The 47,875-nt window shown below is 59.8% G+C and carries 50 protein-coding genes; 23 read left to right on the top strand and 27 right to left on the bottom strand.

Annotated elements, in window-relative coordinates; translation table 11 throughout:
- Positions 1-116: 116 nt before the first annotated feature.
- From GA0061102_RS27290 to GA0061102_RS27275, 4 genes are all read right to left on the bottom strand, one after another.
- Entirely contained in the window at positions 117-1,187 is a 1,071-nt protein-coding gene (locus GA0061102_RS27290) for an SEL1-like repeat protein (protein ID WP_245298154.1), read from the bottom strand.
- 54 nt (positions 1,188-1,241) lie between these two features.
- On the bottom strand, positions 1,242-1,862 hold the full coding sequence (locus GA0061102_RS27285; RefSeq protein ID WP_159432214.1) for a tetratricopeptide repeat protein: 621 nt from the start codon (positions 1,860-1,862) through the stop codon (positions 1,242-1,244).
- Between the two features lie 115 nt (positions 1,863-1,977).
- Positions 1,978-2,568 (bottom strand): hypothetical protein, encoded by a 591-nt coding sequence (locus GA0061102_RS27280; RefSeq protein WP_092855057.1) that lies wholly within the window; start codon positions 2,566-2,568, stop codon positions 1,978-1,980.
- A gap of 4 nt (positions 2,569-2,572) precedes the next feature.
- Positions 2,573-2,962 (bottom strand): acyl-CoA thioesterase, encoded by a 390-nt coding sequence (locus GA0061102_RS27275; protein WP_092855055.1) that lies wholly within the window; start codon positions 2,960-2,962, stop codon positions 2,573-2,575.
- Between the two features lie 246 nt (positions 2,963-3,208).
- Between GA0061102_RS27275 and GA0061102_RS27270 the strand changes: the two genes are divergently transcribed.
- The 5 genes from GA0061102_RS27270 (at position 3,209) to GA0061102_RS27250 (ending at position 7,367) form a co-directional block, all read left to right on the top strand.
- A complete protein-coding gene (locus GA0061102_RS27270; RefSeq protein WP_092855053.1) occupies positions 3,209-4,396 on the top strand; it encodes an extensin-like domain-containing protein in 1,188 nt (395 codons plus the stop codon).
- A gap of 106 nt (positions 4,397-4,502) precedes the next feature.
- A complete protein-coding gene (locus tag GA0061102_RS27265) occupies positions 4,503-4,757 on the top strand; it encodes a hypothetical protein (RefSeq protein WP_092855051.1) in 255 nt (84 codons plus the stop codon).
- 386 nt (positions 4,758-5,143) lie between these two features.
- Positions 5,144-6,070 (top strand): ABC transporter ATP-binding protein, encoded by a 927-nt coding sequence (locus GA0061102_RS27260; RefSeq protein WP_092855049.1) that lies wholly within the window; start codon positions 5,144-5,146, stop codon positions 6,068-6,070.
- A complete protein-coding gene (locus GA0061102_RS27255; protein ID WP_092855047.1) occupies positions 6,067-6,828 on the top strand; it encodes an ABC transporter permease in 762 nt (253 codons plus the stop codon). Before GA0061102_RS27260 ends, GA0061102_RS27255 begins: the two co-directional genes overlap by 4 nt.
- Positions 6,828-7,367, top strand: coding sequence for a GNAT family N-acetyltransferase (locus GA0061102_RS27250; protein WP_092855045.1), 540 nt, complete (start codon positions 6,828-6,830; stop codon positions 7,365-7,367). Before GA0061102_RS27255 ends, GA0061102_RS27250 begins: the two co-directional genes overlap by 1 nt.
- Positions 7,368-7,392: 25 nt before the next feature.
- Here the strand turns inward: GA0061102_RS27250 and GA0061102_RS27245 are convergent, their stop codons facing one another.
- From GA0061102_RS27245 to GA0061102_RS27230, 4 genes are all read right to left on the bottom strand, one after another.
- Positions 7,393-8,298 carry a DMT family transporter gene (locus GA0061102_RS27245; protein ID WP_092855043.1) on the bottom strand — a complete coding sequence of 302 codons (906 nt, stop codon included), beginning with the start codon at positions 8,296-8,298 and terminating at the stop codon, positions 7,393-7,395.
- 103 nt (positions 8,299-8,401) lie between these two features.
- Complete coding sequence (locus GA0061102_RS27240) at positions 8,402-9,103, bottom strand: retropepsin-like aspartic protease family protein (RefSeq protein WP_092855041.1); 702 nt, start codon at positions 9,101-9,103, stop codon at positions 8,402-8,404.
- On the bottom strand, positions 9,100-9,321 hold the full coding sequence (locus tag GA0061102_RS27235) for a DUF1289 domain-containing protein (protein ID WP_092855039.1): 222 nt from the start codon (positions 9,319-9,321) through the stop codon (positions 9,100-9,102). Before GA0061102_RS27235 ends, GA0061102_RS27240 begins: the two co-directional genes overlap by 4 nt.
- A 19-nt stretch (positions 9,322-9,340) precedes the next feature.
- The gene (locus GA0061102_RS27230) at positions 9,341-10,117 is read right to left on the bottom strand and encodes an adenosylcobinamide-GDP ribazoletransferase (protein WP_092855037.1); all 777 of its coding nucleotides are present in this window, start codon (positions 10,115-10,117) and stop codon (positions 9,341-9,343) included.
- Between the two features lie 128 nt (positions 10,118-10,245).
- On the opposite strand from GA0061102_RS27230, the gene cobT reads away from it, so the two are divergent.
- Positions 10,246-11,262, top strand: coding sequence for a nicotinate-nucleotide--dimethylbenzimidazole phosphoribosyltransferase (gene cobT, locus GA0061102_RS27225; protein ID WP_092855035.1), 1,017 nt, complete (start codon positions 10,246-10,248; stop codon positions 11,260-11,262).
- A 186-nt stretch (positions 11,263-11,448) separates the two neighbouring features.
- Positions 11,449-11,841: a diacylglycerol kinase gene (locus tag GA0061102_RS27220; RefSeq protein ID WP_092855033.1), complete on the top strand. Its 393-nt coding sequence runs from the start codon at positions 11,449-11,451 to the stop codon at positions 11,839-11,841.
- A gap of 17 nt (positions 11,842-11,858) precedes the next feature.
- On the opposite strand, the gene GA0061102_RS27215 is transcribed toward GA0061102_RS27220, so the two are convergent.
- A complete protein-coding gene (locus GA0061102_RS27215) occupies positions 11,859-13,388 on the bottom strand; it encodes a sensor histidine kinase (protein ID WP_092855031.1) in 1,530 nt (509 codons plus the stop codon).
- A 123-nt stretch (positions 13,389-13,511) separates the two neighbouring features.
- Between GA0061102_RS27215 and GA0061102_RS27210 the strand changes: the two genes are divergently transcribed.
- From GA0061102_RS27210 to GA0061102_RS27200, 3 genes are all read left to right on the top strand, one after another.
- Entirely contained in the window at positions 13,512-14,093 is a 582-nt protein-coding gene (locus GA0061102_RS27210) for a thermonuclease family protein (RefSeq protein WP_092855029.1), read from the top strand.
- Positions 14,083-14,715: a uracil-DNA glycosylase family protein gene (locus GA0061102_RS27205; protein ID WP_092855027.1), complete on the top strand. Its 633-nt coding sequence runs from the start codon at positions 14,083-14,085 to the stop codon at positions 14,713-14,715. The genes GA0061102_RS27210 and GA0061102_RS27205 overlap by 11 nt, the downstream gene beginning before the upstream one ends.
- Before the next feature lie 66 nt (positions 14,716-14,781).
- Entirely contained in the window at positions 14,782-15,270 is a 489-nt protein-coding gene (locus tag GA0061102_RS27200; protein ID WP_069613098.1) for an Lrp/AsnC family transcriptional regulator, read from the top strand.
- Positions 15,271-15,331: 61 nt separating this feature from the next.
- Here GA0061102_RS27200 and GA0061102_RS27195 read toward each other — a convergent pair whose 3' ends face one another.
- Positions 15,332-16,204, bottom strand: coding sequence for an NAD(P)-dependent oxidoreductase (locus GA0061102_RS27195; RefSeq protein WP_092855025.1), 873 nt, complete (start codon positions 16,202-16,204; stop codon positions 15,332-15,334).
- Positions 16,205-16,471: 267 nt separating this feature from the next.
- On the opposite strand from GA0061102_RS27195, the gene GA0061102_RS27190 reads away from it, so the two are divergent.
- The 4 genes from GA0061102_RS27190 (at position 16,472) to GA0061102_RS27175 (ending at position 20,474) form a co-directional block, all read left to right on the top strand.
- Entirely contained in the window at positions 16,472-17,440 is a 969-nt protein-coding gene (locus tag GA0061102_RS27190) for an aliphatic sulfonate ABC transporter substrate-binding protein (RefSeq protein ID WP_092855067.1), read from the top strand.
- 195 nt (positions 17,441-17,635) lie between these two features.
- Positions 17,636-18,811 (top strand): FMNH2-dependent alkanesulfonate monooxygenase, encoded by a 1,176-nt coding sequence (gene ssuD, locus GA0061102_RS27185; RefSeq protein WP_092855023.1) that lies wholly within the window; start codon positions 17,636-17,638, stop codon positions 18,809-18,811.
- A 24-nt stretch (positions 18,812-18,835) separates the two neighbouring features.
- On the top strand, positions 18,836-19,672 hold the full coding sequence (ssuC, locus tag GA0061102_RS27180) for an aliphatic sulfonate ABC transporter permease SsuC (protein ID WP_092855021.1): 837 nt from the start codon (positions 18,836-18,838) through the stop codon (positions 19,670-19,672).
- 10 nt (positions 19,673-19,682) lie between these two features.
- Entirely contained in the window at positions 19,683-20,474 is a 792-nt protein-coding gene (locus GA0061102_RS27175; protein ID WP_092855019.1) for an ATP-binding cassette domain-containing protein, read from the top strand.
- Here GA0061102_RS27175 and GA0061102_RS27170 read toward each other — a convergent pair.
- The 4 genes from GA0061102_RS27170 to GA0061102_RS27155 all read right to left on the bottom strand — a co-directional run bounded on the left by GA0061102_RS27170 (position 20,471) and on the right by GA0061102_RS27155 (position 22,927).
- Positions 20,471-20,947 (bottom strand): SRPBCC family protein, encoded by a 477-nt coding sequence (locus tag GA0061102_RS27170; RefSeq protein WP_092855017.1) that lies wholly within the window; start codon positions 20,945-20,947, stop codon positions 20,471-20,473. The genes GA0061102_RS27175 and GA0061102_RS27170 overlap by 4 nt on opposite strands.
- Positions 20,944-21,288, bottom strand: coding sequence for an ArsR/SmtB family transcription factor (locus tag GA0061102_RS27165; RefSeq protein ID WP_092855015.1), 345 nt, complete (start codon positions 21,286-21,288; stop codon positions 20,944-20,946). The genes GA0061102_RS27170 and GA0061102_RS27165 overlap by 4 nt, the downstream gene beginning before the upstream one ends.
- Entirely contained in the window at positions 21,281-21,973 is a 693-nt protein-coding gene (locus GA0061102_RS27160; protein ID WP_092855013.1) for a glutathione S-transferase family protein, read from the bottom strand. Before GA0061102_RS27160 ends, GA0061102_RS27165 begins: the two co-directional genes overlap by 8 nt.
- Before the next feature lie 129 nt (positions 21,974-22,102).
- Positions 22,103-22,927 carry a class I SAM-dependent methyltransferase gene (locus GA0061102_RS27155; RefSeq protein WP_092855011.1) on the bottom strand — a complete coding sequence of 275 codons (825 nt, stop codon included), beginning with the start codon at positions 22,925-22,927 and terminating at the stop codon, positions 22,103-22,105.
- Between the two features lie 143 nt (positions 22,928-23,070).
- On the opposite strand from GA0061102_RS27155, the gene GA0061102_RS27150 reads away from it, so the two are divergent.
- The gene (locus GA0061102_RS27150; RefSeq protein ID WP_092855009.1) at positions 23,071-23,796 is read left to right on the top strand and encodes a DUF2270 domain-containing protein; all 726 of its coding nucleotides are present in this window, start codon (positions 23,071-23,073) and stop codon (positions 23,794-23,796) included.
- Between the two features lie 50 nt (positions 23,797-23,846).
- On the opposite strand, the gene GA0061102_RS27145 is transcribed toward GA0061102_RS27150, so the two are convergent.
- The 4 genes from GA0061102_RS27145 to GA0061102_RS27130 form a co-directional block, all read right to left on the bottom strand.
- Positions 23,847-24,113, bottom strand: a complete 267-nt coding sequence (locus tag GA0061102_RS27145; protein ID WP_092855007.1) for an usg protein — start codon at positions 24,111-24,113, stop codon at positions 23,847-23,849.
- A gap of 185 nt (positions 24,114-24,298) precedes the next feature.
- Entirely contained in the window at positions 24,299-25,129 is an 831-nt protein-coding gene (locus tag GA0061102_RS27140) for an ABC transporter permease (RefSeq protein WP_092855005.1), read from the bottom strand.
- Entirely contained in the window at positions 25,126-25,938 is an 813-nt protein-coding gene (locus GA0061102_RS27135) for an ABC transporter permease (RefSeq protein ID WP_092855003.1), read from the bottom strand. The genes GA0061102_RS27140 and GA0061102_RS27135 overlap by 4 nt, the downstream gene beginning before the upstream one ends.
- 118 nt (positions 25,939-26,056) lie before the next feature.
- Positions 26,057-26,839 carry a lysine/arginine/ornithine ABC transporter substrate-binding protein gene (locus tag GA0061102_RS27130; RefSeq protein ID WP_092855001.1) on the bottom strand — a complete coding sequence of 261 codons (783 nt, stop codon included), beginning with the start codon at positions 26,837-26,839 and terminating at the stop codon, positions 26,057-26,059.
- Between the two features lie 369 nt (positions 26,840-27,208).
- On the opposite strand from GA0061102_RS27130, the gene GA0061102_RS27125 reads away from it, so the two are divergent.
- The gene (locus GA0061102_RS27125; RefSeq protein WP_092854999.1) at positions 27,209-29,686 is read left to right on the top strand and encodes an OmpA family protein; all 2,478 of its coding nucleotides are present in this window, start codon (positions 27,209-27,211) and stop codon (positions 29,684-29,686) included.
- Positions 29,687-29,733: 47 nt separating this feature from the next.
- Here GA0061102_RS27125 and mobB read toward each other — a convergent pair whose 3' ends face one another.
- The 3 genes from mobB to GA0061102_RS27110 are packed head-to-tail and all read right to left on the bottom strand — an operon-like array spanning position 29,734 to position 31,833.
- Positions 29,734-30,264 carry a molybdopterin-guanine dinucleotide biosynthesis protein B gene (gene mobB, locus GA0061102_RS27120; protein WP_092854997.1) on the bottom strand — a complete coding sequence of 177 codons (531 nt, stop codon included), beginning with the start codon at positions 30,262-30,264 and terminating at the stop codon, positions 29,734-29,736.
- Positions 30,261-30,911, bottom strand: a complete 651-nt coding sequence (gene mobA / locus GA0061102_RS27115; protein ID WP_092855065.1) for a molybdenum cofactor guanylyltransferase MobA — start codon at positions 30,909-30,911, stop codon at positions 30,261-30,263. The genes mobB and mobA overlap by 4 nt, the downstream gene beginning before the upstream one ends.
- A 10-nt stretch (positions 30,912-30,921) precedes the next feature.
- Positions 30,922-31,833, bottom strand: a complete 912-nt coding sequence (locus GA0061102_RS27110) for a DMT family transporter (protein WP_092854995.1) — start codon at positions 31,831-31,833, stop codon at positions 30,922-30,924.
- A 332-nt stretch (positions 31,834-32,165) separates the two neighbouring features.
- On the opposite strand from GA0061102_RS27110, the gene GA0061102_RS27105 reads away from it, so the two are divergent.
- The gene (locus tag GA0061102_RS27105) at positions 32,166-34,715 is read left to right on the top strand and encodes a methyl-accepting chemotaxis protein (protein WP_092855063.1); all 2,550 of its coding nucleotides are present in this window, start codon (positions 32,166-32,168) and stop codon (positions 34,713-34,715) included.
- A 105-nt stretch (positions 34,716-34,820) separates the two neighbouring features.
- Here GA0061102_RS27105 and GA0061102_RS27100 read toward each other — a convergent pair whose 3' ends face one another.
- The gene (locus GA0061102_RS27100; RefSeq protein ID WP_092854993.1) at positions 34,821-35,573 is read right to left on the bottom strand and encodes an MBL fold metallo-hydrolase; all 753 of its coding nucleotides are present in this window, start codon (positions 35,571-35,573) and stop codon (positions 34,821-34,823) included.
- An 18-nt stretch (positions 35,574-35,591) separates the two neighbouring features.
- Complete coding sequence (gene moaA / locus GA0061102_RS27095; RefSeq protein ID WP_425348570.1) at positions 35,592-36,581, bottom strand: GTP 3',8-cyclase MoaA; 990 nt, start codon at positions 36,579-36,581, stop codon at positions 35,592-35,594.
- A gap of 192 nt (positions 36,582-36,773) precedes the next feature.
- Here moaA and GA0061102_RS27090 point away from each other — a divergent pair, with 192 nt between their 5' ends.
- Together GA0061102_RS27090 and GA0061102_RS27085 are read left to right on the top strand one after the other, a co-directional pair.
- Complete coding sequence (locus tag GA0061102_RS27090) at positions 36,774-37,148, top strand: gamma-butyrobetaine hydroxylase family protein (protein ID WP_092854989.1); 375 nt, start codon at positions 36,774-36,776, stop codon at positions 37,146-37,148.
- 34 nt (positions 37,149-37,182) lie between these two features.
- Positions 37,183-38,382, top strand: coding sequence for a low temperature requirement protein A (locus GA0061102_RS27085; RefSeq protein WP_092854987.1), 1,200 nt, complete (start codon positions 37,183-37,185; stop codon positions 38,380-38,382).
- Here the strand turns inward: GA0061102_RS27085 and GA0061102_RS27080 are convergent.
- The gene (locus GA0061102_RS27080) at positions 38,376-38,861 is read right to left on the bottom strand and encodes a MarR family winged helix-turn-helix transcriptional regulator (RefSeq protein ID WP_092854985.1); all 486 of its coding nucleotides are present in this window, start codon (positions 38,859-38,861) and stop codon (positions 38,376-38,378) included. The two genes, GA0061102_RS27085 and GA0061102_RS27080, sit on opposite strands and share 7 nt — an antisense overlap.
- Positions 38,862-38,909: 48 nt before the next feature.
- Here GA0061102_RS27080 and GA0061102_RS27075 point away from each other — a divergent pair, with 48 nt between their 5' ends.
- Positions 38,910-39,875: an alpha/beta hydrolase gene (locus GA0061102_RS27075; protein WP_092854983.1), complete on the top strand. Its 966-nt coding sequence runs from the start codon at positions 38,910-38,912 to the stop codon at positions 39,873-39,875.
- 60 nt (positions 39,876-39,935) lie between these two features.
- Positions 39,936-40,544 (top strand): pyridoxamine 5'-phosphate oxidase family protein, encoded by a 609-nt coding sequence (locus GA0061102_RS27070; RefSeq protein ID WP_092854981.1) that lies wholly within the window; start codon positions 39,936-39,938, stop codon positions 40,542-40,544.
- Between the two features lie 55 nt (positions 40,545-40,599).
- Here the strand turns inward: GA0061102_RS27070 and GA0061102_RS27065 are convergent, their stop codons facing one another.
- Positions 40,600-41,667, bottom strand: coding sequence for a GGDEF domain-containing protein (locus GA0061102_RS27065; protein ID WP_092854979.1), 1,068 nt, complete (start codon positions 41,665-41,667; stop codon positions 40,600-40,602).
- Between the two features lie 199 nt (positions 41,668-41,866).
- Positions 41,867-43,474, bottom strand: coding sequence for a fumarate hydratase (locus GA0061102_RS27060; RefSeq protein WP_092854977.1), 1,608 nt, complete (start codon positions 43,472-43,474; stop codon positions 41,867-41,869).
- Positions 43,475-43,728: 254 nt separating this feature from the next.
- Here GA0061102_RS27060 and GA0061102_RS27050 point away from each other — a divergent pair, with 254 nt between their 5' ends.
- Positions 43,729-43,968: a hypothetical protein gene (locus GA0061102_RS27050; protein WP_092854973.1), complete on the top strand. Its 240-nt coding sequence runs from the start codon at positions 43,729-43,731 to the stop codon at positions 43,966-43,968.
- Between the two features lie 73 nt (positions 43,969-44,041).
- Here GA0061102_RS27050 and fumC read toward each other — a convergent pair whose 3' ends face one another.
- Complete coding sequence (fumC, locus tag GA0061102_RS27045; RefSeq protein ID WP_092854971.1) at positions 44,042-45,433, bottom strand: class II fumarate hydratase; 1,392 nt, start codon at positions 45,431-45,433, stop codon at positions 44,042-44,044.
- Positions 45,434-45,842: 409 nt separating this feature from the next.
- On the opposite strand from fumC, the gene GA0061102_RS27040 reads away from it, so the two are divergent.
- On the top strand, positions 45,843-47,744 hold the full coding sequence (locus GA0061102_RS27040) for a L,D-transpeptidase family protein (RefSeq protein ID WP_092854969.1): 1,902 nt from the start codon (positions 45,843-45,845) through the stop codon (positions 47,742-47,744).
- Positions 47,745-47,875 lie beyond the last annotated feature (131 nt).

Genomic DNA, 47,875 nt, shown 5'->3' with positions numbered 1-47,875 from the left:
CACCATAAACATAACATCAAAACCCGCATAGACCCAGAAACCAAAAGAGGCCCCGGTCAAACCGGAGCCTCCAAACGTTTCCACACAGGCTGTAGCGGCGGATTGGTCCGATCGTCTCAGATCGGGATGCTCTTTGCGTCGGAAGGCTGGTCTTGCTCGTCATCGGTCCCGCCTTGATGGCCCAGGTTCTTTGCCTTGCGGAACCATTCCAGCGCCTTGACCGGATCGACCGGCACGCCGTCGCCATCGCGATACATGATGCCGAGATTGTAGGCCGCGTCGGCATAGCGATGCCCGGCTGCTCTCTCGAACCAGAAGACGGCCTGCTTGCCATTCTTGGCGACGCCTTCGCCATCGCGGAACATGACGCCAAGATTGTATTCCGCCTCGACATCCTCTTGCCCGGCAGCCTTCAGGAACCAGGCGATCGCTTCTTTATCGTCCTGCTTTATCCCGTCGCCGTCGGCATACATCGCGCCGATATTGTACTTGGCATCGGCATCCCCCTGGTCGGCCGCCTTGCGGAACCAGGAGAGGGCTTGAGCCCCATCCTTGGCGACGCCGTCGCCATCGCGATACATGATACCGAGATTGTATTGCGCCGCGATCTTGCCCTGGTCGGCCGCCTTCAGATACCAGATGACCGCCTGGCTCTTGTCCTTGCCGGTGCCGTCGCCCTGATCGTACATGACGCCGACATTGTATTGCGCGTCCACATCTCCCTGTTCCGCCGCCTTGCGATACCAGATGAAGGCCTGCGCCTTGTCCTGCGAGATGCTTTCGCCCGTGTCGTACATGACACCGAGATTGTATTGCGCATTGGCATGGCCCTGCGCCGCCGCCTTGCCGTACCACAGGATGGCCTGGTTCTTGTCGACTGCGACGCCTTCGCCCTGGTCGTACATGGTGCCGACGTTGAACTGCGCCTCGGCATTTCCCTGTTCGGCCGCCTTCCTGTACCAGTGGAGGGCCTGCGCGAGATTTTTCTCGACGCCATCGCCCTCTTCATACATGTGGCCGAGCTTTATCTGCGCTGCGACATTTCCCTTGTTTGCCAGGGGGCGCAAATAGTCGACGGCCGATCTGAAATCTCCGCGATCATAGGTGTTCCGCCCGACGTCGGCATGGGCGGTTCCCACGGCCGCCAGCATGACGAGCAATCCTATGGCCCCCTTCTTCCAATTCACGATTTACCCCTCAGTCGATGATCCGTTCGTTATCGATATGCCGTTTTGCGGCCGCTAAGGCAGAAGCGCCATCAGCAGCTGAAAGACGACCCAGCCTGGCGTCTCTCCGGTGTCTTTGCCGGTGGTTCGCCCTTCGCCCAGCGGACCGAGATCCTTGATCGGACCTTCGCCGTTGGCTTCCATGTAGCTGAGGCCGTGCTGCGCTTCCTGCAATCCCTTCGCCGCCGCCTTGTTGAACCAGTCGGCAGCGATCCCGGCATCTTTGGGTACTCCGTATCCGTTATAATAGAGATATCCAAGGCCATATTCGGCGCGTGCGTCGCGTTGTCCCGCCGCTTTGCGAAAGAGCTTGGCCGCCTGACCATAATCCTTCGCAACGCCATCGCCGTGATAATAGAGATAGGCGAGGGCATATTGCCCTTGCGAATTATCCTGTTCTGCCGATTTCCGGTACCAAGCGACAGCCTGGGCGTCGTCCTGCTCCACACCATCGCCGTTGGCGAGGCTATAGCCGAGGCCGTATTGCGCGGCGGCATTGCCCTGTTTTGCGAATTCCACCCAGTATTTCAGGGCGATGGTGATGTTGGCCTGGCCCGGTGCGGGATCTTCTGCATAAGCAAACCAAGGCAACGAAAGAGCAAGCGCCAATCCCAATGCATAGCCCTTTGCTTTCAAGGCTCGGTCTCCCACCCACATCCGGAGGACACTCGATCCGAACAATATCGCGATGTCCTGGTCAAGAATTGTAGAGCATCGAAATGGCAGCCGTTTTACGCAGCGAAATGCCTGCCTATCCCGGGAGCACGTCGTAGAGACGGAAGATCCATGTGATCTGGTAGATCAGCCCAAGGATCACGAATGCCGCCTGGAAGCGTCGGTTGGCGGTGATCGCAGCGATGATGCAAAGGACGATATAGACGATGTTGCGGGTCGGATATTCCCAGCCGAGAGACTGAAAATAGGCTTCCCCTTTGAGCAAGGTGTCGATGAGGTCGACGGCGTAGGTGACGGCGAGCAGGCCGAAAAACCAGCCCCGGCGGGAAATGAAATACTCTTCGAAGCCGCCATATTCGTCGATGGAGGGCGGATTGAGCAGCACGCAGAGGAAATAGAAGAGGCAGCAGAAACAGATCAGGAAAAGATAAACGGCGAAGGTGATGACTTGCACCGACTGCAGCCGATATTCCCACCACCAGAAATGGATGATGTAGAGGAACATCGACAGCACCCAGCCGATGTGGACGAAGTAGATCCTGTTCTTGCCGGGCGCCTGCACGAAACCGGCAAGTCGCGTCAGAAGCTGGGCGAGCGAAAGGCCGATCACCATGCTCATGACCGTCCGTATGTAGACGTAAACCTCCGGCGCGTGTGCCGAACCCATGATGTCAGCTCTCCATGGGTATGGGCTTGGGGGCGCCGTTCTCGTCGAGAGCGACCATGATGAAGGTCGCCGCAGTGACTTTTTCCATCTGGTTGTAGCGTGAGCGGTGCGCCCATGCTTCGACGCTCAGGGTGATCGAGGTGCGGCCGACGCGCTCGATGTCGGTGAAGACGCTCAGCGTGTCGCCGATCTTGACCGGCAGCTCGAAAGCCATTTCCTTCACCGCAGCCGTCACCACGCGGCCGCGCGCGCGCTCGGCAGCGCGAATACCGCTTGCCAAGTCCATCTGCGCCATGACCCAGCCGCCGAAGATATCGCCCGCAGGATTGGCGTCGGCAGGCATCGCCAGCGTGCGCAATGTCAGCTCGCCTTTCGGTTTGATGCTGTCATTCATTCGTTCGCTCCTATCGCCAAATACTGATTCCGGTATCCAGCCTATGCAATCCGGTTCCGATGGGAAAGACCGCACTGCTGCTTCGCACATCGGACTTTCGCGAAATTTCGGCCTGCAGGCACACTTTATCAGGCTGACTAAACTTCCTTGGATGTGTCCCAATTCACCACGGTAAGCATTCGTTCACTGTTCCCGTTTAGGCTTTGTAAGTGTTACCGACCGTGGCTGGGGCAACGGATCAGGACTATGGCCTATTTATCCATTGTACGACGTGCTCTGTTGCCGTTGCTGTTGTCGTCGGCGCTGGTCGCCTGCACGGCAGACAGCCTCGTGCCGCCGTCAAGTGTCGACAGCTCCTCGCGCGTCGGCTCGATCAAGCCGCACCGCAGCGTGTCGCAAAGGCAATTCGCCTATCCGGGCGCGCAGGACCCCGTCGTTTCCACGTCAAGCAATTACAGCAGCGGTAAACGCTCCACCGGAACGGACGAAGCGGTGACGACGACGGATGTCGAAGCAGGCTTGGCGCAGCAATCGAACATTCCGTCCCAGGGCGTCAACATGGATGCCGAGCTCGGTGTCGGGCCTGCCGAGGAGGCGCAATCCGCATCCGTCGTCGGATTGGTGCAGGAGGAAGAACAAAATATCGCCGAGGGTCAAACCGATCAGCCCGTGGTCGACGGTATTGGTTCGGACGCGCCGGTCCAGACCAATCGCTCCGTCCTTCAGAGATCGGCCATACAGGCAGAACTCAATCAGTCGCCGATGCCGCGACGGCAGCCGGGAACTCAGCTTGCCATGCTTCCGCGCGTCGACAATCCCATGCCGCGCCTCGACCGGCAGTTCGAGGCGCCGCAATCGCCTCCGGGCATGATGCCGCCTTCCGAAATCGCCTGCCGGCAGGAACTGCGCCGCATGGGCGTCATCTATACCGACAAGCCGGCTATTTCGAACGGACCCGCGTGCCAGGTGCCCTATCCTGTGTCGTTGAGCGGGCTCTCCGGCAATATCGCCGTCCGTCCGGCCGTCACCTTGAATTGCCAGGTCACTCTGGCCTTTGCGAAATGGGTGAAGAACGAATTGGCGCCGGCGGCGCGCACCCGCTACTGGTCCGGCATCGGCACGATCGTCCCGCTCGGCGGCTATTCCTGCCGGCGGATGAACAATAGCCGGCAACGTTATAATCCGATGTCGGAACATGCGCATGGCAATGCAATCGATGTCGGTACTTTCGTGCTGAAGAACGGTCATGTGATCGACGTGCGGAAGAAAGGCCTGTTCTCTTTCCGAGAGGGTGGATTGCTGAAAGCCGTTCGCTCCGATAGCTGCCGCTATTTCGATACGGTGCTTGGGCCAGGCAGCAATCCGGAGCACTGGAACCATTTCCACTTCGACCTCAGGGATCGCAAGGGCGGCCGGCGTTATTGCAGCCTTTGATTGGCATTTTGCCGGAGACACATCTGCACTTGCCGAAAGCGAAAGTTGATTTACCTAGCTTTGGAAACGCGGTTAAGTGCGGCGACGGAGAGCAGGCGAGGGTTTCATGGAAGACGTACCGAGACGAAAGAGAAGCCTGGGAAGAGCGCTTGTCGCGGCTTTGATTGCCATCGTTGTCGTCATCGGCGGGCGTTGGTACGTCTATGTCGCTTATGCCGATGATCCCTTCGATGAGGTTGGCATCGGCCTGAACTCGATGATGCCAGGCCCTATTAGGGACAAGGGCTGCGCGATGCTGAAGGCGCGCTTCGAGCAGAAAACGCTGCCGCCGGCCGGTTGCGGCGTGAACGGCCGCTGGTAGCCGTCGTTTTGTCGGTTGCAAGCCGTTAAAAAGAAAAAGCCGGCAGAGCCGGCTTGAGTGGTGCATGACAACGACGGGGTATCCCTGCCTGCTCCAGAAAAAAACTTCATGTAGCAATGAGGCACGCAATATGAATGCGAGGGCAATAAATCGTCGAGTACGATAGGCGCTGACGATGTCGCCAAGAGGCGTTGGGCGGAGTTGCGACAAACGTTGCTCACCTAAGGATGTATATGCCCGACTAAGGTCACGATTTGATGACAGCTTATTTGTCTTAAGCGAACGCTGTGTTTAGGCCCTGTGGGATGGTAAAAGCCTGAAACCGACTATATAGCGGGCAAACGCCGACAAACTCATCACAGCTTAAGGCCGGACTTGCCCGCATCATGGCTCCGATCATTTCTATCCGCAGTCTTACCAAAACCTATAGTAATGGGTTCCAGGCACTGAAAGGTGTCGATCTTGATATCGAACAAGGAGAAATCCTTGCTTTGCTCGGGCCGAACGGTGCGGGCAAGACGACGCTGATCTCCATCGTCTGCGGGATTGCCAATCCGAGCAGCGGCTCGGTGACGGTCGGCGGCAATGACGTGGTGCGCGATTTTCGCGCCACGCGCAGCATGATCGGCCTCGTGCCGCAGGAGCTGACGACTGATCAGTTCGAAACCGTATGGAACACGGTGAGCTTTTCGCGCGGCCTGCACGGCAAGAAGCCGAATCCTGCGCATATAGAGAAGGTGCTGCGCGATCTCTCGCTGTGGGACAAGAAGGATAATATGCTTCGTCAGCTTTCGGGCGGTATGAAGCGTCGCGTCCTAATCGCCAAGGCTTTGTCGCACGAGCCGGAGATCCTCTTCCTCGACGAGCCGACCGCGGGCGTGGATGTCACGCTGCGCAAGGACATGTGGCACGTCGTCGAGCGCCTGCGGGCTTCCGGCGTCACCATTATCCTGACGACGCACTATATCGAAGAAGCCGAAGAGATCGCCGATCGCGTCGGCGTCATCAATGGCGGCCGGCTGTTGTTGGTGGAAGACAAGAAGGTGCTGATGGCCAAGCTCGGCCGCAAGCAGCTCATCCTCGATCTGAACGAACCGCTTGAGGAAGTTCCCAACCGCCTTGACGGCAACGGGCTTTCGCTCGGCCCGAACGGACTGACGCTGATCTATGATTTCGACGCCCACAATGAACAATCCAGCATTGCGGCGCTGCTGTCGAAGCTGGCTGCGGAGGGAATTCACTTCAAGGATCTCTCGACGCGCCAGAGCTCACTCGAGGATATTTTCGTATCGCTGGTAGGAGCAGGCAAATGAACTTCGAGGCGATCAAATCCATCTATATGTTCGAGATGGCCCGCACGCGCCGCACCTTGCTGCAGAGCGTCGTCTCGCCGGTCATTTCCACCTCGCTCTACTTCATCGTCTTCGGCGCCGCGATCGGATCGCGCATCAATCTCGTCGAAGGCGTTTCCTATGGAGCCTTCATCACGCCCGGCCTGATCATGCTGACGCTACTTGGCCAGTGCATCAGCAACGGCTCCTTCGGCATCTACTTTCCAAAGTTCACCGGCACGATCTATGAGGTGCTGTCGGCGCCCGTCGCCATGACCGAAATCGTACTCGGTTATGTGGGGGCAGCGGCGACCAAGGGCATGTTGATCGGTTTGATCATCCTCATGACGGCAAGCTTCTTCGTTGAGATCAGGATTGAGCATCCCTTCATGATGATCCTGTTCTTCGTCTTAACGGCCGTGACCTTTAGCCTGTTCGGTTTCATGATCGGCATATGGGCGGGGAATTTCGAGCAGCTGAACCTCATCCCGATGCTGGTCGTGCCGCCGCTGACCTTCCTTGGCGGCAGCTTCTATTCGATCAACATGCTGCCGCCCTTCTGGCAGGCGGTCAGCCATCTCAATCCGGTCCTCTACCTCGTTAGCGGCTTCCGCTGGAGCTTCTACGGCATTGCCGACGTCAATCCGGTGCTGAGCCTTACCATTATCACGCTCTTTCTGGCCGCTTGCCTGGCCACTCTCGGGTGGATCTTCAAGACGGGCTATCGGCTGAGGAACTGATGGTGGAATTGCCGGCACAGATCGAGATCAGGCCGGCTACGATCGACGATGCTGCCGATATTGCCAGGCTGCATCGAGCGGTCTGGTGCGAAACCTATCGCGATCTCGCGCCGGCCAATGTCTATCATACGCTCGACGAAGATTTTCGCCGGGCGCGGTGGAGCGATATGCTTGCTAATCCGCGCCGGCATCAAGGTGCGCTGCTCGCGGAGCAGGAAAACCGGCTTGTCGGCATCGGCGCGATCGGTGCGCCATCGGAATCGGCTTTCGAGGGACGAGGGGAAATACGTTCGCTCTACATCGACCCTTCAGTGAAGCGGCGGGGGCTCGGGCGTCGCCTCATGCGGGAGTTGGCGGCGCAGCTTGCCGCCTTTGGCTATTCCGGTGCGGCGCTTGGCGTCGTGGCCGGTAATGAACCGGCGATCGCTTTCTACCGGTCGCTCGGAGGCCGGATGATCGGCCGATATACCGACCCTGGGCCGATCTGGCGTTCCGACAATCTGATTTTCGTCTGGGACGATCTCTCGTTGCTGAGCTGATCTCCCGAGCTGCTTTCCTTAAAGGTCACCCAGCGACGACCTTTTTGCGCGGGGCGATGGTCATGGCCATGACGCCGGCCACGACGCAGACCAGGCCGATGGCTGCCATCGAGGATACGGGTTCGCCCAAGAAGATGACGCCGATGCCGACCCCGATTGGAACGCGCAAGTAGGCCTGCGAGGTGGTGGCCACGGAACCGAGGGTCTGGATAAGCCGGAAATAGATGCTGAAGGCAAGGGCGGTCGAGATGACCGACAGGCCGAGAAGCGACAGGATCGAGGCCGCGGACGGAGCGAGCTGCCAGGGATGTTCGAAGACCACGCTGGCAGGGACCAGGAGAGCCGCCCCGCATAGCAGGGAGCCGGCCGCAGGCATCATCGGATCCAACCCTTTGAAGTTGCGCCCGAACAATGCGGCGCTCGCATAGCAGATGGACGCGGCGACGACGGCGAGCTGTGCAGGCAGCTGCCGGCCTACCCCGTGCAGGGCATCAAAACCGATGATCAGGCAAATACCCGCCATGCCTGCGATCACGCCGAAGAGTTTGCGGCCGGTCAGCCGTTCGGTGCGCAGAAGGATTGCGGCAATCAGGAATGCGAAGATTGGTGTGGTGGAATTCAATATGGTCGCCAGGCCGGCGTCGAGGGTCTGTTCGGCCCAGGCGATCAGCGTGAAGGGAATGGCGCTATTGAGGCAGGATTGAATGAGAAAACGCCGCCATGTGGCAGCATCCTTCGGTAGGCTGAGGCCGCGCCAGCGAATAACGGCGAGCAGGACGAGGCCGGCGATCAAGGTGCGGGCGGCAATCAGCGTGATCGGCGGGATGGTCGTCACGCCGACGCGGATAAAGCTGTAGGACGCGCCCCAGCAGGTCGCGAGCGTCAGAAGCAGCAGCAGTTCTGTGGTTATATTCGTCTTAGCGGGCGCCATGGGTGTCTCTCTTTCCAAGCCGTTCAGATATGTCGTCTTTTAGAGTGAAGAGACAGCTGAATGCTTCGATCCCCGCCGAACTATTGATTTCTACCTTTGCCGCTCAATCCCGAAGCCGCAGCTCGTCGGTCTGCATCTGCATGGATCCCAGGGTCTCGAGGAAGCTCATGCCGAGCAGGCTCTGGTCCAGCTTGCCGGCTTCCGCCACGCTTGCCTTGACGTCGCGCCGCTTGATAGGCCCAATCGAGACCGAGCCAAGCTCGACGGGAGCAGCACTTGCGCGGCCGTTCGCGGTCATTACGCTCATGGAGTAGGTAAGGTTTTCCGGAATGATGCCGACGCGAGCGGCATCTTCTTGCGATAGCGCAATGGTGCTGGCACCGGTGTCGATGAGCATGTCGATCGGCTGCCCGTTGATCTTGACCACTGCTTCGAAATGCCCGCTGGAGCGCTTGTGGAGGATCACCTCCTGGCCGCCTTCGCTGGTGGTGACGACCACGGCGTGGCCGGGAATCAGGCCGGCGAAGAGGCGATTTCCGACGCGCTCTGCGTCGTAGCGATAGATATAGGCCGTCGCCAGGGCCATGATGACCACAAACCAGATCAGCAGATTGCGCAGCGACTGGCTGACGGTATGGCGACTGCCCCAGACAGCGGCACTCATCATCAGGGCGATCGGCAAGAGATAGACGATCCGAGCAAAGTCGTCATTGTGCATGCCGAAGGTCGTGCCGGTGTTGCTGTTGAAGACGAGCAGGGCGAGGCCGATGCCGAGAATGGCGAGAACGATGTTCAGGCGGTTCATACGGCGCTGCGCTCCCGTATCGGCTGAGGCCGGCGAGCTTCCTCCTGCGACTGGCGCTCGAGCCTTGCCAGGCGCGCCGGAAGAAGCTCCATGATCTCCAGACGTTCGTCGTCGCCATAGCTCATCCATGCGCCGATTTCCGCAGCCGTGCGGCCGCAGCCGAGGCAATAACCGGTGTTCGCGTCGAGAGAACAGACAAGGATGCAGGGTGTTAGCATGAGATCATATATCGAGGCTTCAAACGCACATGGCAAGGGTACAGAGCGAGGCGATCTCGCAAATCTGCTGCGTCGCTCCGATGGTGTCACCGGTATGGCCGGACAGTCTTCGGCGCACATGCCTATTCAACAAAAACGTCGCGATGGCGACGACCAGAAGGCAGGAGATAAGCGCGGGAATGCCGAGGCTCGGCCAGATCAATAGCGCGGCAAGGCCAAGCGTCGTGATCAGCGCCAGCTGCATGGCGTCGCCATCCGGCTGGCCGGCAGAAGCCGCGACTCCGTCCGGTTTTGCCGAAGGGAGCACATGCCAATGCCATACCATTGCTCCGCGGCTGAGTACGGCCGCGGCGAGAAGTGCGATGGCTGCGCCCGACGGCGTGGCGTGACGGGCAATGGCGGCCAACGCCGCTGCACGCAGCCCAAAGGACAGGATCAGCGCGGCCGCGCCATAGGTGCCGATGCGGCTGTCCTTCATGATGGACAGGATGCGATCGCGATCCGTACCGCCGCCCAGTCCATCGGCGGTGTCGCTGAGACCGTCTTCGTGCAAAGCCCCCGTCGTGATCGTTTGCACCGTGAGAGCGAGAAGCGCTGCCATCAGCGGATCGGCATGCAAAGCAAGCAGTAAGCCGAAGGCAGCGGCGGCGGGGAACACGACCAGCAGGCCGGCCAAGGGAAAGGCCCTTGAAACCGACGCGAGCTTGCCGTCATAAGCTGCAAAGAAGGATGTCGAAACGGGGATGCGGCTTAGGAAAGCGACGGCGCGCGCGGTGTCGCGCATATATTCCCGCATTTCTTCCGCTCCCTGCTATTTGCACGGCTGCATCGAACGCTTTTGGAGTTGTTCGCGCCGTTTCCTAAGACTAATAGAGTCGCACGCAAAGAACCTGATTTGAGACCAAAAGACAAGGAACGGCATTCATGAGCGTAACCGGCTTGCCATTCGACGATTTCCGCACGCTGCTGCGCGACCTTCCAGGCCCGGATGCACGCGCGCTCGTGGCAGCGCGCGAGCGCGACGCGCAGCTCACCAAACCGCCAGGCGCGCTCGGCCGTCTCGAGGAGATCGCCTTCTGGCTGGCCGCCTGGACCGGCCGCCCGCCTGCCGTGACCCGGCCGCTGGTCGCGATTTTCGCCGGCAATCATGGCGTCACCAAGCAGGGGATTACGCCGTTCCCGCCTTCCGTCACGCAGCAGATGGTGGAGAATTTCGCTGCCGGCGGCGCGGCGATCAACCAGATCTGCGTCGCTTACGACCTCGGCCTCAAGATCTTCGATCTGGCGCTCGATTTTCCGACCGCCGATATCACCGAGGAGCCGGCGCTCAGCGAACGCGATTGCGCTGCCACCATGGCCTTCGGTATGGAAGCGATTGCCGGCGGCACGGATCTGCTCTGCGTCGGCGAGATGGGTATCGGCAATACCACGATCGCCGCCGCCATCCATTATGCGCTTTACGGCGGCAAGGCGGAGGACTGGGTCGGTCCCGGAACCGGCTCTGAGGGTGAGATGCTGAAGCGCAAGATCGCCGCCGTCGAGAAGGCGGTCGCGCTGCACCGTGATCATCTTTCCGATCCGCTCGAAATCCTGCGTCGCCTCGGTGGCCGTGAGATCGCCGCTATGGCTGGCGCTATTCTTGCGGCGCGCATGGAACGCATCCCTGTCATCATCGACGGCTATGTCGCGACGGCCGCAGCCTCTATTCTCAAGGCTGCCAATCCGTCGGCGCTCGATCATTGCCTGATCGGCCATGTCTCCGGCGAGCCGGGGCATCTGAAGTCGATCGAAAAGCTCGGCAAGACGCCGCTTCTGGCGCTCGGCATGCGGCTCGGCGAAGGCACAGGTGCTGCGCTCGCAGCCGGGATCGTCAAGGCGGCCGCTGCCTGTCATTCCGGTATGGCGACCTTCGAAAGTGCAGGCGTCGCCAACAAACATTGATGGGATCTTGCGGCGAGATGCTCGAAGGGTATTTCGCCGCCGATTTTCCTGTGGAACTATCGGTTCGCGTCATAAATCTGTAATGAATTCTGAGGGCGCTCGGAAGTGTCGCCTTGCCTCGGCGAGAGCGAGGCGGTATTCGCAAGGCGCCTAAATCGCAATCGGAACATTACGGGCGGAGCGGGAATGGCTGAGTTTTCGAAACCTGCAGTGACCAAGGAAACCGGAATCCGGCATTTCTTCGCCGCTGCCAGCTATTCGTGGGGCGGTTTTCAGCGGCTGCTTCAGGAAGCTGCCTTCCGTCAGGAGCTTCTGTTCGCGGGAATTTCGCTGATCCTGCTGATTGTCGTGGGCGCAAGTGTCGGCGAGATCATTATCGCCGTGGTGCTTTTCCTCGGCGTTTTCGCCGTAGAGGCAATGAATACGGCCGTCGAAGAGGTTATCGACCGGATATCTCCAGAGATTTCCAACGTCGGCAAGCATGCCAAGGATCTCGGCTCCTTCGCGGTGCTCTGCATGCTGGTCGCCTCCGGTCTTTATCTGCTTTACGTCATCGGCAGCCATTTGCTTTTCCGCTAGGCCGCGGAATCTGAACTTCAGGCGAAGCTCTTCTTGCGCCGCCCGGCAAGCGGAGCGTCTTCCACCGCCGGCAGGCTTTGCAGCACCCGCTTGGCCGGCAGGATCGCTATGACCTCGGTGCCTTCCCGCAGCCTGGATTTCAGCAGGAACTGACCATCATGCTTGGCAAGAATGGCTTGCACGATCGGCAGACCAAGGCCAGTGCCTTGCTCAGCACTCTTGATGGCGATCGAGCCCTGACCGAAGGCGGAGAGCACCACCGGAATTTCCTCTTCGGGAATGCCAGGCCCATTGTCCTTGATCGCCACATACTCCCCGCCGCCCGCCGTCCAGCCGACCTTGACGGTGATCTCGCCGCCCTGCGGCGTGAACTTCACGGCATTCGACAGCAGATTGAGGATGACCTGCCGCATGGACTTTTCATCGGCCCAGACGGACGGGAGCTGCGGCTCGATCTGCGAGGAGATGGAAATATTCTTGGCGCGGGCGCGTAGCTGCACCATGCCGATGCAGTCTTCCGTAATATCGAGCAGAGAGATGGCTTCCTCGTTCAGCTCATATTTGCCGGCTTCGATGCGCGACAGGTCGAGGATTTCGTTGATCAGGTTGAGCAGGTGCTGCCCGGATCGATGGATATCGGTGGTGTATTCCCGGTAGGTCGGATTGTTCAGCGGTCCCATGACTTCGGCCGACATGACCTCGGAGAAGCCGAGAATAGCGTTCAGCGGCGTCCTGAGCTCATGCGACATGGAGGCCAGGAATCGCGACTTGGCGAGGTTTGCCTCTTCCGCGCGCCGGCGCGCCTCGTCGGACATGGAGTTTGCGACCTCGAGTTCCGCGATCAGGTCGTCCTTCTCCGATTGGAAGGAGAGGATCTTCAGATTGGATTGAAACATCCTGTTGGTGATGAAGGTGAAGAAGATCACGGCAACCGAGACGGCGGCGGTCAGCGCAATGTCCGAGGGTTTTCGGGTCAGGATCGCGGTCACGACCAGCACCACGGTTGCCGGCGCAAACGCGAAAGGCACGGCGCGCGGCAGCATGAAGCTTGCCATTGCCGTGATGCAGATCGCCACCAGCAAGGTCGTGCCCTTGTACAGGCTGAAACTGTCTCCGCCGCAAGTCGAGCAGTTCTGCATCGCGAACATTGCCCAGCAGAGGCCCGTCAGCAGCTGCCCCAGCAACAGGATCTGCCGCCACTTCCTGGCACTTTCAAGTGTCATTTCCTGCTTCTTGGCGCGTCTGCCGAGCAGCATGTTGACGGCGTGCGCCGTCAGGATCGGAATGGTCCACAGGAAGATCCCCGCGTCGCGGGTCAGGTACACCCCGAGCGCGGCGACGACGACGACAAAGATCGGCACGATAGCAGCGCCCTGCAGCAGCGTGTCGATGTGCATGGCCATGAGTTCGCTGTCGAAATTGCTGCTGTGCCCCGTCTGCAGGCGCTCGCGCGTCTCCCGCACGGCCTTCGACACAGCCCGGTTGTGGTGGCTGCGCGATCGGTCGACGATGTTTTTATCTGTCGATGTGCTGACGCCGGTTCTCATGGTTTCGTTGAAACTTGGTCTGCGTGAGATTACAGACTAGCTGCCAAATCTTAAGAAGATGCTGCGCTGAAATGATTTGTTTGCCATCTTCGCCAAGGATTTGTTGTTAAAGGAGGCAGGAACGTGATGCGGTCAGGCCGCCTTTTTCGAGACGGCGCGGCCACATTTGCTTTGCTCGCCATTCTCGCTTTGCTCGCGTTGAAAATGAATAATCGGCCGGAACTCGTTCACACAGGCGACTTTTATGTTATCGACGGTGATACGCTTTCCTCTGACGGAGACCGTCTGCGATTGAAGGGCATCGATGCGCCGGAATATCGGCAACGGTGTCGGCGCGATGGCGCCGATTGGGCATGCGGCGAAGAAGCGCGCAAGGCTCTCGCCACAATCGTTAAGACCGGCAAGCCGGAATGCCGCGGGCAGGAGAGGGATCGCTATGGTCGCCTCCTGGTGACTTGCGTGGTTGGCGATGTCGATATTAATGCCGCGATGGTTCGCAAAGGCATGGCGCTTTCCTATGGCGGCTATGCCGCCGAAGAGCGGGCGGCACGGCAAGCGAAGGCGGGCGTATGGGCTGGCGATTTCGAACGGCCCGGCGATTACCGGCGCGAGGAGCGAATGCAACAATCCGCAGCGGATGATCCGATGAAGGGTCTGATAGACTATATAAGGCAGCTCGTCGGCAGGGGCTCGCATGATGAATGAAGCAGAATTGCAGAAGCTGAGCCAGGCGATTGCCGCCTGCCGCGTCTGTCGGGATAAGCCGGCCAAGGGTGAGGCGTATCGGCTGCCGCACGAGCCGCGGCCGGTTGCCACTCTTTCCTCGACTGCGCGCATCCTGATTGCCGGGCAGGCGCCGGGCCTGCGCGTCCACGAGAGCGGCCTGCCGTTCAACGACGCTTCCGGTGATCGCCTGCGGCAGTGGCTGAACGTCGATCGCGAGAGTTTCTACAACCCCGATCATTTTGCCATTCTGCCGATGGGCTTCTGTTTCCCGGGCTATGATGCGGCCGGCAGCGACTTGCCGCCACGCAAGGAATGCGCGCCGTTGTGGCGCCGGAGAGCCATGGAGGCAATGCCGCAGATCGAGCTGATCCTGACCATCGGTCAATATGCCCAGACATGGCATATGGGCACTGAGCGGATGGCGTCCATGACCGAGACGGTCGCCGAATGGCGGCGCTATCTCCTGACCAACCGTTCGCCGGCCATACTGCCGTTACCGCACCCAAGCTGGCGCAATAGCGGCTGGCCGAAGCGCCATCCCTGGTTTGAGGAGGAACTGCTTCCCGTATTACAAGAACGTGTGAGATTCCTGGTTTCCTGAAAAAAGTTTCTTTTCTCGTCCCTGAAATAGGCTATAGAGAGAATATAATTCGAAGGGATGCTTAAAATGGACCGCCTTGATCGCAAAATTCTGCGCCTGTTGCAGGAGGACTCCACTCTGGCCGTGGCCGACCTTGCCAAGAAGGTCGGATTGTCGACGACACCCTGCTGGCGCCGCATCCAGAAGATGGAAGAGGATGGCGTCATTCGCCGTCGCGTGGCTCTTCTTGACCCTGAAAAGGTTAACACGAAGGTTACCGTTTTCGTTTCCATCCGCACCAACAGCCACTCCATCGAATGGCTGAAGCGCTTCTCCGAAGTCATCGCCGATTTTCCGGAAGTGGTCGAGTTCTATCGCATGAGCGGTGACGTCGACTATCTGCTGCGCGTCGTCGTTCCCGATATCGCCGCCTATGACGCCTTCTACAAGCGCATGATCGCCAAGATCGAAATCCGCGACGTCTCCTCCGCTTTTGCTATGGAGCAGATCAAGTATTCGACGGAACTGCCGCTCGATTACATGCTGCTTGAGAATGCCAAGTCCAACGAGGATTGATCTAGACTGAGCGCCCCTGTCTTGAGGCGCTCAGCCGATGTCGCCAATTGGGGCGGTCTTCCTATTTCCTGTCCAGGCGCGCGAGCAGCGAGGAGGTATCCCAGCGATTGCCTCCCATCGCCTGGACATCGCCGTAGAACTGGTCGACGAGCGCCGTCAGCGGTAATTTGGCTTGGTTACGGCGGGCTTCCTCAAGGACGATGCCGAGATCCTTGCGCATCCAATCGACGGCGAAGCCGAAATCGTACTTGCCGGCATTCATGGTCTTGTGGCGGTTTTCCATCTGCCATGAGCCGGCGGCACCCTTGGAAATGACGTCCACGACCTTTTCGATATCGAGCCCGGCCTGCTTGCCGAAATGAATGCCTTCGGCCAAGCCCTGCACGATGCCGGCGATGCAGATCTGGTTGATCATCTTGGTCAGCTGCCCCGCGCCGGCCGACCCCATCAGGCCAACCATGCGGGCATAAGCGTCGATGACGGGACGGGCCTTCTCGAACGCGGCTTCGTGGCCGCCGCACATCACAGTCAGCACGCCGTTTTCGGCGCCAGCCTGCCCGCCGGAAACCGGCGCGTCGATGAACTCCACGCCCTTTTCCTTGGCTGCCGCATAGAGCTCGCGGGCAACTTCGGCGCTGGCGGTCGTATTGTCGATGAGGACTGCGCCCGCCTTCATGCTTGAAAAGACGCCGTTTTCACCTGTAGTCACCGAGCGCAGGTCATCATCATTGCCGACGCAGGTGAAGACGAAGTCGGCGTCTTCGGCGGCTTTGGCCGGGGTAGGGGCGAATTTGCCGTCATATTGCTTGGCCCATGCCTCGGCTTTGGCGATGGTGCGGTTGTAGACGGTAACGTCATGCCCGCCCTTGACCTTGAGATGCCCTGCCATCGGGTAACCCATTACGCCCATGCCAATGAACGCGACCTTTGCCATTCTTATAACTCCCTGTCCGAATTCGACTCGAAGGCTTAGCGGAAAGCCCGAAGGGACGGAAGGCCGATCTATCGGGCAACTTGTCACCGTAGCACAGCATTTGAAATCACATTTCTGATTTTTCCATTTTCGGGAATTAAATTTCGATTTGTGCCCAAAACTTCATAATATCCTTTGTCGATATAATCTATGGATTTGCGATCCTTAGCTATCGACAACGAGCCGATGGCCGCGGAAGCGCCAGGGCCTCATGAAAAGGGATCCTCGATGATTTCGCGCAGACAGACACTCGGCCTCCTCGGCGCCACGGCGGCCGCCTTTGCTTTGCCTTCGATCCGGTCGGCGCGAGCGGCCGCAGCAACGACGCTTCGGATCGGCTGGCAGAAGAACGGTGTGCTGGCGCTCGCCAAACGCAAGGGCGCGCTGGAAAGGCGGCTTTCCGATCGCGGGATCTCGGTCGAATGGTCGGAGTTCACCTCAGGTCCGCCGCTGCTCGAAGCGCTTGGTGCGGGCGCTCTCGATTTCGGCGCTACCGGTGACGTGCCGCCGCTCTTTGCACAGGCCGCCAACGGCAACCTGCTCTATGTCGGCCTCTACACCGGCAGTCCCGAAAGCTCGGCCATTCTGGTTCGCAAGGATTCGCCGATCCAGACGCTCGCCGATCTCAAGGGCAAGAAAGTCGCTTTCAAGCGCGGTTCCAGCGCCCACAACGTCACGGTTAAGGCGCTGCGCAAAGGAGGGCTCACGGTCAACGACATTCAGGCACTGGATCTTGCGCCGCCGGATGCTTCAGCAGCGTTCAAGACCGGCGCGATCGACGCCTGGTCGATCTGGGATCCGTATCTCGCCATCGCCGAGGCAGACCCGGATACCCGCATCCTGACGACAGCGCGTGGGATCGTCGACTCCTTCAGCTACTTCCTCTCCAACACTGATTTCACCAAGGATAACCCGCAGGTCGTCGCCGACATCATTGATGAGCTTGCCAAGGTCGGCGCAGCGGCACAGTCCCATCTGGATGAAAGCGTTGCAGCGCTAACCGAAATTACCGGCGTTCCGGCAGCGGTGACCCGAGTGACACTGACGCGTCCCGGCGCCGATCTCGGCGGTGTCTCGACCATCACGGATGCCGCAATTGCCTATCAGCAGGGCTTGGCCGATGAATTCTACAATCTCGGGATCGTGCCGAAGAAACTGACCGTCACGGATATCGTCTGGCGACCGAAGGCGAGCTGAGGAGCGGCCACTGCCGCTGCGGCAACCCACATCCGAAACACTACGGATGTGGGTCGCTTCAGCAAAAATATTCCGTCCAATGCCTGGCAATAGAAAATCTGCATTGTCGATATAATCCATAGTCTATGTCACTATCCAGATCGAACATCGGGAAGTGGCTTCCGATCACGCGCATCCAGAAGGCAGGAAAACGTCATGACCGCGACCGCAAAACCCATCGATTTTCTCTGGTTCATTCCGACTTCCGGCGACGGCACCTATCTCGGCACCTCCGATCTCAATCGGGGGCCGGAGATCGGATACCTCCAGCAGATCGCGCAGGCGGTCGATCGCCTTGGCTATTCCGGCGTATTGCTGCCGACGGGCGTCTCCTGCGAGGAATCCTTCGTTACCGCAGCTGCTCTTTCCGCCCATACGCAGAAGTTGAAGTTCCTCGTCGCGATCCGCCCGGGTACGGCGTCGCCAGTCTACTATGCGCGTCTCGCCTCGACGCTCGATCGTGTCTCGAATGGCCGCGTTCTGCTCAACATCGTCGTTGGCGGCAGCCCGGCCGAGCTGGCGGGCGACGGCATTCATCTGGAACATGACGAGCGCTATGCCCATGCCGATGAATTTTTCCACGTCTGGGAGGAGTTGCTGGAGACGGGCTCGTCCACCTTCGAAGGCAAGTATATCAAGGCGATCAATGCGCGGCTGGGCCTGCCGCCGGTACAGGCGCCGCGGCCGCCGCTCTATTTCGGTGGCTCTTCCGATGCCGGTATCGACTTCTCCGTCGGTCGCGTCGACAAATATCTGACCTGGGGTGAGCCGCCGGCGCAGGTGGCTGAAAAGATCGAGAAGGTGCGGGCTGCGGCCGCCAAGCGCGGACGCGAGGTGAGCTTCGGCATCCGCCTGCACTTTATCGTTCGCGAGACGGACGAAGAGGCATGGGCCGCCGCTGAGAAGCTGATTTCCAAGCTCGATGACGAGACGATCCGCGAGGCGCAGGAGCAATTCGTCACGCAGTCGGACTCCGTGGGGCAGAAGCGCATGGCGGCTTTGCATGGCGGTCGTCGCGACAAGCTCGAAGTGTCGCCGAACCTCTGGGCCGGTGTCGGACTGGTTCGCGCCGGTGCCGGCACGGCACTTGTGGGGTCGCCGAAAACGGTGGCGGCAAGGCTACGCGAATATCAGGAGCTCGGCATCGAAACCGTGATCGGCTCCGGCTATCCGCATCTGGAGGAAGCCTATCGTGTCGCTGAGCTTCTGTTCCCCGAACTCGGCTTGAGCCGCGAGGAACAGCGCGCGGGATTCCGCAACGAGTTCGGCGCCAAACAGATCTTTGCGGGCGGCAGCCACGGCGGCAATCTGAAGGTGGTTTCCGGCTCGTAACGCCACCTTTGAAGGGAGATCCCCATGACGGCATTCGACACGTCTTTCGTACGCGTGGGTTCGGAACGCCGCACGCGCCCGGCCAGGGCCGCACGGCAGGCCATCTCGTTTCAGAGGTTTCTGCCCTTCCTGCTGCCAATCGTCGTCATCGCGGCATGGCAGCTCGGATCGTCGTTCGGATGGATCTCCACCCGCATCATGCCGTCGCCGGCGGCAGTCGTGGTCGCTTTCTGGCAGACCACGATCTCGGGGCAGCTGCCGAACAACATCCTCGTCAGCGCCGGTCGCGCGTTTGCGGGCTTGCTGGTCGGCGGCTCGATCGGCTTCCTGTTCGGTATAGCCAACGGCGTATCCAGGCTTTCGGAGCAATTGACCGATACGACGCTGCAAATGCTGCGCACCATCCCGCACCTCGCCATGGTGCCGCTCGTCATTCTCTGGTTCGGGATCGGCGAGGAATCGAAGCTGTTCCTGACGGCACTTGGCGTGCTCTTCCCGATCTACCTCAACACCTATCACGGTGTGCGCAATGTCGACCGCGGACTGATCGAAATGGGACGGGTCTATGGTATGAGCAACTGGACGCTGTTCCGGAAGGTCATCTTTCCCGGCGCCTTGCCATCCATTCTCGTCGGACTGCGCTTTGCCCTCGGCATCATGTGGCTGACGCTCATCGTTGCTGAATCGATCGCGGCGTCGTCAGGCATCGGTTACATGGCCAACAATGCCCGTGAATTCGGCATGACCGATGTCGTCGTCCTGACGCTGGTCATCTACGCCATTCTCGGCAAGCTCGCCGATGTGGTTGCGCGGACGATCGAGCGCCGGGCGTTGCGCTGGAACCCGGCCTATCAGAATTGAGGAACCTGCCATGAGCGTCAACGTACTCGATCGCCCACGGGCTGAAGCTGAACATGCGGCTCCGCAGGCCGCGGCCATCCATATCAAGGGGCTGGAGAAGAGCTTCGGAAACAACCGCGTTCTGCGTGGCATCGATCTCGATATTCCCGCCGGCCAGTTCGTTGCCGTCATCGGCAAGAGCGGCTGCGGCAAGAGTACGCTACTGCGCATCCTGATGGGACTGGAAGAGCCGAGCGCTGGGCATCTGCGCTTCGAAGCGACCGATGGCAGCGAGGCGCAACCCAACACGCGCATCGTCTTTCAGGAGCCGCGGCTGCTGCCCTGGCTTTCCGTGGCAGACAATGCCGCCGTCGGTCTGGGCGAGGGCGTGCCGCAGGATGTGTTGCGGAAGGAGACTGCGTCCGTTCTTTCCGAGGTGCAGCTTGCCGAAAAGGCAGGCGAATGGCCTTCCAGCCTTTCCGGCGGACAGAAGCAGCGCGTGGCACTCGCCCGCGCACTCGTCAGCAAGCCCGGTATCCTTGCGCTCGATGAGCCGCTCGGTGCGCTGGATGCCCTGACGCGCGTCAGCATGCAGGAGCTGCTAAACCTCGTCTGGCGCGAGCTCGGCTTTACCGCGGTGCTGGTTACGCACGACGTCAGCGAAGCGGTGCATCTGGCCGATCGGGTCGTGGTGCTGGACGAGGGTAGGATCGTGCTCGATCTCGCCATTCCTCATGCGCATCCGCGCCGCCACGGCAATCCGGCGCTCGCCGAACTCGAAGGGCGGCTTTTGGCTGCCATCCTTGGCGAGATTCGGGGCTAATTCGCTCTCGTATCGTCCGCCTCGACAAAGAGTCTTAGATTGTCGAAGCCGATTTCGGTGCCCATTAACCGCGAACCATTGTCGCCATAGCCGTCGAGGAACACGACCTGTTCGACGAAGGTCATCTTCGTACCGCCGGGTTCCGGTTCAAAGCTGACCGTCGCCAGCGACACGGAAATTCTGATGTCGTCGAGCATCATGTCGAAAGCATAGATGAAGCGCTCGTTCGGGACGACGTCGACATAGCGGGCCTGATAGGCGTGCACGACGCCGTTGGTCGAGGCGGTCCGATTGCTTTCGCTGCCGCCGGTGCGGAAATCGAGCTGGAAATCCAGCTGCGTCCAGTCACCACTGCAGGCAAACCATCGCTGTTTCTGCTCGGGGATTGCCCAGGCATTGAAGACCCGCGGCAGCGGCGCCTTGAAGTGGCGCTCGATGGTGATGGTCGTATGGTCTGTCGATCTTTCGTTCATTCGCCCGTCGTCTCCGTCGATGTATCTGCCAGAAATATGTCGAGCCGGTCGAAGGTCCTGTTCCAGGATGCCTTGCGTTCGGCAATCCATCGCTCCACGGATGCCAGCGCCTCCTTGCGAAGATGATAGGTTCGCACCCGGCCGGCTTTTTCCGAGAGAACGAGCCCGCTGGTTTCCAGCACCTGCAGATGTTTCATCACGGTCGGCAGCGCCATGTCCAGGGGCTGGGCCAGTTCCGTGACGGAAGCAGGCCCTAGCCCGAGCCGGTCGATCATGCCGCGCCGGCTTTGGTCGGACAGGGCATGGAACATGCGGTCGAGCGCTTGCGCGTCTTCAAGCATTCGGCTTTTCCGGCCGGAGCGGCGACGGCAATTTCTCGCTATAGGGATACATGTGGAAATAAGGCATGGCTTCCTTAAGGACGCGGGCAAAGGACGGACGGTCGAGGAGGCGCTGATAATAGGCCTTCAGCCGGGTATGCCCCTCTCCAAAGGGAACGACGGTTTCGGCATAGAAAAGCGCAGGTGCAGCGGCACAGTCTGCCATGGTCAGGCTGTTGCCGGTGATCCAGGTTTTCCCATCCAGCTGCTTTTCGATCATCCCATAGGCGGTGCGCAGCAGTGCCTGGGCTTCGGAAACGCCTTGCGGGCTTCGATCCCCGTCTGCCCGGCGGACGTCCGCGACTATTCTTTGCATCGGGTCCTGAACATATTGATCGAAGAATCGATCCCAAAGCCGGACGCACAGAGCATCCGACGGATCTGTCGGCAATAGCGGCGCTGCTCCGGTATAGTGCCGGTCGAGATATTCGATGATGATGCTGGTTTCAGGCACGGTGCTGTCGAGCGCTTCGTCGCGAAGCACCGGGAACTTGGCGAGCGGCCAGAGGCGCACCAATGAGGCGCGTGATTCCTCATTGCCGAGATCGATGATCCGGCTCTCGAACGGCGTGCCGTTTTCATAAAGCGCCATCAGCACCTTGTGGCAGAAGGAGGCGAGCGGATGCTGGTAGAGAGTGAGGGACATGCGACGACCTTTCCAAGTCCAAGGTTCGAGCTGAAACTTATCTGAATGGCTAAGTATCAGCTCGATCGCCGCGGAGCAAGAAAATAGTTATCCATTTGGATAACTATTTTCCACTTGATGTCGATGGTCTCAGTCTGCGCGGCGGCGGGCGATGATCAGATGGCCCGGCGTCGGCTGGCCATCCTGCATGCGGACGTTGATGTCGGTGATTTCGATGAGCTCGAAGCCGGTCGCCGTCAGCCGTTCGCGCACATAGGCCTCGGAATGGGCGAAACGCTGATGCGGGCCGACCATATATGGGCGTCCGGCCATTGTCGCTTCCGGCAGGGTCTCGGAAGAGAAGATGAAGAGGCCGCCCGCTGTCATGTTTTCGGCTGCGCCGAAGAACAGGGGTTCCAGCGCACCGAGATAGGGCAGGACATCGGTAGCGGTAATCAGATCGAAGGCATCCTCATCGTTGTCGTCGAGGAAGTCCTCGACCTCGGCGACGAAGAGGGTCTCGTAAACGTCCTTCTCGTGGGCTACTTCGACCATGTTTTCCGAGATATCGATGCCGGTGATGTCATCGACGATGTCGCGCAGGGTGCTCCCGGTCAGGCCCGTACCGCAGCCGAGATCGAGCATGCGCTTGAACGGTCCCAGGCCAAGTGTCTGCAGGCGCTGGCGAACGAGGACGGGAACGTGATAGCCGAGCTGTTCGACGAGCACATCCTCGAAAACCTCGGCGTGCTGATCGAACAGCGTCTCGACATAGGCATCCGGCGCTTTCACCGGTATCTCGCCGCGCCCCATCGAGGCGATGCGCACGGCAGCGCCGCCATGGTCTTCCGGATCGAGAGCCAAAACCTCTTCGTAGGCTTTGACCGCGGCGTCGATATCGCCCGCCTTCTCCAGTGCCAATGCCCGGTTGTAGGCTTCCGCCAGCGCGTCTTCGTCGATCTTCTTCTTTGCCATGGATGCCGGCCCTTCCTTTTGTCACGCAGGCATTAAGGCGCTTGATCAGCTTTTGCAATGCTTGCCTTGCAGGTGCAGAATATCGCTTTCGGTAAAGGCGAATTGAGGACGCTATCCGAATAAAAAACAAGGGAGGAACAACCATGGATACCGAACTGACCGCACCGAACCCAACAAACAGCCCAGTTGAGCGCGGTCGTCCCTCCATGCCGTCGTCATCGGCTGAAGTCACCAACACATTGACCCATTACTACCGGGGCGAACTGGCGAGGATGACAAGCTGGCGCGATCGCATCGACCGGACGTCGAACTGGGCGATCACGGTGGTTGCGGCTCTGCTTTCCGTGTCGCTATCGACGCCCTCGTCTCATCACGGCGTGCTGCTCTTCGGCATGATGCTGATCACGCTGCTACTGATGATCGAAGCGCGGCGATATCGCTTCTTCGATGTCTACCGCTCGCGCGTGCGGCAGCTGGAGCGGAACTATTTTGCGCAAATCCTGGCGCCGCAAGCCGAACTCAACAATGATTGGGCGCTGGCGATTGCGTCCAGTCTGCGCGCTCCGCGGCTGCTGCTCAGTTATGCCGAAGCGGCGCAGCGGCGCTTGCGGCGCAATTATTGCTGGATGTATGCGATCCTGCTGCTGGCGTGGGTCCTGAAGATTTCGACGCCAAGACTTCAGACTGATCCCGCCGCGCAAGAGATGGCGCATTCATGGAGCTACATCACCGACAATGCAGCACTCGGGCCGATCCCCGGCGTAGTTGTCATCGTTCTTGTCGCGGTTTTCTACGCTGCTGTTGTCTATGGCACGCTCCATCGCGGGTCGGATGAAGGGGACTTTGTCCATGGCGAAGCGCATGTCTGACGGCGGCAGCGTCGCCGTAAGAGAAACGCCGCACATTCGGCCTGATTGCCTCAGTGCAGGATGAATTCGCCTTTCACGGCCCGCCACTCGGTTGCCGATATGAGCTTGCGGTGAACGTAGTGTACCGAATGCAGCGGTCCGTCCAGCTTCTCCTGCCAGAATTTCAGGAAGCCGCGCATTTCGGGGAAGTTCGGGGCAAGGTCATAGTCCTGCCAGATATAGGTCTGGAGAAATTGCGGATGGTCGGGCAGGTGATAGAGGATCTGCGCCGTCGTCAACCCATAGCCTTGCAACTGCTTTTGCATGTCGTCGTGCATGAGCTTTCTCTTTCCGTTCCCATTCTTGTTCGTGACTCATGGTCACTAAGATATGGAAACAGCTCAAGGTAAACTCAAGCTTTACAAAAGTGTCGCAAAGGGAATTTCAATTAAATAATCAATGCGTTAGCAGCGATATCAAGCGAGTGCTGCCAATAAAGGCGGCTTGCGCCGCCTTTATCCGATCAGCGCTTGAGGTGGCGCGTCAGCCGGCCTTCCATCCAAGCCCAGCCGTTTCTCATGAACTCGACGATCACCAGATAGAAGATCGCTGCCCAGAGATAGATCTGGTAGTCGTAAGTCCGCGAAAACGCGTAGCGTGTTTCGCCCATGAGGTCATAGACCGTGATGATGGAAACCGTCGCCGAACTTTTTATCAGCAGGATGATTTCATTGCCGTAGGGGCGCAGGGCAACGATGAGCGCCTGGGGAATGATGATCTTGCGGAAGGCGATCCATGTATGGAAGCCGAGGGCGTTGGCCGCTTCGCTCTGGCCCTTCGGCACGCTCTGGATGGCAGCTCGAACGATTTCCGCCTGATAAGCGGCCGTATTGAGCGTCATGGCGAAGACGCCGCAATAGAATGGGTCCTTGAAGAACCACCACATGCCGATGTCCTCGAAGAACCAGCGGAAACTCGGGAACCCGTAGTAAACCATGAATATCTGCGCCAGGAGCGGCGTGCCGCGGAACAGATAGACATAGCAATAGGTCAGCGTGCTCAGGATCTTGTTGCTCGACATGCGGGCGAAGGCCAGCGGTAGCGACAGGATCGCGCCGAGCACAAAGGATATGGTGACCAGCTTGACGGTGATCCAGAGACCGTTGCGAAGCCTGGGTCCATATGTCACGACCTTATCGAGATCCCAGCCGAACACGATCATCGCCAGCAGCGAAATGCCGAGAACGGCCCATAAGCCTAGAAAGAAATAGCCAGCGATGCGGGCCTTGGATAGCTTTCTTGCCGTTTGCGGCGGAGCCGGCTGCGCCGCGATCAGAATTTCGGCATGGCTCATCGACGGACCTCCGCTTGCTTGGCCCATCGGTCGAGATAGAAGAGACCGATCGACGAAATGACGGCCAAGGTCAGATAGAACAGGCAGGCGATCGAATAGAAGGTGAAGGGCGCCTTGGTGACGCGCACGGCGATCCCCGTCTGCCTGATGATGTCTGCAAGACCGATGATCGACACGTAGGATGTGTCCTTCAACAGGTTCATCCAGAGGTTTCCGAGATTTGGCAGCGAGATGCGGACGAGCTGCGGCACAATGATCAGCCGCATGGTGCGTGCGCGATGGAAGCCCAAGGCATCGCCTGCCTCATACTGGCCTTTCGGAATAGCCTTGAAAGCAGATACCAGCACTTCCGAGCAATAGGCCGAAAAGACGATTGCCAGCGCGACCATGCCCGCAGCGAAGGCATTGATCTCGATGGGACCGTTATAGCCGAATTTGGCAAGCAGCGTTTGCAGCAGGATCTGCAGGCCGTAGTAAATGATGAAGAGCGTCAGCAGCTCCGGCAGGCCGCGGAAAATCGTGGTGAAGACGCCGGCGGCAAGCCGCAGCGACCTCTCTTCCGATTGCTGAGCAAGTGCGACGAAGAAACCGATGACGATCCCGAGTGGCAGCGTCGCGAGAGAGACGGCGATGGTAATCTTCAGGCCACCGGCCAGCTCATCTCCCCAGCCCGCATCGCCACAGGCGAGCATCGTGTGCGGGCTGAACATGGTAAACACGGTGAATAGTCCGGCCGGACCACACAACGGGTCGAAAATCGTACTCAACCAGGTCCACAAGGAACCGACGGCGGAAAACAATCCGCTCATGCTGTATTTCCCCTAGCGGCTTTTGCCGCGTTTCTGCTTATATTCTTCTCGTTGTCAAACAAAAACGGCGGAAGAGCAAGCTTCCGCCGTCGTCTTTTCCCAAGGAATCGACGGGCGATCAGCCGCCGTAAACGTCGAAATCGAAGTACTTGTCCTGAATCTTCTTATAGGTGCCGTCCGCACGGATCGCATCGATGGCCGCGTTGAGCTTGTCACGGAGAGCCGTGTCGCCCTTTCGGATGGCAATGCCTGCGCCAGCACCGTTGATGACCGGGTCGTTCTTCAGCGTGCCGAGCATCTTGCAGCAGCTGCCGGCGTCCGACTTTACCCATTCTGACAGGACGACGACGTCGTCGATGGCGGCATCGATACGGCCATTGCCGAGGTCGAGCTTGTATTCGTCAGCTGAGGGATAGAGCTTCAACTGCGCGTCCTTCAGGTGGGCGGAAGCGTAATTGGCATGCGTCGTGGAGGACTGGGCACCGATCGACTTGCCCTTCAGACCTTCGTTGGTGGCCTCCTTGATGGTGGAGTCCTTCGGCACGGCGATCGCCGGCGGCGTGTTGTAGATCTTGTTGGTGAAGTCGACGATCTTCTGGCGTTCCGGTGTGATCGACATGGACGAGATGATGGCGTCGAACTTCTTGGCTTGCAGGGCCGGAATGATGCCGTCGAAATCCTGGTTCACGAAGGTGCACTTGACCTTCATATGATCGCAAAGCGCGTTGGTTATATCGATGTCGAAGCCGACGAACTTGCCGCCTGCTTCCAGCGATTCGAAGGGCGGGTAGGTCGCGTCGGTGCCGAACACGATCGAATCGCCGTCGGCAAGCGCGGCGCCAGCGAAGAGTGACATCGCGGCGAAGGATGCGGCGGCAAAAAGACGAGTGGAGATGCGCATATTGGTCCTCTCTGGTGGTGGCCGGCAGCTCATTATTATTTCTTGGCAGACGGCTCGAGTGGAGCGGGTCGGTGGCCCGCCTTGCGCCGATATTCGTACTTTTTTTCCGGAAAATGCAACTGGAATCACGAAGGCAATCGCCATTGCGCAATTCCGCTGCAATGGAAACGCGCCAAAGGGAAATCTGAACGAAAGCCATCCGCTACGTTCAGCCGAGGTTAATTGCTGCAACCTAATAGTTCGGAACCTAATAGCGGCTTGCCGTGATTCAGCCTCATGAGAACCGAAAATTGGCCGGGATCGTGAGGCATCGCCTTGCCCGCTGAGATTCGCAATTCGGCGGACAAAGATCATAAGAGGAGATCCCATATGGGAAAGCGATCCAGACTATTTGCCAGCGCCGCATTTCCGCTGCTGTCCCTATCGCTCGCGTTCGAGCCGGCAGCCGCTGCAGCGTTGAGCGGGCAGGCCATCACGCCATTGAGTAATGGCATCGCCGGAACGAAGGGTGTCGCTGGAAGCTTCGAAGTGGCTCAGCAGGAGGCACCGGCCGCCCAGCCGGACGAAGAGCAGCTCAAGCACAAGAAGCCCGCCGAGGGTGAGCAGGGCCAGAAGCACGAAGGCCAGAAGTCTCAGGGCGGTGCAGAGCCGCAGCACAAGCAGGCCGAGCCCGAAGCGGCGCCGCAGCCAAAGCCGCAGAAGCAGCAGCAACCGGAAGCCCAGCCGCCGAAGGCCGAGCATCAGCAGCCCGCAGAGCAGGAGCAGCCGAAGCCGCAGAAGCAGCAGCCGGCCGCAGAGGCTCCGCCCGAGCCGAAGAAGCAGCATCAGCAGCCGGCCGAAGAGCCGCAGGCCCAGCCTGAAGCCAAGTCGCAGCCGAAGGCCGTCGCTCCCGAGGCCCAGCCCGAGGCGCCGCAACCCAAGCAGAAGGGCAAGCAGCCTGCGGAAGCACCGCAGCCCAAGGTAGAACAGCAGCAGCCTGCCGCTGAAACGCAGCCGGAGGCAAAGCCTGAACCCAAGGCCAAGCCCGAGCCGAAGGCACAACAGCCCGCGCAGGCTCCGAAGGAAGCTCCTGTCCAGAAGGAAGCTCCGGCGACCGCCGCGCCGCAAACTCAGCAGGAGCCGGCGAAGCAGGCCCAACCTGACCAGAATGCCCATCCGAAGAAGCAGGCTCAGCCGGAGGCTCCGGCGCAACAGCCGGCCGAACAGCCGCAGACGCCTGCCGCTCAGCCGCCCAAGGGGCAAAAGACTCAGCAGCCCGCGACGCAGGCACAACCTGAAGCCCAGCCTGGAACTCAGGTGGCACCCGGCACCGAGCAGGGACAGAAGCCCGGCGACAAGACGCATGGCAAGCAGCCGCAGACGCAGCAGCAGGGCGAACAGCCTGCCGCCAATCCACAGCAGCCGGCCCAGAAGGGCGAGCCGCAGGCACAGCCCGCTCAGCCCGGAAATCAGGCAGCCACCCCGCAGCCTGGCAAGCCGCCCGCCAATGGGGCAGTGGCGCCCGCTCAAGGCAGTGCAACGCCTCCAGCGGCCAATGGCAGCGGCCAGCAGGCCGGCGAAATTCAGGTGCCTCCGGCAGAACAGGTTTCGCCGCAGGAGCTGGAACGCCGCAAGAAGATCGCGGAAAATCCGGCTTCGGCAAATGGTCCTGTCATCCTGCCGGTTGAGAACGGCAGCGCCGTGCTCGACAGCCAGAAGGATTCCGTCCGTCGCGGAGAACATCTGAATGGCGGCCAGAACCCGGTCGCTCCTGGTGCACAAGGTGGTCGCGGGCAGGCCGGTCAAGTTCAGAGCGGCCAGGCGCAAACCAACCCGGCCCAGCAGCCGCCACCGGCTTACACCAAGCCGCCGACCTCCGATGCCGAGGCACAACGCGCCGCCGCCGGCGCCCAGGCGCAACCGCCCGTCAAGATCGAGGCCGTGACCAGCGAGCAGGGCCGCCGGATAGACCGCCGTCCGGATTTCGCCCCGCCGCAGGGCACGTCTATCCAGACCATCATCAATCAGGACAATCGCACCATCGTGAATGTCGACAACACCTATGTCGTTCGCCATGACGATACCGACCGCTTCGTTCGCGGCGGCGAGCGGCCTACCTACGAGCAGCTGCCACGGGATCGCTACCGCGAGACCATCGACCAGCCGAACGGCGATCAGATCATCACCATCCGCAACCGCTATGGTGACATCATCCAGCGCTCGCGTGTCGATGCCCGAGGTCGGGAATATGTGCTGTTCTATTCGCCTGAGCTCGAAGACCGGCCGGATCATGACGACTATTTCCGCGATCCGGGCGACGACCTGCCGCCGATGCGCCTGCTCATTCCGCTGAGCCAGTACATCATCGACACGGCGTCCAACCGCAATGCGAACTACTACGACTTCCTGCGGGAGCCGCCGGTCGAGCCGGTCGAGCGAATCTATTCGGTCAACGAAGTGCGTTATTCGGCCCGTATTCGTGACAAGATCCGCCGTATCGACCTCGATACGATCACCTTCGCAACGGGCAGCGCCGACATTCCGATGTCGCAGGCCAGCACGCTGCGCGGTGTCGCAGACGGCATGTCGAAGGTCATCCAGCGCGATCCGACCGAGACCTTCCTTATCGAAGGCCATACGGATGCCGTGGGTTCGGCACAGAGCAATCTGATCCTGTCGGACCGCCGCGCGGAATCGGTCGCCAACGTGCTGACCGATGTCTACGGCATCCCGGCCGAAAACCTGGTAACTCAGGGCTATGGCGAGCAGTATCTCAAGGTGAATACGACGGGACCGTCGCAGGAAAATCGCCGCGTCACCATCCGGCGCATCACGCCGCTGGTCCGTCCGGTCGCATCGAAGCAGTAAGCGTCTGCTGACACATGAAAAGGGGCCGCCGGGAAACTGGCGGCCTTTTATTTTGCCGGCTCGCCGAGTTCCGTGGTCGCGGCGATGAAATCGGCGATTGCAATCGTGTCATCGAGATCGAAGACGGCAAGCGAACCGGCCTCTTCGACGGCATGGTCGGCGGCGATGGCGACGATATGCGGGTCGTGTGGGGCGAGCGGCTCGCGTTGGGCCGCTTCCAGGCGACGAGCCTCGATCTTCGGGATAGGCTCGCGTTTGTAGCCCTCGATCAGTACGAGGTCGCAAGGGGCTAGGCGCGCCAATATTTCCTCAAAACTCGGTTCGGGTGCGCCGCGCAATTCGTGCATGATGGCATAGCGCGTGCCGGAAACGATGGTAACCTCATACGCTCCGGCCTCGCGATGACGGAAGCTGTCGGCGCCGACCTTGTCGATATCGAAATCATGATGCGCATGCTTGATCGTCGAAATGCAATAGCCGCGCCGCGTGAACTCGGTGACCAGACGCACCGCAAGTCCGGTCTTGCCTGAATTCTTCCAGCCGGCAATGCCGAAGATCTTCGGTCGGGATATCGTCATGACATGTCTTCCAGTGCTGCAAGCCAATTCTGGGCGTCGATAAGATCGTCGGGCGTATTGACGTTGAAAAAAGGATCGAGAGGGCCGATCGGGGTCTGGACGGCGGGAAACTCCACGCGCTGGACCGTATGGCGTGCGAGGAAATCCCTGACCCGCCGCTTTGGGTCGGTGAGGATCCATGTTTCGAGATCGCCGGCGGCGGAAACAGGCCAGAGACCGAAAACGGGATGGTCTCGATTGAACGATGCAGCGATTGCGATTTCATCGCTGGCACCGATGGCTTCGGCCAGCCGCACGAGAAGATCGTCTGGGAAAAAGGGGCTGTCTATCGGCACCGTGGCGACATGCGAGGCCTGCGGATAGTGCTGTGCCGCATACTGGATGGCCGCGAGCACACCGGCGAGCGGGCCGAGCTTGCCGGCGATCCCATCGGGGACCAGCGTCAGGCCCTTTGGATCTGGCCAATCCGCATCGGCGTTGAGCGCTACCGGCCTTACCTGCGTTTTAGCGATGCGTGCAGCGATACGGACAAAGAGGCTCTGGCCACCGAGGGTCGCGAAAGCCTTGTTCGCCCCCATGCGGCTTGATCGGCCGCCTGCAAGCAGGACGACGGGAATATCGTCGGCATTGGCAATGGCGCCCGACATGGCAGCGACCTCAAGCGGGAACGCGCTGGTCAGCCTGCCGCGCAATGAGCTCGGCAGCGCGACGTTTGTGTTCCCGGTAGAATGTATAGATTCCAGAGACGATGACAATCGCGGCGCCGAAGATGGACCAGCCGTCCGGCATTTCACCGAAGACGATCAGGCCCAGCAGGGCGGACCAGATGAGGCTCAGATAGCGGAACGGCGCGACGAAGGAGATCTCGCCCGTGCGCATTGACGATATCACGGTCTGATAGCCGATCAGCACGAGAATGGAGGCAAGCAGAAGCTGGAGCAGCGATATCATGGCTACCGGCTGCCAGCCGCCGAAGGGAACGATGCAAAGGCCTCCGAAAACGGATATGGAAATTGCGGTGCATACGGTCACCATCAGCGACGGCACGTCCTTGTCGATACAGCGCGTCGCCAGGTCGCGGGCGGCGGTCGCGAACATGCAGGCGATGACGAGGAGAGCGGCCGTATTGAAACCCGCAGGGCCGGGCCGGATGATGATGAGCACGCCGACGAAGCCGACGACAATCGCCGTCCACCGCCGCCATCCTACAGGTTCCTTCAGAAAGATCATCGCGCCAAGCGTCACCGCGAGCGGCACGGCTTGCTGGATGGCCGAGGCATTGGCGAGGGGCATCATCCCGAGGGCGGTAATGTAGGTTGCCGCCGCTATCGCTTCGCAGGCGATGCGCAGCGCGATCATCGGTTGCAAGGCGACCCTCCACGAGCGCAAGGCACCCATCCTGCGCGCGACGAGATAGACGAAAAAGGTCGTGAACAAGCCGCGGATGAAGATGATTTGGCCCGCATTCATGGAAGCGATGACCGTCTTGGACAGTGCGTCGCTACTGGAAAAGCTGGCCATGGATACGGCCATGAAGAGCGCGCCCTGCATATTCCTGGTCATTCGCATGAGAAAAATGAGTCCCCTAATATATCCATCCGGATTAGCGCCGTTTGACGCAAATTGGAATCATTTGTCCTTCGGCTGCGGCTAAATTCGATTGTGCACTGCGGTAGAGTCGTCGCGCGGGAGGTGCTCTTCTCGCGCAATAGTCGTAAAATGATCCGTAGGTTGTAGATTTTTCCCGATATGGCCGCTTTTAGGCGGGCGATTAATTCTTATTCAATCTTATTTCTCGAGGCTACTTACGGTTTTGCATGAGGCAGAAGCCCTACCGCAGCGCAGCAGGAATGACGATCCCGCTTTCGCTGGAGATTTTTATAATCCAGTTGAGGCGCCGCATGTTTTTCATTGATCGACTTTTGCAAGGCCGCAGGATTGTCACCAAGGTTCTCATTTTCGTTGTGCCGCTGGTGGTTCTCATCGCCGGCGTTGGCCTGGTCGGCTATCACACGGCCAATATCCTGAACGGTCATATGACCGTGACGCGGGCCACGATTGAAAATATCAGCGATTTCGAAAACCTGCAGGCTGCTCTCTTGGAATTCACAGCGGCTCCTTCCGACGATACGCGTCAGGCGCTGAGCGGCAAGATCGATGCGCAGGAGCAGGGCGTGCATCGGCTGAGCGGGCTGCTGAGCGACGATCAGCGCGCCAAGATCGTGCCGGTCAGCGAGCTTGCGGCCAAGATGCGCACTCAGCAGGCAACGCTCTGGTCCATCCGGCAGAAGCAGGACAGCGATGTCGAGGCGATCCGCAAGTCCGTGCAGGGCGTCGAAGTCGCCGCCAAGGCAGCGGGCAAGCAGATCGATATCATCCGCAAGGATTTCAACGACAAGGAAACCTTCGCCAAGGAGCTGCTCTATGATGCAGCGGCCTATAAGGGGCTGTCGGAGAAGATGAGCAATCTGCGCATTCAGGTGCAGATGGCCGCCGATTCCACCGAAGAAATTTCGGACGCGCGCACTTACGCCGATGCCATTCTGAAGCAGGTGACGGTTTCCAAGGCGCTGGTTTCCAAGCGCGGCGCCAGCCTCGTTGCGAATGCCTCCGATGCCGCCGACAAACTCGATGCGGTATTGAAGGGCTCCGGCACGCCCGACCAGAAGGTCGAGGCCATGGGTCCGATCCTGCAGAGCTTCGTGAAGATCGAAGGCGAGATGACGCTGCAGTCGGCCAAGAACAGCGATACTGCCGCCGATCGTTTCGTCAGCCTGGACAAGATCATCGCCGGTCAGAAAGAGCTTCTGGATCGCGTCGACGAGGTGCTTGGCATCGTCGATCGCCTGACGCTGCATGCATCGCGCATGGAGACGGTTCGCGATGCGGTTTCGCGTGACCCTGTGATGACGGATCTAAGGGATCTGAAGGCTGCGGCGACCAAGATTTCCGGGTTGGGGCAGACCAACGCCACCATGCGTGATTTTGCCGCTCATGTGCAGCCGTTGATCGATAGCCTCACCAATGGATCGGCGGATCTGCTGCAGACCTCGATCGACTGGAAGACGACACGTATCCAGTCCAACAGTCTGCTGGCTGATGCCATGACCTCGCTGCGCAGCTTCGTCGCCCAGGCGCAGGAGCTTGGCAAGGAAGACAGCGAGCGTTCCGCCAACGTTTCCGTGATCGCGATGATCCTCGGCACCTTGCTTGCCATCGTTGGCGGCCTGATGCTGGTGGAAACCCTGCGCGCACCGCTGAAGCGCGTCACCGAGATCATGACGCGGCTTGCAAGCGGCGATCTGGATGTGGCGATCGACGGACGCAACCGTGGCGACGAGATCGGCGATATGGTCCGTTCGGTTAGCGTCTTCCGTGATGCGGCGCTTGAAAACGTGCGGCTGGAGCGGGAGGCGGAGAGTGCGCGAGCGCTTTCAGCGGAAGAGGCTTCGCGTCGGGCTGCCGAGCGCGCCCGCATCGAGGCCGAGCAGAAGCAGGCCCTCAACGCGCTGGCCGATGTTCTGGCCAAGCTTGCCGACGGCAATCTGGAAGAAAGCATGCGCGAAGACCTGTCTGCGGACTTCGTCGAAATGGCCTTCACCTACAATCACGCCATCGAAGCTCTGCGCGAGACGCTGACGGACGTTCGCTATACCGCCGAAGAAATCAAAGGCGGCACCGGCAATCTTGCCATGTCGGCCGACGATCTGGCGCGGCGCACCGAACAGCAGGCGGCGGCGCTCGAGGAAAGCTCGCGGGCGCTGCATCGCCTCAGCGACGTGGTGCGGTCGACCGCCGATCGCGCGCGGCAAACGGCAAGCTCCGTCAATGAAACGCAGGCCTATGCGACGCAGTCGGGTGAGGTGGTCGCCAAGGCTGTGGGCGCCATGAGCGAGATCAATCGTTCCTCCGAGAAGATCGCCACGATCATCGGCGTCATCGACGAAATCGCCTTCCAGACCAATCTTCTCGCGCTGAACGCCGGCGTCGAGGCTGCCCGCGCCGGCGAGGCGGGCCGTGGCTTTGCCGTAGTGGCCCAGGAAGTTCGCGAGCTGGCGCAGCGCTGCGCCAATGCGGCGAAGGAAATCAAGGGCCTGATTTCTGCAAGCTCGGCGCAGGTGCAGAACGGTGTTCATCTGGTCGAGCAGACCGGTGCGGCACTGGCTGAGATCATCAGCCACGTCACCGGCGTCCAGAAGCTCGTCGCCGATATTTCGTCTGCGACCACGGAGCAGTCGACCAGTATTGAGGAAGTGACGCGCGCCGTCGCCGAAGTCGAGCTGATTACCCAGCGCAACGCGGCCATGGTCGAGGAAAACAACGCCGAAATCCATGGTCTGCGCCAGCGCGTCGACATGCTATCCGAGAAGATCGATCGCTTCCGGACTGGCGAAGGCGAAGTGGGCTATGAAGACTACAATGGTCCGGACGCACGCTATCGTGCTGCATAAGCCGGCAGATCGATAGAGAGACCTATGCAACAGAAATGCGCCGGGCCAATGGTCCGGCGCTTTTCAATTGGGTGTGCTCATCGCGTCTGACGACGTTCGCTCGGACTATCTGTCCAGCTGGAGTGTTTCGCCATCGGCGGGGATCAGCAGGCGCGAGGGATTGATACCTGCCGCATTCGCAGCCTGGCGAAGGTCCTGCCGCGTAATCGTGGCGTGGTCGAGCGCTTCCATGTGGGTTGCGATGACGATTGCATGCGGCGCGAGGCGGCTGACTGCGACGGTCTGCTCCGCATCCATGACGATGAGATCGCCATCCCAGCGCGCGCCGCAGGAGTGGGTGACGATGATATCCGGGGAAACCTGTTGGATCGTCTCGGCAACGGGCGGATAAAACACGGTATCGCCTGCCCAATAGACGGTGGGCTCGCCGGCTGCCTCCAGCGTGAAGCCGATGACCCGTCCCATTTTCTCGACAACCTGCCCGAGGCCATGGCTGCCTTGCCGCGGTGTGATCGTCAAGCCATTCCAGGTGGTCGCTTCATATAGGGGCGTGACGCCGGTGAAACCGGCATCTCGAATGCTTCCTTCATCGCCGGGTTGGCAGAGGATCGGCAGCGATTTCGGGACCCGCTCCTTCGCCACCGAATCGAAGTGATCGGTATGCAGATGCGAGACGATCACCAGATCGACGCCTTGGAGGATATCGTCGATCGAGCGCGGCAATTCTGTCATCGGATTGGGAGAGCGACCGGTGAACGAGGGAAGGCTGTGGCGCGGCGCGAAATGGGGATCGATCAGCAGCACATGGCCGCCATAGTTGATCTTCAGCGTCGCATTGCGAAGGAGCTCAAGCCGCATTGATTTTCTCGATGTTGGCTAGCCGCCGGTGACGCTCATATGGCGCGCGACTGCGGGGCGGTTATGGGTGCGATCGATGATGAAGTCGTGGCCCTTCGGCTTGCGGGTGATGGCTTCGTCGATTGCAGCGTGAAGGAGCGCATCGTCTTCCGTCGCGCGCAGCGCCGTGCGCAGGTCGGCCGCGTCGTTCTGACCGAGACACATGTAGAGCGTGCCGGTGCAGGTGAGCCGCACGCGATTGCAGCTCTCGCAGAAATTATGGGTCATCGGCGTGATGAAGCCGAGCCGTCCGCCGGTTTCGGCAACTTCAACATAGCGGGCAGGGCCGCCGGTCTGATAGGCGGTATCGGTTAGCGTAAACTGACGCTCGAGATCGGCGCGCAACTGCGAGAGCGGCAGGTACTGGTCGGTACGATCTTCCTCGATCTCGCCCATCGGCATCGTCTCGATGACGGTCAGGTCCATGCCCCGGCGGTGAGCAAAACGCATCAGGTCGGGAATTTCCGTCTCGTTGAAGTCCTTCAAGGCCACGGCATTGAGCTTGATCTTCAAGCCGGCCTTCTGCGCTGCGTCGATACCTTCCATCACCTTGGTGAAATCGCCCCAGCGGGTGATGGTGCGGAACTTATCCGGATCGAGCGTATCAAGCGAGACGTTGATGCGCCGCACACCGCAATCGTAGAGTTCGTCGGCATAGCGGGCAAGCTGCGAGCCGTTTGTCGTCAGCGTCAGTTCATCGAGCGCGCCGTCCTGCACCTGCTTGCCGAGCTCGCGAACCAGAAACATGATGTTCTTGCGCACCAGAGGTTCGCCACCGGTCAACCTGATCTTGCGAACGCCCTTGGTTATGAAGGCGGAACAGAGCCGGTTGAGCTCTTCGAGCGTCAGCAGATCCTTCTTCGGCAGGAAGGTCATGTGCTCGGCCATGCAGTATGTGCAGCGGAAGTCGCAGCGATCAGTGACTGAAACACGCAAATAGGTAACGGCGCGCCCGAAAGGGTCCATCATGGGGCCCGCATCCGACCGAAGCTGCGATGCGTTGCCTATGTTGCCGACGATGCTGTTCACTCATGCCTCCATATACTGCTAATGTGGGCATAGGCGATTGTTGCGTCAAGGAAAATGCTTTTCGAATACACTTGCGTGTGAACGAGCAGCGGCATAATTCTCGGAAAGACACTGAAAGGCATGGGAAAACCGATGAGCGACGTTTGGCCGACCGAATTGCGGGTATCGAAGGACCGCCATCACCTCATAGTGACATTCGACAATGGCGCAAGCTTCGATTTGCCGGCGGAAATGCTGCGGGTGCTATCGCCTTCGGCCGAGGTGCAGGGGCATGGACCGGGCCAGAAGGTTACCGTGCCGGGCAAGCGCAATGTAGGCATCATGTCGATGACGCCCACTGGCAACTACGCTGTGCGCATCGGGTTCGACGACATGCATGATACGGGCATTTTCACATGGTCCTATCTGCGCGAACTCGGCGAGAAGGGCGGTGCGCTTTTCGCGGCTTATGAAGCCGAATTGAAGGAAAAGGGTCTCAGTCGCGACCCGAGCGGAAGGCCGCACTAGCACAATCGCCATCAACGGAAAGAAGGGCGCAGGCATGATCCTTGGGGGTAGGGAAAACTGGCTTCGCGCCAAGGGCAGCAAGAACGAGAGCAAGGTCTCTTTCGTCGAGCTGTTTTTCGATCTCGTCTTCGTTTTCTCGATTTCGCAGCTTGCCCATACCCTAGCGGAACATTTCACGCCATTGGGCGGGCTGGAAGCCATCATGCTGATTTTCGCGGTATGGTGGGTTTGGGTCTTTACCGCCTGGGTGACGAACTGGCTGGACCCGGATCGAATGCCCGTGCGCATCATGCTGTTCACGCTGATGTTTGCCGGGCTCATTCTCTCCGCCTCGATCCCCGAAGCTTTTGGCGAGAAGGGGATCTATTTCGCCGGCGCCTATGTCTTCATGCAGGTCGGCCGGTCGTTGTTCACCGTCTACGCGCTCAAGAACGCCAGCAAGGCCAATCATCGCAATTTCCTGCGTATCACCAGCTGGCTTGTCTTTTCCGCCATCTTCTGGATCGCAGGGGCGCTGATGGAAGGCGAGACGCGGGTCATGTTTTGGCTGATCGCCCTCGTGATCGAGTATTCGGCGCCTGCGCTCGGCTTCCGCGTGCCCGGCCTTGGCAAGTCGACGACGGCGGACTGGAACGTCTCGGGCGCGCATCTCGCGGAACGCTGCGCGCTGTTCATCATCATCTGCCTTGGCGAAGCCGTTCTGCAGGCCGGCAAGACCTTTGCCGAGCAGCCGGTGACGCCGCTGATCGTCGCCGTGTTCATCACTGCTTTCGTCGGCACGGTCGCTCTCTGGTGGATCTATTTCCAGTTCGGCCACGAACGGGCCGTCCACCGTATCGAGCATGACGACACGCCGGGAAGCCTGGCACGACAGGCGTTCACCTATGCTCACATTCCGATTCTCGCCGGCATCATGCTGAGCGTCGTCGGTGACGAGTTCCTGTTTGCCCATCCGCACGGCGCCGCAGATATGCGTACTGCAGCGGCTCTTCTCGGTGGCCCGGCGGTCTTCCTGCTAGGAAACCTCTGGTTCAAGGGTGTGACTACTGGCCGGCCGCCGCTGTCGCATATGGTGGGTCTTGGCGGGCTGGCGCTGCTGCTCCTCACATTGCCGATGGTCGTGGTCTACCAGCTCGGCATTCTCGCCACAGCAGTGCTGGTCGTCGTAGCGATATGGGAGTTCGCGTCACTGTCGCGGGTTGTCCCATCGTCGCGCTCGACGGGCGGTCACTGATCGCCCACCGTCTCCAGCGGCTCGCGTTCGTCCTGCATCAACAGTGTAACGACCCGCTCCATGTGTGCGGTCATGATTTCACACTCTTCGACTGGCGCATGTGACATCATGCGGTCGATGAGGGCGGTCTGAATGGTCATGGCTTCTTCCGTGACGCGGCGGCCCTCCGCCGTCAGATAGAGGCGCAGCACACGCTTGTCCTGCTTGTCTCCGCGGCGTTCGATCAGCCCGCGCTTTTCCATCTGCGGTAAAAGCATGCTCATATTTGAGCGGCCGACCAGCAGCTTGCGGGCGAGTTCCTGCTGCGAGATGCCTTCGAAGCGAAACAGGTTGACCAGAATGTCGAGGTGCGGCGGCTTGATGTCGAGATGTGCCAATGCCCGCGCCAGCGATTGCTGCATCAACTGGCAGGCGCGCGCCACGGCGATCCAGCTTCGAAAACGCGGATGGTCCCAAGGAAGGGATTGATTTTTGTTCATCGTTGTACTTTATTGTTCATAGTTGAACATTTTTCTTGGATTCCCACTATGCCATCCTTTGCACTCAAGGTCACCCGGTCGGGATTGTCCGGTCTCGGCAGGTTTTCACCGAAGCTCGCCGGCAAGGTCGCATTCAGGCTGTTCTGCCTTACGCCCTCACGCAGACCGCGCGGTTCCAAGGCGAAAACCGCTCATAGGGAGGGCCGAGAGCGGCTGGTCGTGGCAGAGGAGTTCATGCTGCCTTTCCCGGGCGGCCGCGCCATGGCCTATCGTTTCAACGGCGGAGCCAAGGGGCCGCGCAAGCGCTACCTCGTTGTGCATGGCTGGGGCTCCAGCAGCGAATACATGTCGGAGCTGACGGCTTTCCTTGCAAGTACCGGAGCGGAAGTGATTTCGCTCGATCTTCCGGGGCATGGCCGCTCGGCAGGTCGCTTTCTCAATGTGCACCTCGCCATATCGGCCATATCGGCCGCGTCCATACGCTTCGGCGCCTTCGACGCCGCGATCGGGCATTCTTTTGGCGGCGCGTGCCTGGCACTGGCCTCCGCGGGTTTCCTGCCTCGTATAGATGCTATCGAGACGAAGAAGCTGGTGCTCATCGGAGCGCCGAGCGCCATGCGATGGCTGTTCAGGGATTTCGGTCGCTTCATGAGACTTCGCCCGCAGGTGCAGACGGAACTGGAGGCGGAAGTCGGGCGGATTACGGGCAGGGCGCTTACCGCCTATGACGAACCACACGGCGTACTCGATCCAAGCCGGCCCGTGCTGGTCATCCATGCCGAGGACGACAAGGAGGTGAGTGCCGATCACGCCCGCGCCTATGCCGCCCAAGGAGAGCATGTTCGCCTCTTCTGGGCCAATGGCTTCGGGCACCGGCGCATCGTCAGCGCTGCTCCCGTGTTCGAGGCGATCGACGGCTTCCTTTCGGAAGTGGTCAAAACGGAAAAATCTCTCGAAAGCGACGATGGGACAGTGCTATCCATTTACCGGACCCCGGTTCGGCGCTCCTCGTAGCAAGGCGCGCGCTGCACCGGATTTTTTGGCAGATCACCGCGGAAAAGAATGCGAGGCAGCATGGGTATCGTTACGTCCGTCGAGCAGTTGAGAGCGCTTTATGGCGGCGTTGGCGAGGCATCGATCACCAAGGTAACGCAGGTACTGACGCCGCCTTACCGACGGATGATCGAAGCTTCGCCCTTCATGGCGCTGGCAACCGTCGGGCCGGAAGGGCTGGATTGTTCACCGCGCGGTGACCTTGGCGGCGTCGTCCGTGTAGAGGACGAGCGGACGCTTCTTCTTCCGGATTGGCGAGGCAACAATCGCGTCGATTCCCTCGAGAACATTGTGCGCGACCCGCGGGTGGCGATGATGTTCCTGGTTCCTGGGTCGAACACGACGATGCGGCTCAACGGCCGCGCCGTCATCTCCATCGAGCCAGGCCTGCTCGAGAGCTTCGCGATGGATGGCAAACATCCGCGCTGCGTCGTCGTGATCACGATCGATGAGGTTTATTTCCAGTGCGCGCGGGCGGTGATGCGGGCGGAGCTCTGGAATGCGGAGCGCTTCGCCGATCCCGCGAGCCTGCCGAGCCCTGGCGTGATGCTCAAGGCGGCAAAGGGCGACTTCGATCAGGAAACCTACGATCGGGAATGGCCGGCGCGGGCGGCGAAGACACTCTGGTAAACAAAACCGCCGGGCTGCCTGGGAAAGCTGCGCCGGCGGTTGGTTGGCTTCACTTTTAGTTCTTGTAAATGAGCCAACTTTTCGTGAAGTCCTTCTGCATGCCGTCCTGATAGACATTGCAGCAGTTGCGACCGGCGTTCTTGGCGCAATAGAGCGCGAGGTCTGCCTTGTTGTAGAGTTCGCCGGAATTGGCCGCTTCCGAAGCCATGCAGATTCCGAGCGATATGGTGATCGGACCGTAATCGACCTTCGTCCGGGAATTCTTGAAGGGCGTCGTTTCCAGCGCGCGGCGGATGCGCTCGCACATCGTCATGGCTTCTTCCGCCGTAGTGCCTTCCACGATCAAAGCAAATTCCTCGCCGCCGACACGAGCGACGAAGACTTCCCGCCGGACATTGGCGCGAATGACTGAGGCTACGGTCGCAAGGATCTTGTCGCCGACCGGGTGACCGTAGGTGTCGTTGATCCTTTTGAAATGATCGACATCGGCCAGAACGAGCGCCGTCGTCGGGCGGGTCAGCTGGTTGTCGAAAATCGAGATCAGCCGATCCTCGAACGCGCGGCGATTGGAGAGCCGCGTCAGGGCATCCGTGTTGGCTATGCGCTTATATTCGTCCAGCTCCTTGCGCACCTGATCCATTTCCTGGCTGCGCTGGGCGACGTTCTCAACGACCTTTTCGCCCTGGGCCATCGTATCGCCGGTGGCGGCAGTCAGTATGTCTATGGCGCTGCGCAGCAGATCTGCGCCGTTGTGGTTCCTCGAGGTGATGCGCTCGCAGGTCTCGCCGAGAAGCCGGTTGTAGCTATCGAGTGTCAGCTGCTCCTGTTTCAACGCGCGCAGAACGGCATCCAGTTCGACAGACAGGCGGGCGTGAGCGTCGTCGAAAATGCGGCCCGCATGGCGTGGAAAGTATTTGGCGCCGATATCGTCCAATTCTTCCTGCGTCGCGCTGTTGCCAAGAGCTGCCAATTCACGGGTTAGCGCGGAATTGGAGCCGATATAGGCTTCATAGAAAAGTTCGTAATTCCGCGGAATCGGTGCGACCCCCATGGATCGCATGGCGTAGGTAATCTGCCCTGCCACGTCGGGAATTTGCGCCTTGGGCGCAATCGCCGTACTCATCGGTGAGCTCCGTACATGTATTGGTTAATTCCTATTTTTACTTATGCAGAGATTCTTTGAAAAAATATTAAGGAGATGGTTATGAAAAATCCCCCGTCACTACAGCTTTATTCAAAAATAAATAGAATTGAAACTGGTTTTACAGAAGAGGGCGCTATTGGCGCCCTCTTTGGATGGAACATATAGATACGGCTAGTCTTTATCCCAGATTGAGCTCTTGGAAGAAGTCATTGCCCTTGTCGTCGATGACGATGAAGGCAGGGAAATCTTCGACCTCGATCTTCCAGACGGCTTCCATGCCAAGTTCTGGATATTCCAATACTTCGACCTTCTTGATGCAGTCCTGAGCAAGCCGGGCTGCCGGGCCGCCGATCGAGCCGAGATAGAAGCCGCCATGGGTCTTGCAGGCTTCGCGCACGGCGCGCGAGCGATTGCCCTTCGCCAGCATGACCATGGAGCCGCCGAACGACTGGAACTGGTCGACATAGCTGTCCATACGGCCTGCCGTCGTCGGGCCGAAGGAACCGGAGGCGTAGCCGGCCGGCGTCTTTGCCGGGCCGGCATAGTAGACCGGATGGTTCTTCAGATATTCCGGCATGCCTTCGCCCTTTTCCAGGCGTTCGCGGATCTTGGCATGCGCTAGGTCGCGCGCGACGATGATGGTGCCGGTGAGCGACAGGCGCGTCTTGACCGGATGCTGCGACAGCTCGGCCAGGATGTCGGCCATCGGCCGGTTGAGATCGATGCGAACCATCGATTCGGAGAGTTTCGCCTCGTCGATCTCAGGCATGTACTTGGACGGATCGGTCTCGAGCTGCTCGATGAAGATGCCGTCGCGGGTGATCTTGCCCTTGGCCTGGCGGTCGGCAGAGCAGGAGACGCCAAGACCGATCGGCAGCGAGGCACCATGACGGGGCAGGCGGATAACCCGGACATCGTGGCAGAAATATTTGCCGCCGAACTGCGCGCCGACGCCAAGGCCCTGTGTGAGCTTGTGGATTTCCTTCTCCATTTCGATATCCCGGAAGGCATGCCCGCTTTCGGAGCCCTCCGTGGGAAGACAGTCGAGATATCGCGTCGAGGCGAGCTTGACCGTCTTGAGGTTCATCTCGGCCGAGGTGCCACCGATGACGATGGCGAGATGATAGGGGGGGCAGGCTGCGGTGCCGAGCGTAAGGATCTTCTCCTTGAGGAAATCGATCATGCGGTCGTGCGTGAGCAGCGATGGCGTGCCCTGATAGAGGAAGGTCTTGTTGGCCGAGCCGCCGCCCTTGGCGACAAAGAGGAATTCGTAGGCGTCGGTGCCTTCCTCGTAAATGTCGATCTGGGCCGGGAGGTTGTTCTTGGTGTTCTTTTCTTCGAACATCTTGATCGGCGCAAGCTGCGAGTAGCGCAGGTTCTTCTTCTCGTAGGCGTCGAGCACGCCTTTGGCCATCGCACCGCTGTCGCCGCCTTCGGTCCAGACGCGGCGGCCCTTCTTGGCCATGATGATGGCGGTGCCGGTGTCCTGACACATCGGAAGCACGCCGCCGGCGGCGATATTGGCGTTCTTCAGCAGATCGTAGGCGACGAAGCGATCGTTGTCGGTGGCTTCCGGATCTTCCAGAATCGAGGCGAGCTGATTCAGATGGCCGGGGCGCAGCAGATGATTGATGTTGGCGAAAGCCGTCTCAGCGAGCAGGCGAATGCCCTCAGGATCGACGGTCAGGATTTCCTGGCCCTTGAAGGTGTCGACGGAAACATAGTCGCCCGAAATCTTGCGATAGGGGGTCTTGTCGTCGCCGAGGGGAAATAGATCGTCAGCCATATGGGGAACCTTTCAAGCCGGATGGCGGAGGAAAATGTTTGGAGGTGGTCTAAATCCGGCTCGCGCCAAATGCAATCGGCTGCAAAGCGCCTCGCGATTTCGATAGGTAGATTGTCAATGCGGCGTAGACGATCGGTGTCGAAATTGCCGACTTCAAAGACGGGTGGGAAAGGCGCAAATAGATCTCAACACGGGTAGGGCAGACAAGCTCGCTGTCCTGAAGACTAAAGGCCCGAAGCCAAGGGATTGAGATCATGGATATCTCCCACAATCACCACCACATTTCGCCGCTGGCTATCGCGGCGCTCGTTGCCGCTGTCGGCCTATTTGCTGTGGTCCACGGCGGCTACTTGAAGCACGCCTTTCACAAGGAAATTCTTGCCAGCATCGATCCCGCGACCGTCATCACGGCCACAGACATGGTTTCGCGGATGCCGGAGAGAAGGGCTGTGCTCCCAAGGCAAGACAAGGCGGAGACAGCAAGCGTTCGCTAGCCTTGGCTGAACAGACAGGCATCCCGCCAATATTCGGAGATGCCTGCCCGTATTAACGAGTCTCTGCTTTGGCTTACTTCGGGCCGATCATTGTTTCCGGACGGACGATGGCGTCATATTCTTCCGAGGATACCAATCCGCTCGCCAGAGCTTCTTCCTTCAGCGTCGTCCCGTTCTTGTGGGCCGTCTTGGCGATCTTGGCGGCGTTGTCGTAGCCGATCTTCGGCGCCAGTGCGGTTACCAGCATCAGAGAGCGCTCGAGGCCGGCCTTGATGTTGTCCTCGCGGGCCTCGATACCGGCGACGCAGTTGTCTGTGAAGGAGACGGCAGCATCGCCGAGCAACTGTACCGACTGCAGGAAATTATAGGCCATCATCGGATTATAGACGTTGAGCTCGAAATGACCTTGGCTACCGGCAAAGGTCAGGGCGGCATTGTTGCCGAAAATATGGATGCAGACCTGCGTCAGCGCCTCGCACTGGGTCGGATTGACCTTGCCCGGCATGATCGACGAGCCCGGCTCGTTTTCCGGCAGCGCCAGCTCCCCGAGACCGGAGCGTGGGCCAGAGCCGAGCAGGCGGATATCGTTGGCGATCTTGAAGAGTGCGGCGGCGGCGGCATTGATCGCGCCATGGCTGAAGACCATGGAATCATGGGCAGCCAGCGCTTCGAACTTGTTCGGGGCCGTGACGAAGGGCAGGCCGGTGATCTTGGCGATCTCGTCCGCGACCTTCTCGGCAAAGCCGATCGGCGCATTGAGGCCGGTTCCGACTGCGGTGCCGCCCTGGGCGAGTTCGCAAAGGCCCGGCAACGTCAGTTCGATGCGCTTGATCGAGGAGGCGACCTGCGCGGCATAGCCGGAAAATTCCTGGCCGAGCGTCAGCGGCGTGGCGTCCTGTGTATGGGTGCGGCCGATCTTGATGATATGAGCGAAGTCCGCGACCTTCTTTTCCAGCGCTGCGTGCAGGTGCCGCAGGGCCGGCAGCAGATGATGGACAATCTGCTCGGCGCAGGCGATGTGCATGGCCGTCGGATAGGTGTCGTTCGACGACTGGCTCATGTTGACGTGATCGTTCGGGTGCACCGGCTTCTTCGAGCCCATGATGCCGCCGAGCATCTCGATTGCGCGGTTCGAGATCACTTCATTGGCGTTCATGTTGGACTGCGTGCCTGAGCCGGTCTGCCAGACCACCAGCGGGAAGTGGTCGTTGAGCTTGCCGTCGATGACTTCCTGCGCCGCTTCGACGATTGTCTTGCCGAGCGCGGGGTCGAGTTGGCCGAGCTCCATGTTGGCGCGGGCGGCTGCCTGCTTGACGATGCCGAGGGCGCGGACGACCGATAGTGGCTGCTTTTCCCAGCCGATTTTGAAGTTGCCGAGCGAACGTTGCGCCTGCGCGCCCCAATATCGGTCGCTGGCGACTTCGATCGGGCCAAAGGTATCGGTTTCGGTGCGGGTGGAAGTCATGTTCCTGATCCTGCTTTCTATGGAAATAGATAGCAGCCATATAGGCCCGAACGGTGCTTATGAAAACACCGAAGCGCATTTACGTGATTGGAATAATCATGTTTTTAGTGCGCTTTGCCGAGCGTGCTCTTTTTAACACGCTCCTCATATATTCGTGAACGCGAAATTTTCATCCGCGTAAAAACTTTGGGCGATTTCAATAAAAGATTAACCAATAATTTCATAATTTTGTGTGAATTGAATCGCTGAGAACGTCTCTGCTTCGTAACGTGAAGTTGAGGCATTGAACAAAAGGCGGGGTCTCGCTGTTTTTATAGTAGTGAGTATACGATGTTTTCGACATCGCGGCCCAACCGAAGCAGCACCGTCTGGCTCGAACCTACCGCACGATACAGGGACTGATTAGAGAATGAAACTTGCAGCCAAAGCCACAGCATCCGTCCTGGCTCTTTCCTGTTGCCTTTCCTCCATCGGCGCGACGTCGGCGAGCGCTATGACCCTCATGGATTTCATCCGTGGCGGTCAAGGACGTCAGCAAAGCACGCAGGTTTCGGCTCCTGTTCCGAACAACCCGGCGCAGACGATGCTGAACCCGAACCAGCCAGGGCAGCCCAAGCAGGCGTTGCCGACCGTCAGTGCGCCGAAATACTATACCTATAAGGCCGACTCGATGCGTCTGGTGTCGACGGTGCATTTTGCCGATCCGGTGGTGACCGGCGCCGTTGCCGATGCGTCGCCGACGCCGAGCGCAGTCGATACCGAGATCTCGCAGCGCCGCTATCTGGCGGATGCACGCGTGATGGCGACCAATGACGTCGCCAAGGCGATCGAGACCTATTATGCCGATCAGAGCAAGCCGATCCTCTGGGTTGCCGATCACGCCGTCAACGAGAAGGCGAAGGCGGCCATGGCAGTTTTTGCCGATGCGGGCTCTGTCGGTCTCGACCCGGCGGATTATGCGGTGACGCTACCGAATGCGGATGCGACCGGCGCCGATCCTGTGATGCGCGATCGCGCCCTCATGCAATTCGAGCTGGCGCTTTCCACCAAGGTGCTGATGTTCGTCCAGGATACGGTCCGTGGCCGCATCGACCCGAACAAGCTCTCCGGCTATCACGATTTCAAGCGCAAGGACGTCAACCTGACCGCCGCGCTCGACGTGCTGCGTGCGAGCCCCGATGTTGCCGCCTATATCAACAGCCGCAACCCGTCCAACCAGCAATTCACGCTGCTTAAGGCCGAGCTTGCGAAGCTGCGTGCCGAATCCGGCTCCGATGGTACCCATATTTCGGTTTCCCTGACGGGTACGCTGAAGCCGGGCGGCAGCTCGCCGGAAATGGCCAACATCGTCAAGGCGATTGAGCACCGTGGCTCCGATGCGCTGAAGAAAGCACATGCCGATCTCTTCTCCGCTTATCTGGGCACGCCGGACTACACCCCCGAACTCGTGTCGCTGGTTGAGGACTTCCAGCGGGAGAAGGGTCTGACGGCTGACGGCGTCATTGGCGCGTCCTCGGTTCGCGCCATGGTCGGCGAGAATAATGACGTGAAGATCCAGAAGCTGATCATTGCGATGGAGCAGCTGCGTTGGCTGCCGGTCGAGCTCGGATCGCGCTACGTTTTCATCAATCAGCCGGCGTTCATGGTTTACTACTACAACAACAACCAGGAACAGCTGTCGATGCGGGTTGTCGTCGGCAGCAAGCAGCACCAGACTTTCTTCTTCGAAAACCAGGTGCAGACGGTCGAGTTCAATCCGTTCTGGGGCGTTCCGCAGTCGATCATCATCAACGAGATGCTGCCGAAGCTGCGTGCCGACCCGAACTATCTGGATCGCATGGGCTATCAGGTCGAAGTCGGCGGTCATGCCGTCGCGTCCTCCAGCGTCGACTGGTATGGCTCGACTAAGAGCATCTCCGTGCGCCAGCCGCCGAGCAGCGACAATGCTCTGGGAGAGCTGAAGATCCTCTTCCCGAACTCGCATGCGATCTACATGCACGACACGCCGCAGAAGAGCTTCTTCAAGAAGGATATGCGTGCGCTTAGCCATGGCTGCGTCCGCCTTGCCGATCCGCGCGCAATGGCTGCGGCCGTGTTGAACACGACGCCTGACGATATCGCCAAGCAAATTGCAGCCGGCCAAAACAAGGCTGTCGCCGTGCCGCAGAGGTTCCCGATCTACATCGCTTACTTCACCGCATGGCCGAACAAGGACGGCGTGGTTCAGTATTTCAACGATGTTTATGATCGTGACGCTGCCACGCAGCGGGCGCTGGATGCCACCTCGAAGGCGCGCACCGCGCAGATCTGAGTTTCGCATAGTGGACAAACAACAAAGGGCGGCCCGTTGCAGCCTGTGTGGAAACGTTTGGAGGCTCCGGTTTGACCGGGGCCTCTTTTGGTTTCTGGGTCTATGCGGGTTTTGATGTTATGTTTATGGTG

The sequence above is a fragment of the Martinezella miluonensis genome (genome assembly GCF_900094545.1).
Taxonomy (GTDB): Bacteria; Pseudomonadota; Alphaproteobacteria; order Rhizobiales; family Rhizobiaceae; genus Rhizobium; species Rhizobium miluonense.
Note: the sequence above shows the minus strand (reverse complement) of the source record. Positions and strands in the feature narration are given on the sequence as shown.

What these genes read in the sequence shown, in the direction of transcription:
- GA0061102_RS27100 (WP_092854993.1), bottom strand. Translation starts at nt 35,573, where the DNA reads ATGCGGCTTGAGCTCCTTCGCAATGCGACGCTGAAGATCAACTATGGC.
- GA0061102_RS27215 (WP_092855031.1), bottom strand. Translation starts at nt 13,388, where the DNA reads ATGAGAACCGGCGTCAGCACATCGACAGATAAAAACATCGTCGACCGA.
- GA0061102_RS27230 (WP_092855037.1), bottom strand. Translation starts at nt 10,117, where the DNA reads ATGCGGGAATATATGCGCGACACCGCGCGCGCCGTCGCTTTCCTAAGC.
- GA0061102_RS27130 (WP_092855001.1), bottom strand. Translation starts at nt 26,839, where the DNA reads ATGCGCATCTCCACTCGTCTTTTTGCCGCCGCATCCTTCGCCGCGATG.
- mobB (WP_092854997.1), bottom strand. Translation starts at nt 30,264, where the DNA reads ATGACGATATCCCGACCGAAGATCTTCGGCATTGCCGGCTGGAAGAAT.
- GA0061102_RS27245 (WP_092855043.1), bottom strand. Translation starts at nt 8,298, where the DNA reads ATGGCGCCCGCTAAGACGAATATAACCACAGAACTGCTGCTGCTTCTG.
- GA0061102_RS27205 (WP_092855027.1), top strand. Translation starts at nt 14,083, where the DNA reads ATGATGAATGAAGCAGAATTGCAGAAGCTGAGCCAGGCGATTGCCGCC.
- GA0061102_RS27235 (WP_092855039.1), bottom strand. Translation starts at nt 9,321, where the DNA reads ATGCTAACACCCTGCATCCTTGTCTGTTCTCTCGACGCGAACACCGGT.
- GA0061102_RS27075 (WP_092854983.1), top strand. Translation starts at nt 38,910, where the DNA reads ATGCCATCCTTTGCACTCAAGGTCACCCGGTCGGGATTGTCCGGTCTC.
- GA0061102_RS27160 (WP_092855013.1), bottom strand. Translation starts at nt 21,973, where the DNA reads ATGTCCCTCACTCTCTACCAGCATCCGCTCGCCTCCTTCTGCCACAAG.
- GA0061102_RS27085 (WP_092854987.1), top strand. Translation starts at nt 37,183, where the DNA reads ATGATCCTTGGGGGTAGGGAAAACTGGCTTCGCGCCAAGGGCAGCAAG.
- GA0061102_RS27200 (WP_069613098.1), top strand. Translation starts at nt 14,782, where the DNA reads ATGGACCGCCTTGATCGCAAAATTCTGCGCCTGTTGCAGGAGGACTCC.
- GA0061102_RS27060 (WP_092854977.1), bottom strand. Translation starts at nt 43,474, where the DNA reads ATGGCTGACGATCTATTTCCCCTCGGCGACGACAAGACCCCCTATCGC.
- GA0061102_RS27275 (WP_092855055.1), bottom strand. Translation starts at nt 2,962, where the DNA reads ATGAATGACAGCATCAAACCGAAAGGCGAGCTGACATTGCGCACGCTG.
- GA0061102_RS27270 (WP_092855053.1), top strand. Translation starts at nt 3,209, where the DNA reads ATGGCCTATTTATCCATTGTACGACGTGCTCTGTTGCCGTTGCTGTTG.
- GA0061102_RS27040 (WP_092854969.1), top strand. Translation starts at nt 45,843, where the DNA reads ATGAAACTTGCAGCCAAAGCCACAGCATCCGTCCTGGCTCTTTCCTGT.
- GA0061102_RS27065 (WP_092854979.1), bottom strand. Translation starts at nt 41,667, where the DNA reads ATGAGTACGGCGATTGCGCCCAAGGCGCAAATTCCCGACGTGGCAGGG.
- GA0061102_RS27050 (WP_092854973.1), top strand. Translation starts at nt 43,729, where the DNA reads ATGGATATCTCCCACAATCACCACCACATTTCGCCGCTGGCTATCGCG.
- GA0061102_RS27265 (WP_092855051.1), top strand. Translation starts at nt 4,503, where the DNA reads ATGGAAGACGTACCGAGACGAAAGAGAAGCCTGGGAAGAGCGCTTGTC.
- mobA (WP_092855065.1), bottom strand. Translation starts at nt 30,911, where the DNA reads ATGTCGGGCGCCATTGCCAATGCCGACGATATTCCCGTCGTCCTGCTT.
- GA0061102_RS27105 (WP_092855063.1), top strand. Translation starts at nt 32,166, where the DNA reads ATGTTTTTCATTGATCGACTTTTGCAAGGCCGCAGGATTGTCACCAAG.
- GA0061102_RS27170 (WP_092855017.1), bottom strand. Translation starts at nt 20,947, where the DNA reads ATGAACGAAAGATCGACAGACCATACGACCATCACCATCGAGCGCCAC.
- GA0061102_RS27250 (WP_092855045.1), top strand. Translation starts at nt 6,828, where the DNA reads ATGGTGGAATTGCCGGCACAGATCGAGATCAGGCCGGCTACGATCGAC.
- GA0061102_RS27220 (WP_092855033.1), top strand. Translation starts at nt 11,449, where the DNA reads ATGGCTGAGTTTTCGAAACCTGCAGTGACCAAGGAAACCGGAATCCGG.
- GA0061102_RS27165 (WP_092855015.1), bottom strand. Translation starts at nt 21,288, where the DNA reads ATGCTTGAAGACGCGCAAGCGCTCGACCGCATGTTCCATGCCCTGTCC.
- GA0061102_RS27190 (WP_092855067.1), top strand. Translation starts at nt 16,472, where the DNA reads ATGATTTCGCGCAGACAGACACTCGGCCTCCTCGGCGCCACGGCGGCC.
- GA0061102_RS27070 (WP_092854981.1), top strand. Translation starts at nt 39,936, where the DNA reads ATGGGTATCGTTACGTCCGTCGAGCAGTTGAGAGCGCTTTATGGCGGC.
- GA0061102_RS27110 (WP_092854995.1), bottom strand. Translation starts at nt 31,833, where the DNA reads ATGCGAATGACCAGGAATATGCAGGGCGCGCTCTTCATGGCCGTATCC.
- fumC (WP_092854971.1), bottom strand. Translation starts at nt 45,433, where the DNA reads ATGACTTCCACCCGCACCGAAACCGATACCTTTGGCCCGATCGAAGTC.
- ssuD (WP_092855023.1), top strand. Translation starts at nt 17,636, where the DNA reads ATGACCGCGACCGCAAAACCCATCGATTTTCTCTGGTTCATTCCGACT.
- GA0061102_RS27155 (WP_092855011.1), bottom strand. Translation starts at nt 22,927, where the DNA reads ATGGCAAAGAAGAAGATCGACGAAGACGCGCTGGCGGAAGCCTACAAC.
- GA0061102_RS27090 (WP_092854989.1), top strand. Translation starts at nt 36,774, where the DNA reads ATGAGCGACGTTTGGCCGACCGAATTGCGGGTATCGAAGGACCGCCAT.
- GA0061102_RS27280 (WP_092855057.1), bottom strand. Translation starts at nt 2,568, where the DNA reads ATGGGTTCGGCACACGCGCCGGAGGTTTACGTCTACATACGGACGGTC.
- GA0061102_RS27125 (WP_092854999.1), top strand. Translation starts at nt 27,209, where the DNA reads ATGGGAAAGCGATCCAGACTATTTGCCAGCGCCGCATTTCCGCTGCTG.
- GA0061102_RS27135 (WP_092855003.1), bottom strand. Translation starts at nt 25,938, where the DNA reads ATGAGCGGATTGTTTTCCGCCGTCGGTTCCTTGTGGACCTGGTTGAGT.
- GA0061102_RS27140 (WP_092855005.1), bottom strand. Translation starts at nt 25,129, where the DNA reads ATGAGCCATGCCGAAATTCTGATCGCGGCGCAGCCGGCTCCGCCGCAA.
- ssuC (WP_092855021.1), top strand. Translation starts at nt 18,836, where the DNA reads ATGACGGCATTCGACACGTCTTTCGTACGCGTGGGTTCGGAACGCCGC.
- GA0061102_RS27260 (WP_092855049.1), top strand. Translation starts at nt 5,144, where the DNA reads ATGGCTCCGATCATTTCTATCCGCAGTCTTACCAAAACCTATAGTAAT.
- GA0061102_RS27240 (WP_092855041.1), bottom strand. Translation starts at nt 9,103, where the DNA reads ATGAACCGCCTGAACATCGTTCTCGCCATTCTCGGCATCGGCCTCGCC.
- GA0061102_RS27150 (WP_092855009.1), top strand. Translation starts at nt 23,071, where the DNA reads ATGGATACCGAACTGACCGCACCGAACCCAACAAACAGCCCAGTTGAG.
- GA0061102_RS27145 (WP_092855007.1), bottom strand. Translation starts at nt 24,113, where the DNA reads ATGCACGACGACATGCAAAAGCAGTTGCAAGGCTATGGGTTGACGACG.
- moaA (WP_425348570.1), bottom strand. Translation starts at nt 36,581, where the DNA reads ATGATGGACCCTTTCGGGCGCGCCGTTACCTATTTGCGTGTTTCAGTC.
- GA0061102_RS27080 (WP_092854985.1), bottom strand. Translation starts at nt 38,861, where the DNA reads ATGAACAAAAATCAATCCCTTCCTTGGGACCATCCGCGTTTTCGAAGC.
- cobT (WP_092855035.1), top strand. Translation starts at nt 10,246, where the DNA reads ATGAGCGTAACCGGCTTGCCATTCGACGATTTCCGCACGCTGCTGCGC.
- GA0061102_RS27175 (WP_092855019.1), top strand. Translation starts at nt 19,683, where the DNA reads ATGAGCGTCAACGTACTCGATCGCCCACGGGCTGAAGCTGAACATGCG.
- GA0061102_RS27195 (WP_092855025.1), bottom strand. Translation starts at nt 16,204, where the DNA reads ATGGCAAAGGTCGCGTTCATTGGCATGGGCGTAATGGGTTACCCGATG.
- GA0061102_RS27255 (WP_092855047.1), top strand. Translation starts at nt 6,067, where the DNA reads ATGAACTTCGAGGCGATCAAATCCATCTATATGTTCGAGATGGCCCGC.